A 41,442-nucleotide genomic window follows, 5' to 3' on the forward strand; every position below is an offset into this window, starting at 1 on the left:
AATTAAGTTAGCCCTAAATTTTAAGCTGAAAAACTATTCCATAACTAAGCTAAATTGGTCTTGTCTGTCTAGTGTAAATAATGGATAAGTTTTAATGTTAGATATAGCTTTTCCTATTGCAAAAATGTCCTCGTCCTCTGCCATAACTTTTAAATTACCTAGTGTTTTTGTTGCGAATTTGTCGTTGCCATCGATATCGACTCCTACTTTCATAGTGAGTTTTAGTGCGCTTGCTACCTTTGTAGATACAACTGCCATATTGATTGCCCCCCCTCATTTTGTTTTTCACTGAATATATATGTCCTTCAAAAGTTTTTGGCGGTTAATTTAAAAATAAAAACAAAGACAAAAAAGGTATAGCTAATATAGCTACACCTTTGATTACTCTAAACAATTTATTTCCATCCCAGTAATTTCTTCTCCAATTGATCAAAATCATATTCCCTTTGATCGTAGTCATTGAATTTATCAACTTTACCTTTAGCAATCTTATAATCTTTTTTTATTGCATCTATAAGCCATCCAACCACATTATCAATTTTAGCTGCACCTAACGAACATTTATATTTTTCTTTGATTATATGTATATCTCCATTGGCACTAGCCAATATACTTTGTGCTTCATCATCTGTTATTGATTCACGTATAATCTCTTTTACAAGTTTAATAGCGTCAATGTTTTCTTGTGGCTTTTGCTTAGGCTCTGCGAGTGTTGCTGCTATTTCATTGCTAGCTTTATTATTTTGCTTTTGTTTTATGTAAAATTTAAGTGAAGTTACTTTTCTTCCAGTTTTTATTTCTTCATATCTAAAATTAATATCTGTTTTTTCTGTAAGTTCATTCTGTGCCTTGATTAATATTCTATTCTTAAAATTATTATAAATATTATATGCTTTCTCTTTAGAACCTACCATGTTTTTAAGTTCTTCAATTTCAATTTCGATACATTTTCTATATGCATTACTTTTTAAAATTTCATACAGCCTTATTGAATACTTACTCTTTAAACTCAAAACATTACCAAGCTTATAACTTGTATAAAATTCTTTTAATCCTAGCATATAAGGCTTTAATTTAGGACTAAATTCAAGCTCAACCACTCCAGTTCCTTTCTCATATTCTGCACTTGATAACCATGCTAATTGAGTTACTTTATTCCCTTTTTTTATTTCAAATACCTTTTGCATTAATTCTTTTGTTATCTTAGGTATTTCAGTATATTTTGCTTTATTATCAATACCTAAAAGTTTCATAAAATCTTTTATCTTAAATACATAAGGCTTAAAATTATCATCTTGTGGTTGGACCATTGAAGCTAAGGTTAAAATGATTTTTTGTTCCTGCAAACTTAAATTATAATTGCAATTAATTAAATTATTACTTTTAGTTACTATATAATTCTTATCCACGCAATCACCCCCTGGTACATATTAGCATATAAATATTTCTACTACAATTCACAAGTGGTGTAGTATTTTGGTATGGTAATGTAGTATTAGATTTACTTTCAGGTATGAACATGTAGTAGTTAGGTATGGAAATGTAGCATTAGATTTATTTTTAAGTATGAAAATGTAGTAGTTAGGTATGATAATGTAGTATTAGAATTTTGTATCCCTTGATATGACGTGCGTAGATGGGTGTCCTAAACACTTAAAACAAAAAGATTGTTAAACATATAAAACAACAACAAGGAGCATACCCATAAATAAGTTATATTTGTTGTTGTTATTTAGAATATATAGAAAAATAAGAATACCAATCAGGTACCCTTATTTTTCGTATTTTCCTATAACGGTGGATATAACTATAGTTAAATCTGCGATAGATTTATTGAGATCCTCAATTTTCTTCTCAAATCTAACAAGTAGAAAGATACTCACACCTATAGGGAAGCCAACTGTATTAACCAGTTTAATAAATACATCATACATAATGCATTCCTCCCTCACCGCTATAGATAATATATATGCCTGTTCTAATTGTTTTCTATAGATTTCTTAAATATATTTTCTAAGCTTCTTTAACGCTTTATTTTTAACCCTCGCATAATGATAATAACTATGCGGACCATCGCAAGCTATTTCACGAAGACTATCATCAAAAATATAGAATCTCTCCACAATGTCTCTCTCAGATGGTTCTAATTTTTCTAATGCATCATATAGCCTTTTAACTTCCTCGTACACTATCACTTCATCATCTAAGGTGAAATTATACTCCGCAGCTACATTTGGGCTTACAGGCTCTGCATTTGGCACTTCTCTATAGTGTTTTATCTTTCCTTTTAAAAGAGCTTTAAAATTAGTTCTGATGCTATTTATACAGTAACCATTAAAAGTATTGCTACCTAGTTTATAAAGATTAACTGCCTTTATAACTGAAAGATATCCCTGCTGCACCAAATCCTCAAATTCATAGGAAGGTATGTGGTAACTTGCAGCTAACTTAATTATCAAAAACTTATATTGTTCAATAATGTCCATCAAAGATTTTCTATCCCCATTTTTTGCTTTTTCAACCAAAATTTCCAGTATAAACACCACCCTTTTCATTTCTTATATCTATTATACATATTTTTCTATAATTGTTAAATAATTTTTTTATTTTTTTTAATTATTTTAAAATTAATGTTTTAAAAATAACAATATATAAATAATAAGTTTTAAATAATATAGACAATTAATGTCTTTACATTAATTGTCTATATAGTTGTCTATAGTCAGCGTGTTTCTAATCTTACACAAAGGGCTTGTGTCAGATAACGAATGGCTTCGAATCTAGTGTTGTAATAAAATGTAATTTACCATTTCCACCTAATCTGACATATTGACTATTCTTTAATTATTGTGTAATGTTAAAATTGGTAATTCTATATTGTGACATGATACCCTACAAAATCACCTTGAAAACACGACATATACGACTATATTTAACAAAATTAGTGATAATTTACTTAATTATTAAATCTTTAACAGCAATTCAAAAGGAAAGTCCACCTCTTATATCAATAGGAGTTACACACTATAACTAATATAAAATTTTGGTGGGAGTATAAAATCTCCTTCTGAAGTTGTTAACGCAGCTCCGCAGGAGATGATTTAACGGATAGTAACGAAAGGATGATGTAAATGAAAACCGTAGAACCTATAAGAGAAATAAGGACCATAAGAATTATGAGATCATATTTAAGAGATCAGAGCCTTCGTAATGAGCTGTTATTTATTCTTGGAATAAATGTTGGGCTTCGAATAAGTGATATTTTAAAATTAACATTTGATGATGTTATGAACTTTAGAAGCATGAGTGCCAAAGAATATGTAATAATCACAGAAAAGAAAACCTCAAAGAGAAAAAAGTTTTATATAGGACCCATAGTAATTAAACTAATTGAAGGTTATGCGGCTACTTTGGGAGAAGTATTACCAAATACATATGTATTTTGCAGTAAAAAATCAAAAAACAAACCAATATCTCGTCAACATGCTTGGTATATATTAAATAATGCTGCTGAAATGATAGGTCTTGTTGAAAGGGACCATGATGGCAAGATAATATCCGGAGAAATCGGGACCCATTCGATGCGGAAAACCTTTGGTTACCACGCTTATACCAGTGGCACCACCATAGAGCTGTTGATGGAGATATTCAATCATTCATCCAAATTACAAACTCTAAAATACATAGGTATAACAGAGGATCAGAAAAAGGAAGTTTATTTGAGTAGTAATTTGGGGTAGGTAGGTCGGTTGCATTGATGCAAAACGCATTTTGATTAATTGATTGCCATGGCTTATAAAATTTAATATCTATAAGCCATCGCTATTAATAATAACTGAGATAATAGTTTAGGTTTAATATAAAAATATCGGGAGGGTACGCAAGTGGATGTATTATTTTCACTGATACAAAAACTAACTAAAACGTGCGTCATGACAATTATAAATGTGATGAATATCAGCTATGTACTTTTCAAATCAATTGTAACAATCATTTAACGACATATAATTGTTTTTGCCGTTAAAAATCTTCATTATTAAGATATTGATAAAACCGATATAGCTTATCCATGAGCGTATCATACAATTTTCTATATTCAGTAAAACAACTCAAATTAAATGCATTTACTATTTTTTGCTTATCTGAATCAACTTTTTCTTGTGGTAATAGATGTGCGAAGCAAACCCTTAAATCATTCAAATAGTACAGTGGCGAAACAATGTCTTTGGAAAATTCGATGTCATCAGTATGTGCCGTGATAATCCCCTCCAGCAATTTTCGAGTTTTCAAACCTATATAATTTGAAGGAAGGGGATTAACACACTTAACATATAATTTTCGCAATTCATTACAAGCAATACCTTCATTTAGTAAACCATCAAATGCGACAATATTTTCTTTCAATTCACTTTCAGAATAGTTTACTGGTTTTTTGATGCTTTGAGCTAATATTTCGACCTCAGCTTCTAAATGAAATAATGAAATTTTATATTTAGTTTTAATATTTGAAAAGAATGAATTTCGTAATGTTAATATTCTCTCTTCAATTATTGGCTTACTAAAAAAGCAATTAAGTTGAGCCTGATAAAGTTCTGTATTAACTATGATGTGGTCAGATTCAATATTATATGATTTTAACCATAATATAGCTCTATCATCAGCATCGATTTGGTCCAAATCTCCCAAGAACATAATGACTTTATTATTTAAATTGATGCCAAAAGCAATTTTCCATTCCCACTGCCAACCATAGGTCCCTATTTTAGCTATATCGCCATACGATTCTGAAAATATATTGAGTTCATAATCATTATCAAGAAGAAAATTATTTAATACTTTTCTATCAAAATATACAGGGCACGAAAATCCGTGATCAGGATGATCCATATCGCATTCACTATGCAATCCAGGAATATTCAAATCACGGCAGTCATAATTAAAATCGGCTTTCTCTGCATATTTGAAGCGTTTATTATTGAGTGAAGTGATCCTGCACCCCAAAGCACCATTTTCTTGCATTTTGAAATATGTCGTATAAATTTCTTGAGGAACAAGGTTTCCGAGTTTTTCGGTGCCACATTTTTGACACACTAAAACAGGGCAATCAACAATGAATATTTCATGTTCATCAATTATAACCGTTGCGTTTGAGAGTTTCATTTCTCTAAGTCCGTCACAAGAACACTTGTCATATGTGTATGTGATATTAAAATGATCTTCAAAATATTTAATAGTCTCAAATTCCAGTAGCATTAATTTCACCTCAATAATATATTTTTATAAATGTAGCATTTAATAATAATGAATAATTTTTCCATTTGTTATACTTTCTAGTATAGACATAACTTGTCCAATTATTATCCTATTGGGTATAAAATAATTAGATATCCTTAAATAATTCAAGAAGCATTATTGCTACAGTTTTTATATAATGTATTTCATTAGCTTTTGGCTTTAGTAACATCATTCCTATAGGTCTTTGTCTGTCAATATGGGATGACGCTTTATCACCCCACATTTTAATATAATCATACATTGAAATAGAATTATATCCATTCACATTTAATGTTTCAAACAAAATATTGCGTTTTTCTTTGCTTAAATCACTTTTTAATATCATCATTTGTTCATTTTCATCATTATTATCTAAGTCCATACTTTCGTAACATTCATCAAGTAAAGATCGCTTAAGTTTAGGTTTAATAGCTAATCTTACTTGTTCAAAAAATTCTTTGCTAAATGCTTTCGGTAACTTAGTACTATCACGTTTAAAATAGATAAGTTCTTTCTTAAGCCATGTATCTAATTCTATATATTCCTTATTAAAATCAAAAAGTGGGAACATTTCGTGAAAATATAACTTATCTTTACTATTTGTATCTGTATAATTATTCGTATAATCAGGTAATAATGGATTTTCCATAACCTTATATATTAATGAATTGTCATTATCGCAGAGAAGTAATCTTACTTGTGTAAATAGTACTCTTTGAAATTCGGGATACTCATCCATATGTTTTAAAGAAAACTCTATAATTTTAATAATTTCCTTTAACTCTTTCTTTATTCCTTCATCATTTAATAAAAAATAATTTATAAAATTTAACTGTAAGTCATTTAATATAGTGTCGTTACTCATACTAATATCCTCCATCTCATATCTAGTATATTTGCTTGTACACTCATCAATTAAGTGTTAATTTTCCTATTCCTAATTATAGACATTATGTTCACTACGTCTCATGAAAACTATACCATAAAACGCTAATTTTACAAATTTTTATAACTCCAAGTCAATTTTCTATTTAAATTCAAATAATAAAAGAGTATACTGTAAACAATACCTAGTAAACACAAGTAAACATGCTAGCATAACTATATTTACGCAAAAATAATTGTAAACATTATTTATACAAAGGAGGCCATATAATGGCAGATAATAATAACAATAATCCCTTTTCAGTAAGAATGGAAGCAGATGACAAAGCGAAGCTTATGGAACTCATTCAAGGAAGCGGTAAGAGTAGTAAAGAGTTTATAGGAATCCTCATGGGTGCTTACGAATTAAACAAGTTAAAAATGGAAATACCTGAGGTTGCAGAGGACATTAATCACCTCGAAGCATTAAGTAATCAGATTAATACTATATATGTGAACATGGCGAAACGAATACAAACTATAGATGAATCAAAGGCACTGCAGTTTAATAAAGATATGGAAATCTATAAGAGTAAAATAGAAAGTTTAAATGTTGAAAATAAAACATTAAAAACAGATAAAGAAAATATGGAAACCACACTTCAGGGATCTTTTAATATAAGTGATGAGCTTAAGAAGCAGGTAAAACAATTAAGTGAAATCACAGAAAGTAATAAGGCCTTGATTTTAGAATATAAAGAGAAAAATGATACACTTGCAGGCCTTGTTACGGAATATAAAGGATTTAAAACGGAAAATGAAACAGTTAAAACATTACTTGCAGATAGTCAGGCAAGAAAAATAGATCTTGAGAATAAAATAATAGCTAAAGACATCGACGTTGATACCCTAAAAACAAAACTGGAAGCTGCAGCTATGGAAGCTCAAAAAGAAGTAAAGAGATTGGCAGAGTTAAAAGCGTTTGAAAAGGAAAAAGCACTACTACAGCAAGAGAAGTTATTTAATAAGAAGATGCAGGAGCTTCAGGAGCAGTCTAATAAGAAGATATTAGAATACCAAAAACAGGCAGAAGAATATATAAGAGAGATGCAGAGACAAACCCAAAAGCAAAATAAAAAAACAGAACTTAAAAAATAAAATTTAGTGTTGGTAATTTAAATAAGACCAAATGAAGTATAGGGCTTGCTTTTCGGCCTATATGAAATGCGGTAGTATAAAATATGATTAACCTTTTATAAGGGCTTAAATGTTCTTATTACTAAGAATAAAAGGAGTATAAGATAATTACAATTATCTTATATGCCTTTTGATTTTAATGCTTATAAAGTTTAAACAATCCTATGCCCAAACAAAACCCAATTGTATTTAAAATAATATCAGCAACACCAAAATATGTTATATATTGGAGTCTTTCAACATTTGTAATGTATATTACAAATATTACAACAAGAAAAATATCAGAGGATCATGAACAAATAACAAATAACTTGTTTTGCTATTATTTTCACCGATACAAAAACTAGTTAAAACGTGCACCATGACAATTATAAGTGTGATGAATTATAGTTAAAAAATATCTATATCCACCGTGTCATTATTTGTCATTTTCAACCAATACAAAATAAAAAACACTTGCTGCCTAATTAATCTTGTATTGTTTCTAAACGTCCATTCACAAAATATAAGTATTTTGAATTATAATATACCCACTGCTCATCGGTTCCGTTAGCTGTTGTTGTCTTATTTTTATCTTTTGGTGATCCCCAATTAGAGTTCAGCACTTCATTTTCAGTCATTCCGATAGTCGGTGGTTGGTTATGTGCGTCAATAACTGCTTGTTTTTCTTTTGCAACTCTAGCAGCTTCATCTTGTTCTTTTTTTGCAACTCTAGCAGCTTCATTTTGTTCTGCTACTATTGCTTGTTGTTCTTTGTGTTCTATTGCTTGCTCAATATATGCTGTAGAGTGTAATAATTTAGAGTGCATTAATTTTGCTTCTTTCATATGAAAAGAATGCGGATATTTTTTAATATAATTAGAAAGATAAATTTCTTGAAACAAAGGATTCCATTCAGTAACAACCTTAGCTTTTACATCATTAAAAGCTAGTTTAGGCTCCGAAAAAAACGTAGCATACATAGTAATTACAACGAATAAAACAAATAATGAAATAGTTATTATCCATATTTTTTTATTTGATATTTTACTTTTAGTAGTTAATTGTGTGTCCTCTACTTTTATAATTTGTTTCTTTTGTCTTTTTTGTATTGTGTATTCACATATTTTAGTTCTTATAGATTTAATATTTCCGAATATATAAATTAATGGAATAATATAAAAAATAACGATAATAAGAAATGGTACTAGATATTTATAATTCCCTCTAAAATCATATCCTTTAGCATTAAAAAAAATGCTTATAACAAAAGCATATAAAATAAATAATACTGTCCCTATTATTGGTAAAGTAATAATTTTTCTCAAAATGAATCCCCCTAAATTTTCTGTAATATTAATTAATAAATATAAATATAAATAACAATTTTAACTACCTCTCATTAACATATTATACACAAATACCGCAAAAAATTCCATGCAGAACATAGAACATCAGTGTAAAACATTAATATATCTAGGATTTAATCACTTAATGATAAAAATCTTAACGGTTACTATCCCTACTTTGAATATATTCTAACCCAATTTTAATATAATGCAAAGATCCCGCAGTAAAAGGCTAGTCCTCATCATATTTTCTCCTTCATGCTTCATACGAAAATCTGATGAGTCACAAGCTCTTTAACTGCTCTTAATTTTCGTGCTTTCCTAAAGTATCGCAAAAGGAATCTTTGGACAATCTTACTAACTGTCCAAAAGTAACCTATTTTACTAAAGTCCTACCCATTTATCATTCTATTTAGAACTAGTGGCCGCAGTAAGTAAACTAGTCCAAAGCAAACAAAATTAACCCCCTTCCCCCAGGGGTAACAAGCCCCACTGCATAGCAGCGGGGCTTGCTTTTCTTTATCATTTTTTAAAAAAATTAATATGGTTACATATACTCTAGTGTTAGTTATGATTTAAAGAAAGATATGATTTAGTTTATACTAATAATTATATGATTACTTTAATTCTATAGATAGTACATTCATTGTACTTAGCATACTGATTTTTTATAGTCCAACCTTTTTTACTCCCTTGGGAAATAAAAAAGGTTTAACAACTATCTTAAATATAGAGGTTTCATACATCAGCTAACGGTTTTCTCATAAAAAGCTTTAATAAGTTATTAGCTAATGCTGAAATTTTAAAATCGCTATTTTAATGAAAACGCGAGCTTTATTATGTAGTATTCAAAGGGTTTTACCACAAGTGGTGGTTGCTAGGGTAGCGCTCTGGGGTCCTCAAGGAAATGACAAGCAACCAAAGTGAACTAGCCGTCCTTGGCTGTTCCACTTTAGTAAGCTAGTCCTTTTCTTTCGGGGCGGGTGGACAAGCTTCCAGCTCAATAAAATGGACAAGCCGTCCTTGGCTAGTCCATTTCCTTGGCCACAAGCTGGTCCACCCGCCTTGTACCAAACAAAATGCGCGAATTCTAGTTAAATTTAACTCAGCCTTAATTCGATCATTCTATATAAATAATCAAAAAAAACTAAAACTACGTACGCACACATAGTTTATTCATGTCTTTAAATCTAAATACGCGCACCGCCGATGGACAAGCCCAGGGCTGGTCCACCTTGAACAAGTTGTGATGAACCTACAACTTGCACAAGGTGGCTGAGTATTTCAAATATACATGCGTAGTATTGTTTACATCTGATACGCATGTAATTTAGCTATGGTAGCACTTCGAATAATAAATTTTGCTAATGGTAGCCCTAATATATATTTTTTATTACTGTTTTAGTTAGCATTACCAATACTACAACTGCAGCTCCGCAGGAGATGATTTAACTAACTTGTTTTGAGCAAAAAACTAAGAGCTTTATCATTTAGTGATTAAACCCTAGATATATCAATGCTTTACACGGATGTTATATTTTTTTTCTAAAAAGTTCATTTATATCATGCATATCTCCAGCTTGAACATAATAATTTTCTGCATCCATTCTAGTTTTGCCATTTAATATTGCGCCTCTAGGTATAATTAATTTGTTATTAATAATTTCTACTAATTCTATGTGCTTAATATATCCAGGTGAATCGTAAGTCCATTTTTCTTTTAAAATTATCTTTTCGAGTTCAACTCTATCTGATTCTTCAGAATACAAAAGTTTTTTTAATCTCATTAATCTATCACCATCTGGACTAATTCTGACCAAAATAAAGTAGTCATATACAGCATTATCAGAATTTTTATTTGGTAAGTATTCTCCTCTATCATTCCAGTCTTTGGTCTCTAAAAGAAGAAGCTGTCCAAAGTTTTTAGTTGATTTTACGGCCACCTTATATTCTTTTATAATGAAATCACAAGTATCCCATACTCCAAGGTCATACTTATCTAAATCAGGTTTAGGAATATCCACTCCATGAGATTTAAATATTTCATAAATAGAAAATTCAGCAAGCTTTCCCTGAAAAGTATTTATAAATATTTCTCCGTTTTTTCTTTTATGGCTCCCCCCAGTTCTGTGGTCTCTATGTTCTCCCACTCTTCCAAAACTCATGTCGTATGCAAAATCAAAAGACTCCTTTAAAGAAACTGGATTAAAACTACTAATTGCACTAAACACCTTTTTACTATTTATTATGTATGTATTTGATTCTTGAGTAAGTTTATTCATATCGCACTCTCCCTTTAATATTATAATACCATAAATTACTATAATAAAAATGCAGCATATCGCCGCATTTTTATTGCTTTATATGCTATAATTAATTTTTCAAAGAACATATGTTTTATATTAGAAAGGAGAATTCACAAATGATAATTACAAAAAAGTATGCGGTTGGAAGTCTATTTGCAGGAATAGGAGGTATTTGTTTAGGTTTTAAACAGGCTGAATACGACAATACAGGATTCAAGCTTACCTGGGCAAATGAAATAGATGAACATGCTGCTGAAACCTATAGAACAAATTTTAATCACGAGCTTATAGTTGGAGATATAGAAAAAATTATAGACCCAACTATATTGGATCGTGAAAAAGAAGAATTTATACAAGACTTAGAAAAACAAGAAGATGAGAAAAAAAAGTTAGATTTAAGAAAATTAATAGAAAAGTGTGAAAAACAAAAACCAGAGTATGAAAAGAAAAAAAACGAGATTTTAAAGCATAGAATAGATCTTTTAATGGGAGGATTTCCATGTCAAAGTTTCAGTTTAGCTGGTGCTAGGAGAGGCTTTGCCGATCATCGTGGAAATTTATTTTGGAGTGTTATTAATTTAGTTAATCTTTTAGAACGTATTCATGGTAAACCTAGAGTCCTATTTTTAGAAAATGTAAGCAATTTAAAAAGCCATGATTGTGGTGAAACTTACAGCGTAATCAAAGGTGAACTTGAAAATGCAGGATATATAATTAAAGAAACAATTTTAAATACTATGAATTTTTCAGATCTTCCTCAAAATAGAGCAAGGATATATATAGTCGGATTTTTGAATCAGGAAGATGCAGATGCATTTACAATGTTTGACAATATAGATAATTATTTTAAGTCGAAAACGCCAATTGAGCGAATGGAAGATATAAAAAAGGTGTTAGATCTTAGTTTAACAAAAGATAACGCTCCAGAATACTATTATACTAAATCTAAGTATCCTGGATATTTTATAACCGAAGAAGAATATTTAAATATGCCTAAAGAAGAACGAAAAGCAGAAAGGATTAATCTTGATGAACAGATAACTGAGGAATATCAATTTTATCAAGTTAGAAGAGGGATGTATGTAAGAAAGAATAAGAGTAATGTATGTCCAACCCTTACTGCAAACATGGGAACTGGTGGACACAATGTACCTCTAATTAAAGTAGCTGATGGTATTCGTAAATTAACACCTACTGAGACTTTTAAAATCCAAGGATTTCCTATAGGAAATGGATATACTCTTCCTGAAAAATATGGTACAAGAAAATATCCAAATGGATCATTGTATAAACAGGCTGGAAATGCAGTTTCTGTGCCGGTGATTAAATTGATTGCTGAAGAGATTTTGAAGGCTCTTAAGTAAAAAAAAAGCCACATCCTGGATATTAACTCCATAGTGTGGCCTTTTTTACATGTTATTAATAATGTCTAATTATAATATCTGTAAGTGAAGTCCATGTAACTTCACCTTGATCTTATCATGCCAAGATCTAAGTGCTTTTAAATTTACATTTTGTTGCAATTGTTTCGCATAAAGATCCCCTTAAAATTTAATTTATATAAAAAAGACGCTTTTACCATCTTCTACATATCTAAAAAACTGTGGTGGATAAAAGTCTTTAATATAATCTCTTGGATCTACTGGAACATCAAATTTTTTATAATCGATAATTTCCAAAGCATACACCGTATCTTTACCTTTAAAATATTCCATAAGACTTTCTTCGGTTGTACCTGAACCCCCACTGCACCTAGACCATACTTCCTCTGGAGTTCCAGAAATAACTTGTCCTATTTTAAAAACACCTACAATCTTTTTTACTGGAACTGTCGCATAAATGTATGCATTTTTTACATCTTCATTTTTATATATAGATCTTCTAAATTCATATTTCTTAATTCCAACCTCTATCTTTTCAATGTTTTTAGGGTATATTGTCAAAATAATATCCATAGTGCCTCCATATAAATGATTAAATTTTAAGTGTATATAGTATTTCTAGCGCTCATTAAAAAATGAACTCTTAGCCATTTTGTATTCATAGTCAGAAATTGTATTGTTTTCTACTAAGTCTCTTATATTAACTTGTTCTGAATTAAAATTTAAAGCAAAATTTAATGTCATATTGTGATCCACCCAGTATTTTGCTCGTAGCCTTAGTTCCATTCTTTTTTTAGCCTTATAAATTTTAACTCCACCATAATTGGAATCTATAAAATTATCAATGAATAAGCTGGATGAAGAAGCATGACTAGGTCTAATATTTTGTAGTTCATCTACATCTACTTCCATACCACATAATTTAAAGCTTGTCCCTGCTCTCAGTATAAAAATATAGTAGATTTTTTCCACAGACTGCTCAACTTTTACTTTTTCTAATTTATACTGGATTATTTTTTTCCATCCATCAACTATTTCATCATATCTCTCTACCTGGAACAGTTGATCCAAAGAAATACCAGTATCTTTAAAATTTTGTGCCAAAGATGTTTCTCCAGAATCACTATCGGTTACATTACCCAATGCATCTATTTTGCAAGAAAGCATTTTAACATCTGCACCAAATACACCAGGTTTAACTACATCAACTCCGTAATTGCCAGCACCAACAGGGTTAGCACCTATCGCTTGTACCACCCATTGTTCTATATGTTCTTTTGGTACCTGAATAGGAAGGTGTTCTTGGCCAAGAATGCGCTCTGGCTGAGAAAATACAGCCTTTTTAATAAAATATTCAAGAACTTTAATAGCCGTATCATCAAATATCTCTTTTAATTCCAATAAACTTAAGGGCCTTAAAACCATTTTTACCAACTCCTTCTATATATTTTAACTTATAATACCATAAAATGCTTTTTTGAACAAGCTACTTCTTGCAAAAGTTTAAATTATAAATAAGCGCCTTCTGTGTAAAACATAAATTTCATATAATCTATTAATGTGTAAGTTCGGGTACGGCCGACCATATTTAAGTACCAAAGCCGACCGTTTATGGTACTTAAACAAAAAAATAAAACAAGAGCATTTATTTACGCTCTTGTTGAATAATATAAGAAAATTGTATTTTTCTTGGAGTACAAAATATCATTTTTGTGTATGCTACCCCTAACGGAATAGAAATCAGATATATTGAACATTGAATATACCGTTAAAAAAAATACCCAATTATGGCTCATTAATTCTTTATAAGCCATAATGGGGTATGGAAACGATTCTTGTAAAAAACCATATCAGGAGTAAAAAACTGTAAATTATATCGTTTTTTCATTGAAAATACTTAGATACATTAGTTTTAATTAAGTATTTTAATCACCTTGAATACTTATGTAGATAGTTTTAAGTCGGATAAACCTATAAATCTTATTTATTAAGTCTCATTTTTTATACAAACTGTCTATATAAAGTATATTATATAGACAGTTTCAGATATATAGATAGTCCAAATGTAAATATTTTACTCGTACTATAGTTTTTTACAAGAATCGGTGCCATACCCCTTCTTTTTTTTAATTGATCATTTGTTAGTTTATATAAAATAAGCCTTGTTTTTAGCGTCTTTTCCTTACCTACATAGACATCCTTAATTTCATAACGGTCACCCTCGCCCATCTGTTTCATAATAGAACTATGATGGATATTAAAAGAATTAAATTACCTTCTGAGGCTAAAGAAGGAGATGTACTAATTATCAATAGTAATATAACTCTTCAATACATTTTTAAATCTTAGTTGATATTCTACATATATTTCTTTATTATCATCGTCAGCTTCATCAATCCATATAGGAAAACATTCATTTACTAGGTATATTACATAATTTTTTATTGTTTTGTGTACTTCTAAGATTTCATCTAAGTGTTCTAACATATCACCTTTCATATCAAATTCCCATTTATTACATAAATTTTGCAGTTTTTCATTAATCATCTTTATGCCATCCAAATTTTATTTCTACTTTGATCCTAATTCATAACCTTCAATATGCTAATATACATTTTTGACGATTAACGTAAACCAGCATAATTGAATAATTGTTTCATTTTTTATAATTTACCAATACAATCCCAATTCCTCACACTTAGCATCAGCCTCAATGAAACAATTATGCATATCCGCTTCCATATGCATTTCGCTTAATATATCATAGACTGTATTTTCTAAATCCTCAATTTCTCTATATTTAACCTGTAATATGTACTCACATGATTCGGGGTCTGGCTTCTTCATGCTGTAATACCTTAAATCATTTTCAATCCTTTCCCTAGTTTTTTTCTTGCCTCTCACAAATTTATTATTGTTCTCAATGCTGAGCCATAAATCAATTTTAGCTACTTTTTCAGTGTCCTCTTCCTTCTTAGCGGATAATTTCTCTTCATGCTCTTTTATTAGATTATAAAATGTATTTCTTTTTAAATTCAAAATCTCCATTGCAGCAGTTCCGGTTATTTCTCTATGCTTATACTGAATATAAATTTCTTCCCACCCTTTAGGAAAATCTATTTTCTTTCTTCCCTTATACTTGCCTTCTGCCTTTGCTCTCTCAATACCCTCTCTTTGCCTCTCTAATACACAATCACTTTCAAAGGACATTACTGCGCCTAAAATTGTGCAAAGTAATGTCTGGTCAATTATAGCCGTGTTTATATCCTCTTTAATACTAACTAAATGAACTTTTTTATTATAAAAACACTCTATAACCTCCTGCAACTCTTTTGTATTTTTTGCTATCCTGTTAAAACTTTCGATATAAACTATATCTCCTTCGCGTGTAGATTCAATTAAAGCTTTTAGCCCTTCATAATTCGGAGATTTTTCTTTTTGGTTATCTTCGTATATTTTTTTAACTTTTAAATTTTTTAATAACTTAGTTTGCGTAGTTGTATTTTTTTCTAATGCTAATGCTCTTATATATCCAACTTTCATATCATAAGATCCTTCCTAAAAATATATTAATAAACAAGTATTTGTTTAAACCACTCTAAATAAACATTACATAATATATTTATATCATAAGTATTGTTTAGGTCAATATCTAAATAAACTAAATTGCAAAATTAAAAGACACATAATAAAGAAATCTTATTATGTGTCTTAATACTTATAGCCGTTTTATGTTCCATTACTATCTATATCCCGTTTCTATTTAATCAAAATCAGAAACAAATTTTTCCTTACAATTACTGCACTCTACAATACATTTTCTTTTATGATTATTTATTAGATACTCTTTATTTATCTTTTCAATTTCTACTGTAACTAAAAGTATTTCGCCACAGTAAGGACATTTTGATAATGGTTCTATATATTTCATATTTTCTATATCATTTAAAAATTGTTTATTACCTTTATCTTTCATATTTACATCGTCGCCCCCTATGGTTAGATAAAAACACTACCGCACTCCACTTAGGCCCAAGATCATGGCCTAACTTCCATTTGGTGTGATTTTAATCACTGCTATATTACTTTCTAAAATCACTTAACTCCAAAATTTTACCCTCTCCACAATCCCCTTGCTCCATATTATCCACTCTATACACCAAATCCCCTATGATAAGTATCATCTCATGCTTACTATATTCCTTATCATCAAACTCCTTTACTTCACCATAAACCTTTATGTACAGTTTCCTCGCATACTTCATCTGCTTATCTGTAGCTGTTTCCACTTTCTGCTTTTTAATTTGCTCTATAATTTTAGCCTTTTCTTTCTCTATCTTTTTATAAAATCTCTCTTCAAACACCCTTTTAATATCATTTAAGAGCTCTTCATCTACATCAAATCTTTCATCAGTCATTCTTTTAAGATACCAAAGCTTACCTTCTTCTTCTTCAAATTTATCATTAAACCAGTACTTAAATAGAGAAGAAAAAGTATTATTCTCAGAAATATCATTTAAAAAGTTAGTTATACTACCACTGACACTAAGTTTCCATTTCCGTTCTAAGTTTACATATAACATAATAATACCCCCAATCTATACCCATCTGAGAGAAAGAATAAAAGAGAAGCAGGTTTTACCCATAATTTTATCTGAACGTTTCATGATACCCAACTATTTTGAAAATCTTCCTTTATTTTCCTATAACATCTCTTAACTGTTGCTATTCCTATGTTTAACTTTTTAGCAATCTCATTTTGACTTAACCCTTTATCTTTTAATTCTTTTACTGCTATTGTCTTATTTAAATTCTCTAACTCTCTTTTAGAGAGTCCATTTTCATCCCTTCTCTTCCCTTTTCTTTTAACTTTATTGTATTCATTATTTCTTCTCTTAACTTCTTTCGTATTAATAATAGTCTTAAGGAGCTTCATCTCTTCTTCAATAATATTTAAGAGGCGTATAAGCGTTGTATTTTTATAGTTGTACCCCTTATATTTATATCCCGTTCTATTTTTCTTTTTATCTGTGTTCTCCTGAGCCTCAATTTTTAATTGCTGCTCATCTTCTTTTGAGATATCCCTGAAATCATTCTCCTGCCATGCATCGTATGCCTTTTCTGCCTGTCTAGTTTGGCTTTTAACTTCACTTTCAGGCAATGGGCATATAAATCCCTTATTAAACTCTAAAGTGTCCTCTAATGCTTTATTAAGGTCACTTGTAAAGCAACAGGCCCAGTATCTATACAAAAAACACATGAACTCTCTTTGACTTTTTTCTACTAGTTCACCATTTTCATCTCTACAATATCCTTTTCTAAATTCCTGAATTTTCACTAAATCTGTAAGCCTTGCATGATGAAGACTATAAAGATTAAATAATTTCACAACCTTTGATTTTCTTCCACGTTTTTTTATACTTGGATTTTTAACATAGTCAGTTAGCTCCGGAAGATAATTCTCCTGGATATCTCGAAGCGTATATCTTTCCTCGTTAAAAACTAATATTTCACTTGCTTGCCCATTCTTTTGATTAATAGTGCCCGTTAGCCTCGATACTCTGGCTGCATCTATTGATTTCGCATCAGCACCTATTTCCTTTAGTTTTTCTAAGAAAAATTTTTGTACTGCATTCCAAAGAGGAAGCGCCATATATGGTACTGGCTCTATAATCCAATAAATAACTATTCCTTGACCTGAGATAACTATAAAACTAGGTGGTGGAACAGATTGTTTAAAATAATCTGTTTCAAGTAGCCATATGATCTGTTCTGCACTTAACCCTTTGTATTGTTCTAATGTATAATAATCCAAATCTATAAATAGTGAATTTAATTTTCTTATATTTTCTATACGCCTCATAGGTTTATAAAAACTATTAGGACTTAAATATATATTTGCATCCTTTACGTCTATAACTTTACCTATATTTTCTTTAAGCTCGTCCACTTTGTAGTGATGCTGTATCCAGGTGCTACCCTTTTTCAGAGCTATAGTTATGTATCCATCATCATTTTCATGTAAAAGATTTATTTGCATTTGAGCTTGTGATACCTCTGAACTATTAACCACAGCATCTATTGGTACTATAGTTAAGTTTCTTATAATCTCACTTAAGTCATCAATGTGTATTTTCTCGGCCAACATAAAAAAGCCCTCCTATTTTTTAGTAACTCAAATAAGAGTGCTGCATTATACCAATTAATTATCACCTTCGGTGCTAACTTTATTTAACCTATACATATCTTGACTATTTGTAAAAGATATATTAAACTAAGTATATAAATTAAATAAAATATTTAAAGATATAACTTTCCTATTTGGGAAGTTATCAGGTTTTATGAAACTCTTGAATTAAAGCGTCCAAACTTTTGATATTCAAGAGTTGTTTTATTTTTTGGATATATATAAACCCTGATTACTTTTTATTTGTAAATAATTGTATTATTATTTCGTTTTTTGTAATTTTATATGATTTAATTTTACTATGAATTACCTATAATTTCAAGTTTTTATAATATGTAACCATTCCTATCAAATTATCTTTTATATTTATTTATATATTCAATCATGGCCATAGCCATAAGATCCTGCATTGTGTACTGTCTGTTTACCATACTGAATTTCTTAAATTCAGCTATAACACTTGGATATACCTTGAATCCTCTTGTACTTGGCTCTTCATTCAACCTTTTTTTATCAATTTTTATTTCTGGAATCTCAACATCAATTATATTCTCTTTTTTCCTTTGCTTCTTATACCAACTACTCATTTCTTCAAATTCATATTTCATTTCTTCAATAGATTTAATTCTCTTATCAAAGTGGGCTAAGGCAGTTTCGCTTAGTGATACAAAAGTTTCACCTTCGTTGTTTAATTTATTCACTATATTTTCACGAGCTTTATTATTAATAACTAAGGCTTCATTTTTAATTTTCATTTTAGTATCTTTTTCGATTTTACTCCCGGTATCATTAAGTGATACTAAAGTTTCACTTTCAGTATTTGGCTTGTTTACTGTGTTTTCACAAGTTTCACTATTAGTAACTAAAACTTCATTTTTATTTTTCATAATAAATTCATCAGGTATATCATAACGAAAAGTTGATTTATTATATTTTATATCGGTATCTTGTATAGTAACTGAAAATCTTTTTCTATTTATGTCGAACCTTCTTATAAATTTATCGGTTGAAATTTTATCCTCTTTAGATCTATTTCTATTAGCAAGAGTATTTTCATTTAACGCTATTGCTATTTCTATAAGTTTTTCTATTGTTAATTCTAACTTTTTAGGTTCTCCCATATTTACCCACTCCTATTATAACAACTATAGTTTCACTATAGTTTCACTTTCTAATTTACTACAAATACTCTTTAAATTCAATAAAAACAAAATGTATTTGTTTTTTTAATTATAGCATTAAAAACTACTCTGAAAATTACCCCTTGTAGAATACTTATTAATACTATGCGCATATATTTGTAATTCCTAGCCACCTTGTACTAGTTGTAGGTTCATCACAACTTGTTTAAGGTGTACAAGCCCTGGGCTTGTACATTGGCGGTGTACGTATTTAGATTAAACGGTATGATTAAACTACATATGCGTACGAGGTTCTAACTTGTTAGATTTTTAGATTCTAGTGGGTCGTTAAATTTCGTATTAGAAATTTATCGAGCCACGGGTCTTCCGATCAATTGAACTCACCTGGATAACTGTTCCGTTGATGAGCGCCTTGCAAGCGAAGAAATGGAATGTTTGTTTATGTTCTTTGGAACCTTGTTATTGGCAAGTACTTTTGGAGAAATTTCGGCAAACTATTTTACTGAATTTATCCCAGTATATTTTTCCCATTTAACTGCTAAAATATAGATTTTCTGTGCTCCAACCTATAGCTCTTTCCAATCATGTTAAAAAGTTCGCACCTATAAGATATTCTATCTAATACAGCTGTTGTTAATGCTGGGTCTCCTAAAAGCTCTACCCATTCTTCGAATCCTTTGTTAGAAGTTATAATTAGTGATGCCTGTTCATGAAGGGATGATATTAATTGAAAGAACAAATTAGCCTCATCTCTAGTTATAGGAAGATATCCGACCTCATCAATTATAACGAGGCTTGAAGAAAGGATTCTATTTAGTTTACCTTTGCTTTTTCTTGATATCTGCTGAGTTTTCAAAACATGCATCAGATTATCCATAGTTACAAAACTTACCTTATAACCTGCCTCAACGGCTTTATAACCCAAGGCAATAGCTGTGTGAGACTTCCCAACGCCCGGTGGGCCTAAAAATATAAGATTATACATCCTATCTATCCATTCCATTTCCATGAGTCTGTTTATTTGTTTCTTTGTTATTGATTTTTGAAATAGAAAATCAAATTCCTCCATTGTCTTTTTAACTGGAAAGTCAGCATATTTAAGTCTTTTTTCTTGTGTTTTCTGATCTTTCAAAACAACCTCATTTTTAAGTATTGATAATAGAAAGTCTTGATAGGAAACATTACCTAACTCACCTTTTTCAATAATTTTATCTGCATCTACATTTAAATAGTTTAGCTTAAGATTTTTGGCATACTCTTTGATTAATTCTAATTTCTCCATGATTGCTTGTCCTCCTTCAAAGCATCAATATAGTCACTTATACTTCTTACTTCCGGTTTTAACCCTCTATACTTTGATGGTATAGATAACTTGTCAATTACAGATTTTTTATCAACTTTTGCAATATCCTGTATCGCAAGATATTCAAGGGTTTCTTTAAACATTCCAGCACTCCACAAGTTTCGTATAACACAATAATTCAATGCTTGTTCTATTAGCGAAGCTTCATATGAATGTACTATATTTAGTATTGAACCAAATTGATCTTTGCAGTATCTTGGTTTTTCACGTTTTATGCCATCTAGTAGCATTTTTGCATTTTCAGTTTTACCGAGGGCAAAAAACAATCTTTCATAAACTTGGTCAATAGAACTGTGAATATCCCTTTCGGGATGAATTATTTTTATAAGTTCACCCTGCCTTGTACTTACTTGATGACTTGCTATTAATACACCTGTATCAAAATCAACTATATTCATTTTGGAGCCTTTTATCATTAATTTAAGTTCTTTACCTGGGCTATAAGTTCCTTTGGGCACTTGATACCTGTTCTGTTTATACAAAATTACATTGTTTTTTCGTACAGCATAAGTTAAACTAGTATTAAATGAATTTTTTTCAAAGAGTTCAGGTACTGGTAGCAAGTGTTTCTTTTCGAGAGCAAACACTTCTGCCGGTATTTTTTTCGTTATTTCATGTTTTTTACCATTGCCTGTTCTATCTAGCCATTTGAATGAGTCTTCATTAAAGGAATCAACATCTATAAATACTCTGTTTATAGCAAAGTTATATTTTGAGTATTTTACCACAGATTCTATTTTCCCCTTACTTTGAGGATCAAAACCTCTACAAAGCCTAACTTTATATTTCATAGTATTAATATAATTTTGAAAACCTTCGGTATAAATAATGTCTCCAGAATTCTCGGCTACTGCAAGCACACGATCTTGGTCATACACTATTTCAATAGGCATACCACCAAGATATTCAAAAGCTCGATTATGAGCATCAATAAAAGAGGCGGTAGTAAATGGTTTGTCTGTCCAAAGTATGTATTTATACCTTGAATGTGATAAAACCATTGCAAAGCAATACACTTTTACTTTGTTTCCATTTAATCTTTTGAGCCATATTTGACCCATATCAACCTGAGCTTGGTAGCCCATGGGAAGTTCATGTACTTCCTCAAATTGTCTTATTGGCGAAGCCTTAGGCAGATTGTATTCTTTCCTTAAATTACTAATATAAAGCCTTAAAGACCTTTCTTTAAATTTTACATCACCATATCTTTCCTTTATCCAATCAAGTACTTGTGCTGCTGACATATCTCTGAAATCAGTAATCCATTCTAAAATATCATCTTTGTAGATATCAATTTTTTTATGTCTATTCTTCGATTGAATAGTGACTTTAGCATATTCACCAGGATCCATGTCCCAATACTTTTGAACTGTTTTGTAATTTATATTTAGAGCTCTTTCAACCTGTGATTTATTAAATCCAAGTGCTTTATATTGTTTTATTTCACTAAACATATTCCATCCTTTCAATTTTAAATTCCCCCTCTGTAAAATATATCTCTAATTGTATCAGAGAAGGAATTATTATTGTACTTAACTGGAAATTATTCTCCTTTTTTGTTTGCCGAAATATCACCCTTTTAGTTTACCGCTAACAAACCTTCTATGAATAATAGTGCCCTTTCGTTAAAGGTCGCGGTGGTGGTGGTTGGAGCGAGCTTTATCTAAAGGGCTGCGTAAATCTAAGGTTTTTTTGATTAATTATATAGAATTATTAAATTAAGGATAATCTAAATTTAATTAGAATCGATGCACGCCGTCGGGTACCCAAAAAAGGACCTGCTTTATCATTAGAAGCTCTTAGTTTCCAAGTGGTTGAGGGACGAAAACAATGGGAAGCTTAGAGATTCTTATGTTGAAGCTTGTTCTTTTTGGGGTGACGGTATACGTGCCCAGACCTTGTCCTTCCAAACTTCCTATACTAGAAGTGTCAATACTAATAGTAATCCATTATTATAATAAGATTTCATAAAATACATATAATATCATATCATCAATATTAGTCTCCAAAAGGAAACAGTAAAAACTAATTACTTTTTTAAAATCTGTAGGTTGCTGGCAAATGGACTAGCCCAGCTACTGAGGGACGAAGTGGCTGATAGGCCTGTCTATTTGCCGTGAAAAATGGACGAGTTTCTGACCTCTACTATAAACTTATTTTTTTGAAATTCTAAATTCTCAGGATATGGTCACTGCTCTGACAGGCTGAGGTGAAAAACCTGTCCATTTTCCACCCGAGCAAAGCGAGGATCTATATTTAAAACATGTAGATTTTTTTAAATATTAATATCACAAAGATAAAAACAAATCCTGATGCACTGCATCAGGATTTGTTACCCCTGGGGGAAGGGGGAGTATTTTATTTGCTTTGGGCTAGTTTACTGACTGCAGTTAATACTAAATAGAATGATAAATGCTTAGGTTCTATAATAGATTGTTTTCCCTATAGGCAGTGAGTAAGATTGTCCAAAGCTTCCTTTTGGACCAAGAGCAGTGAAAGAGCTTGTGCCACATTGGGTTTTCGTATGAAGCATGAAGGAGAAAATTTGATGTGGACCAGCCTTTGACTGCGGAGTCTTATTATTATATTAAGACTGATTTATAATACATTCAAAGTAAAAAATCAACTCATCATATTACATTCAAAATGAAATTTTTAAGGAATGATCAATAGCCCCAATGTGAAAGTAACACAATTACTATTGTGTTACTTTCAGAATATTAATATGAACCTAAAACAAGTAACCCCACCTAAATATTATTTGATTTTATACTAACTGATTATCTTCAAGTTGTTCAGTTGGTTTTTTTGTACTTCCTTCTATAAAAAGACCTTCTGGTATTTGTTTAATATCTAATTCTTTAATATCTAACTCTTTAATACCGATGTTATCTCCATTTAGTTTTATATATGTATTATTTTTATACAATTCCTTATTAGCTTCTTCTAACTCTCCTAATTTTATGTTTAATTTATCTGCCCCCATTTTCATTATGTCTACGTCATCAATTCCTAGCTCTTCTTTTATTAATTTTCGATAGTCTCCTCTAATCTTTATATTTCCTAATGCTCTTTCCTGTTTAGCTTTCCAACCAATCTGTTCTTTATAAACGGTATAGGTAAACGCAATTATCCTCCCTAGAATGTTTATTACAGGTATGCTACCAACTAAGCATACCAACAAGCAACCTGTTTCAATACGATTGTACCTCAAAGGTTCTTCCGTAATTTGAACATCAATTATAGAACAAACTGTATTATACATACTCTCAATTGCTTTTAATGATAATAGAGCATTTTCAAGTGTATTGTTCCCAGTTTGAAATTCTATTGTAAAATTACTTTCTTCTATTCCTAAGTTTAACTTTAAGTTTATATCCTTTATAATGTTTATTATTTTATATAAATATTTATATTCACTTATTATACTAGTAATAGCTGATACAGTAACACCATACATCTTAGGTATATTCTTAATATCAGTTTCACTTGTAAAAGCATGGATTGTTTCGTAAGCATCATCAAAAATTGATGTGGAATCTTCTATTATAGAAACTTGATTGCTTATTTTAGATAGATTATTTAATACTATCCAATAATTCTTAAAATCTATAGTATTTAATTTATTTTTTAAATCTGTATAATGTTGTTTTGTACTATCTTTAATTTGTTTTGAATTATTATTTGCTATTGTTGTATTTCCTTCAATTTGATTAATCAATACTAATCCAAATAATCCATTATGATAATTATTACACATTAATTGACACTCTTTTAAGCTTTTTATAATGTTGTCTATCTTTTGCAATTCCTTTTCATTACTAACTAATTCTTCTGTTATATCAATAAAATTCATCAAATACCCCCACATTTTTTGTGTATCTCACTGAATTATGTTATAGCATATGACCTCGATGAAATACACATTTACTATAAAACTATTAATGATTATCCAGTAAAATAATTTCCTTTATATTATACTTGTTTTTACAAAATGAGACAACCTTTTCCATTTTGAAAGGTACGGGACTGCTTTTGGTGGTGGGATAGCTGATTCTGCTATAAATGGTAATTAAAAAATAAGAAATTGTCTTAGAATAATTTTAAATTAATTCTAAGACAATTTCTTATTTTTTCTTATTTTTTAATTTTAAATGTACACAAACATTTATAATAGAAAATATACATCCGATACATAAATAAAATAAAAGTTTTGATCTTTTTTCCGCTGACACCCCTATACTCACGATGAATACAAAAACAAACAAGGTAAAAAAACTTAAGATAGCTGTTCTTTTACTTTCTTCCATCATTAACACCACCTCATAAACTATATTTTAGTATTCTCGAAAACTCTCAAGACGTTAATAACGTCTTGAGAGTTTTTAAGTTCTACATTTTGCAAATAACTTACATGATTATTTTTAGTACACTCTTCAAAAGTTATTATAAGAATTATAAGTTTGCAAATATTTAATTAATTTATACTATAACATTAATAAATTAATTGGTACAGGGCACCTCCTTTTTATATTAAGGTTAGGGTATTCTATTTTTTTTATACTATTGTAAAATTAAATCTAATACTTGCGTATGGTTATTTGTTTTAAGAAAAAAATATATTATATATCAGAGTTGTAGAAGTATTGATATTACTTGATTTAAAGTTGTTTTTTTCTGTTGGTGAGACCCATTGATAGAAAAATACTCTACTATTTCACACTAACATACCTTTTCGTGGATATAGTCAAAAACATCTTTATTTGATTTTCAAATAGACAAATATAATTTAATTGCTCTGAAAATACCTTAATAATTCTTTTTATTATTTCATCATTCAAAACATAAGGTTTAGGTCGTGCTTGCAAAAAAAAAACATATTAATTTTTAGCTTTTCCTAGTTGATACAGATATCATTGTAGCTAGAATAGGTAGCCTATTCTAGGGTGCCTATTTTGTTGCTTCGTCTGCATAAATTTACTTCTAAAATATGTCTACTAGAGACACAAGATCAATGTAATATATAATATAAAACAATACATTCAAAATCTTAATCGCTTAATTACATTTTCCGCGACAAACTTTTATAAACAATTAAACCACCAATATATTGGAATATTGTCAATCCCCAAAGGACAAACATAATCCACATATCCCCATTAGGATGGGAACATATCAATTTACTTGGCGAATATAATTTTGATGTTAAAAATGTTCTTGAATCGGATGAATTGAGACCATTGAATATTAATAATCCATAAAATTGCTTAGAGTGGGTTTTGTCGGAAATGTTGGATATACCCTTATATTTTGCTCACTTTTAAACTGGTCTACATTTCAAGATATCAATATAAATAAAACTAAACTTTTATTTATACTGCTAATGCGCTTCGGTATGATTAAACTACATATGCGTACGAGGTTCTAACTTGTTAGATTTTTAGATTCTAGTGGGTCGTTAAATTTCGTATTAGAAATTTATCGAGCCACGGGTCTTCCGATCAATTGAACTCACCTGGATAACTGTTCCGTTGATGAGCGCCTTGCAAGCGAAGAAATGGAATGTTTGTTTATGTTCTTTGGAACCTTCTATGAATAATAGTGCCCTTTCGTTAAAGGTCGCGGTGGTGGTGGTTGGAGCGAGCTTTATCTAAAGGGCTGCGTAAATCTAAGGTTTTTTTGATTAATTATATAGAATTATTAAATTAAGGATAATCTAAATTTAATTAGAATCGATGCACGCCGTCGGGTACCCAAAAAAGGACCTGCTTTATCATTAGAAGCTCTTAGTTTCCAAGTGGTTGAGGGACGAAAACAATGGGAAGCTTAGAGATTCTTATGTTGAAGCTTGTTCTTTTTGGGGTGACGGTATACGTGCCCAGAACTTGTCCTTCCAAATACTCTATACTAGCAGTAACTTTAATAGTAATATATTTAACATGGAATAATTCTTATAATGTTTCATAAATTATATTTAATATAATAACATCAATATTAGATCCCAAAAATAAACCCCAAAGACTAACTATTTATTTAAACCTTGTAAACTGCGGGCAAATGGACGAGCCCAGCTACTGAGGGACGAAGTGGCTGATAGGCCTGTCTATTTGCCGTGAAAAATGGACGAGTTTCTGACCTCTACTATAAATTTTTTTTAAAAAACTCTAAATTCTCGGGATATGGTCACTGCTCTGACAGGCTGAGGTGAAAAACCTGTCCATTTTCCACCCGAGCAAAGCGAGGATCTATCTTTAAAACATGTAGATTTTTTTTAATATTAGTATTACGAAGACAAAAACAGGTCCTACTGCATTGCAGTAGGACTTGTTTCCCCTGGGGGAAGGGGGAGTATTTCATTTGCTTTGGACTAGTTTACTGACTGCTACTAATACTAAATAGAATGATAAATGGTTAGGACCTTAATAGAGTAGTTTACTTCTAGGTAGTGAGTAAGATTGTCCAAAGCTTCAGTTGGGACCTAGAGCAGTGAAAGAGCTTGTGCCACTTCAGGTTTTCGCATGAAGAATGAAGGAGAAAATTTGATGTGGACCAGCCTTTGACTGCGACGTCTTAAAAGAACATTACGACTTAATTTCAACCACAAGTATTGCTTTTTTTACTCTAATAAATATGACATGGGGGTATATCTAATACCATTCATAGTAAGCTCTTTGTCTGTATCAAAAAAACCAAGATGATGATAAATTGATATTGCATATGGAGATGAATTTAATGTAATCTGGCTAATATTATTCTGGCTTTTACATTTCTCTTCAACTATCTGAAATAAACTTCTTGCTATACCTCGTCTTTGATACTCTTTAGTTACAAAGAGCATGCATATATGATTAATTCCTCTTGTTGAAAGTACACCTACTAAATCATCATTATCTATACATCCCCAAAAGTATAATTCTCCTTTATCAAACTTTTCAATGTTAGAATTATAAGATATAAATTTTCTGAATTCTTCAATGCCTTGTTTTGAGTAATCGGGTGCTTCGAATTCTTGAAAAACTGTCCACACTAAATTAAGAGCATTTTTGATATCATTTTTCTGCAACTTTATAATTTCCACACAAATCCACCTACCTAATAAAATATAGTATTACGTATTTAATTACTGTTGCGACACAAAACATTTATTTAATTATACTATTATTGCCGTTACTTAACGAGTAACATATTTACATTTATGTGGTTTTAATTTCCTTAACGTACGAAATATCATTTTTGCGTAAGCTACCCCTTAACAACTATATTTATTCTAGTTACATTAATAATCCAGGTGCTTTTTCAGTATCAGGATTATATTTTATAGGTAAGTTGTATAATGAAATGACCGAAGAGTAACAAAAAAATAAAGACTCAAGAGAAATACTCTTGTATAATGTTAAGTGACTAAACCAACATATACGGGAGGATTTCAAATGAGTCAATTAGATTTTATCACACAGAGCAGAAAAGGTAAACACATAACATACGAGGAACGCATAAAGTTAGAAGCTTTACACAAAATGGGACTTAATTCAACTCGTATTGCGGAGCAAATAGGTGGGCGCTCAGAACGTACAATAAGGCGTGAAATTGCTAAAGGAATTGTAGAACTATTGAATAGTGACTTAACCACTCGAATGGAATATAGCGCAGAAATTGGGCAGTCAGAGCATGACAAACAAGGTACCGCTAAAGGTCCTGCATTAAAAATAGGAAAAGATCATAAATTGGTGAAGTACTTAGAAAAAGCTATTGGTATAGATGGCGAATCTCCGTATGCAGCTATTCAAAATATCACAAATAAAGATCTACAATTTGAAACAACTATTTGCTTCAAAACTGTGTATAACTATTTGGATAATAATTTGTTTTTAAATATAAGTAACAAAGATCTGCCTGTTAAAAAGAATGCTAAAAAGAGAAACTATAAAAAAATAAGATCAGCGTATAACAATACCAAAGGAACTAGCATATCGGAGAGACCTGCAGCGGTAGCTGCACGTGATGAGATAGGCCACTGGGAAATGGACACTGTAGTTGGCAAACAGGGTACAAAAACTGTCTTGATGGTGTTAAGTGAAAGAGTAACTCGTAAGGAGTTAGTCTTTAAAATACCATCTAAATCACAGGCGGCTGTCGTGAAAGAATTGGACAAATTGGAGCGTAAAATGGGAATGTTATTCTCGAAAACATTTAAAACAATCACCTGTGATAACGGCTGTGAGAACCTTGATTTCGAGGGTATTGAGAACTCAGTAAGAAATAAACGAAAGAGAACTAAAGTATATTATGCTCACCCATATAGTTCATGGGAGCGAGGCACAAACGAAAATATCAATAAAATGATACGACGATTTATCCCAAAAGGTGTGGATATTTCAGCATTCTCTAAAAAACAAATTATGCAAATACAGCACTGGATCAACAATTATCCAAGAAGGATTTTCAACGGTTTATCTGCCAATATGATGGAACAGAAAACCATTACAACTTAACATTATATTTTTCGTGAAAATTTCGGACATTTTATATTGCAATCTACAGGATTATATTTTATATTAGAAAAGTATTTACTATTATAAAATATAATAGTATTGTTAATATAAAAATTAATATCAGTTCTAACATATTAACTAATATATTAGAACTGATTATTAACTAATATATTAATATTAGGGGGGATTACATTGAAAATAATAGCTTTTAGCACCCTAAAGGGCGGTGTTGGGAAAAGTTCTAGTTTATTTAATATAGCTGGCTTACTTGCAGAAGAAGGTAAAAAAATACTTGTTATTGATGTTGATCCTCAAGGCAATAGTACCAATAATTTTGGTATAGATAGAACCATAGAAAATTTTAAAAGTATTAAAAATATTTTAGAAGATGATATTGAATTCGAAAATGTAGTCATAAAATCACCGGTTAAAGAACTTCAATCTCTTGATGTTATTCCAAGTTCTATATTTTTAACTGCTACGGAATTAAAGCTTGTTAGTTTAGCTGGTAGGGAAAATATACTTATTAACTATATTGACGATAATTTAAAATATTTTAATACCTACGATTACATACTTATAGATACAAATCCTTCAATGAGTATAATCAATCAAAATGCTTTTGTAGCTGCAACCGATATTATACTTGTATCTGATATTAGTATGAATTCAGTAGAAGGCTCTGAACTCTTTTTAGCGCTTTGGAAAGATATAAGAAAACGCTTGAAAATAGAAAATAATATAAAAGGTTTCTTGATTAACATGTATGATAAGAGAATGAATCTTTCATCACAATTTAGAGATTATTGTAAAAGAAATGATGAAGTCAAAAACATACTTTTTGATACTGTAATACCTATGAATGTTAAATTAAAAGAAGCTGAGTTAGAAGCAAAACCTATAAATATTTATTGCAAATCAGCTGCAGGATATAAATCCTATGTAGCTCTTGTTAATGAAATGAAGAAAAGAGGTATTTTATAATGGCAAATAAATTTGATAAGGCTGTACAAAACCGTAGCTATGAAATATTAGATTCTGGAAAAAAACAAAAACCTGATGATGTTACAGTTTTAGAAGCAGATAAAACACTAAAACAAACTGGATTTAATCTTGATGATATCATAGAAAAAAGTTCTAAAAGTTCTAAAAATAAAACATATTATCTAGAAACAAGTGCAACTAACGAAATAAAAAAAATAGCTAAAAGTCAGAAGATAAGCGAAAGTAAGCTTGTAAATGATATATTAAAACATGTATTAGGTATTAAATAAATTAATATAGTTTCTAATATAATAGTTAATATATTAGAAACTATATTAGTTATTACATTAATGATGAATTCAACTAAACAATTACGCTCTTTAACGGCATTTCAGAAGGAAAGTCTCCCATTTCTATAAGTGACAATTCCATACTATAACAAATAGAAAACTTCAGTAGGAGTATAAATATCCTTCTGAAGTCGTTAATGTTGCAGCTCCGCAGGAGATGATTTAATTGAACCACTCGTGGTAAAAACTTTAGAGTAATTGTTACCCCTGTGGTATGGGATTTTATTTGCTTTGGACAAGTTTACTGACTGCAGCTAATACTAAATAGAAATATAAATGTTTAGATTCTATAATAGATTATTTTATTTATAGGCAGTGAAATCGCTTGTGCCACATCAATTTTTTGCATAAAGAATGAGAAAATATGATGTGGGCTAGCCTTTGATTTTGACTTCAATTTGCGATAATTATTGTATGATTAAATAAATGTTTTGTGTCGTCTCCGTAAAACAACTTAATAAAGAATAATTTACCAAAGAATCACTAAGAGACTTCAATTGAGGTCTCTTTTTTTTAAATAAAGAAGAAGTTGATTTCTATTTTTTTTTGTAGTATTCAAGTGATAATAATTCAAATTCAACTATACAAAATAATCATGAAAACAGTAAAATGTGATTAAAATGCAAAAAAGTTATTGACAAAGATGTAGTTGTTGGTCATAGTATATATAAGCATGAAAAATAAAAAACATGATTGTTTTGAGCAGGAGTGATTACGGTGTTGAATAACGAAACGTATTATGAAAAAATATTACGACTACTTGTGGGGAACATAATTCTATATGTTTCCGATATCGCTAAAATCTTAGGGCGAAGTTTAGTTGAGTTTACCGAGCCTATAGGTTTTTCTATTTCGGCTGTATCTAGAATCCGAAAAAAAGTTAAAGAATCACCAGAAAGTGCTTTGGAAAATTTGCCATATGCATTATGTATGTTAACTGCTTTGGACACTATATATATTTTTGAAGATATTGATACAGATGTCCGAAAAAATATAGAAGAAATGCTATTAGAAAATTTATGTGAAGCAGTACCTTTTTTTTATGACAAAGAAGACAAACCAGTTACTACCCGTGGCTTTGAGGTTCAGAGTTGGTTTAAAATCGATTACAAGACCGGAAAAGGATTTGTATATCAAATACAATCTTTCCTCCATGAAATTAGTAAGATGAAAGAAGGAAAAGAATTGCACCTTATAGAAGAGGAGTTATTACATAAATTGCAAGAGGCGAAAGTTGCTTTTACAGTTATGGGATTAAAAAATTGTGAAAGCAAATTCCACGAGATAAAAAATTCATTAGAAACAATTTACAAAAAGGACTTCAATAAAGACCTTATATATGTTTCAAACGTAATCAAAGATGAGATCTATTATGATAATATTTCTCAAGATTTACTTTCTCATGTAAAAGTATGTCCATCTAATTCGGAATCTTTTGAAAAGGATGAATATGTTCCACATTATATTAGGGATTTTGTTGAAATTGTAAATTATTGTATCGAGAAAGATTCATACTTACTTCTGTTTGTTCAAGATGAAGACGATATGCGAAGGGATTTATCTATGCTAAATAAGATTTATAAAGATAAAATTATTTTTGCCTACAATAGGTATTTTGAAAGTGTAGGTCACTTTAAAATAGTTTTTGATTATAAAAGCAATCTTTTAGTTATGAATTTTAATGATCCATGGTCAAAATATGAAAATATATTAGGTTGTTAGGAGGAATTATTATGAAATATAAGGGTAGAATAGTTGAAATTGATAAACATCAGAATCGTACTACTTATTTAACTACAGCTGTTGGTAAATCGTCGCAACACCTGTACGCTAATTATCCGGGGGACAATGGAACATATGTTACAGGTGGAGATTATCTTGGAACTTCTTTAAACATCAAGATATTTATTTTTGACTTAGATGAAAGTCTTTCTTTTGATGTTTATAATCAAGTTTTATTACTTAAGGGAAACCGTCGTATTTCTAGCCAATTATTAAAAGAAATAGAATCTCACTGTGGTGAAAAAGTTGATGTTTCCACGTCAGACACGCTAAATTTTAGTTTTGATATTAGTCAAATAATTTAAATATCAACTTTGTTAAGAAGTATTAGCACAACACAAAGTTGTCAAATTCCAATTTGTAGAGTTGAGTTAATATACATTTAGATTCAATTTTGTCGTATTTTTCATGTTTGTGTCGTCTCAGTAATCAATTGTGAACTTAAAATCATTTATATAATAAGCAGATAAATAGTAGTTTATCGAGTTGCTTAATATTAAAAATCATGAAAAAAATTTATAAATAATGAAATGTACAAATCAGAAGTTGTAGAGGTGAATATTATGCAAGCGGAAGCAAATCAATCTGATTCAAGTTATGTGTGTATTGATGAAATCAAGATCAAAGATTTTAAAGATTGCATTTTGAAGGGATATCTTTTGAATAAAGAAGAGGATAGCAAATACCCACATATAAAGAAATGGCTTCAATATGACTTGTTTGCTAAAGAAGATGCTGATGAAGTCTTAAAAAAATCTGATATTTTAGTTCAAAAGTTAAAATGGTATGATGAGACTGACAATTGTAAAAAAAGATATTTAGATTGTATTTTTTCGATGAGAACTCATTTCAATATGTTTCTAAGATTATACGAACCACGAGCAGCTTTTAGCCACAGTTGGCTACTTTATTATTTTGATGAAGTGTTTAGTGATAAAAGTATTACGGAATTTTGTGAAGAAAAGAAAATAGATAAAGATCTATTTAAAAATTGTCTTGATGAATTAGATAGATTAGCAGAAAATACTCATACTATTGGAAATTATATGCCATGCCCTGATGAAACGTACAATAAAGTTAAAGGCTTTTCAAAAGGGTTTGTATTTTTCAACGATCGAATAGAATTACTGTTACATGAATTGAAAAAAGGTGAACATAACTATATCGATCTTGAATGTGCCAATAATTGGAAAGAATGGTTTGAAAAAAACGTTAAAAAATTATGTTTGGAGGAATTATTTAAAGGAGATTATAAAAATATTAATATTACAATGCTGAATGAATCGTTGTTGGTTTTTCCAATACATAAAAAAATAGGACGAGTTTATAAGTTTGAGTGCAATGATATTGCATCATTTAAAGATTATTTAAAGTTTGTCAATGATTGGATTATAACAAGAGGAATAAATTTATTAAACAATATAAAGTAAGGCTATAGATAAACAACACAATTTTTAGGGGATATTACATTGTGAAAAAACCAACATATAATGAGTTAATTGATACACTTCCTCAACAAATTCCAATTTGTAGAGGAAGTGTATTATAATTTCAGATTCATTTATATCGTCTCTTTCTTATACTACATTATAACTGAATGTACGATTTCCATAAACCATTACATTTATATATTAAGATTTTGAATGTATTATTTTATGTGATACTATATTATAAAAATATAGCACTTGAAAGGACTAAAATCATGGTGAAACAGCAACAAAATTGGCACCCTATAAGTATGCTACCTATGATATCTACAATGACATCTGGTCAACTAGAAGAAGCTAACAGTCAATATGAAAATCTCTTGCAAGCACGATCTAAACCATATGTTTTGAATGATGAAATAATAGAAAGAGTTATTAAGGTATTTTCAGAGCAATTAGATTTTATATGTCTATATGAAAATCAAATATCTAAATGGCATGATGAAGCAACTTTAACAACTAAAATTGAAATAGACCTTAGTAACTCTCAATTGCAGCTCCAAGAGCTTAGTAAAGTTATAACTAATATTTTAGCTCTAGCAGATGAATTAAAAAGTGGAACTATAGAAAATGTAATGGGGAAAAGTGATTTAGAGCTTGGATTGGAATTTTTCAAGAAATAACTTCCGTGATGTGTAAATTCAAAATAATTTTATTACGCTAAAAAAGATACCAAAGTGTCTTTTTTAGCGTATTTTTATATTATCCCTACCACAGCAAATACCACTTGTGGTAAAAACCTTAGATTATCTCCCATAATAAAGCTCGAGTTTTCATTAAAATAGCAAATTTAAAATTAAATTATTGGCCAAAAATTTACGAGCAGCTATTTTATGAGAAAACCGTTAGCTGGTGTAAAGAAACCTCCACAATTAAGATAACTACTAAACCTTCTTTATTTCCGAGGAAAGAAAAAGAGGTTGTACTATCAAATTTCAGCATACTGGCTATACAAGTAAATTAATGATTTATTAATTATTTCAAACTAAATATAAAATTATTATGAAATATGGTTAATACAAAGATATTTAAAAATATTGAGTTTGTTTAATAAAAGAAGCAATACTAGCGCCAAAATGATCAGTAAAAATGTTAAGGTTTTTAATACTGGTAGGACTTATTTCCCCTGGAGAAGATGAATTTTTTTTGCTTTGGACAAGTTTACTGACTGCTACTAATACTAACTAGAAAGATGAATGCTTAGATTCTATAATAGATTGGTTTACCTATAGGCAATGAGTAAGATTGTCCAAAGCTTCCTTTTAGTATAGGAGCATTAAAGAGCTTGTAACACATTTAAAATTCGTATGAAGCATGAAGGAGAATTTAAATGTGGACACGCCTTTGATTGCGACTGCTTTTTTAGCTATCTGTTTAGCACTAATATTGTATCAACTTTAATGTATATTCTCATTTAAAGACTTCCTAAGTATCGTTAAATTGAAATAATATAATTGTATCAATAGATATGTTGTAATCGGAGTTCGTCAACATAGTTGTCGTAATTTTTATTTTTAACCTTTTTATGAAGATGCCTTCTCTATACAAACAAGCTCTTCTTCCTTTATCGGATTTAATGCCACATATTTTGGCAAATCCCAATTTCTGATTTCCCTACTCCACCTTTCAGGATGATTCCTCTTTGCCATTTCATACACTTTTTTTCTATTCTCTATGATATTTTTATCTAAACTATAGTGGCGCTGGTATGGGGTCAAATATTTGATGCCACTATGCATATGAACATGGTTGTACCAGTAAACAAACCTAGCCACCCATTCTCTTGCGTCAGCAATGCTTACAAAACCAGCATTAGGGAATGAAGGTACATATTTCATTGTTTTGAATAATGATTCCGAGTAAGGGTTGTCATTGCTCACTCTAGGCCTTGAAAAGGAACTCTGAACCCCTAGTTTTTCTAATGTAGCAAGGAAAGTTGCAGCTTTCATAGGACTTCCATTATCAGAGTGAAGTATAAGAGGCTTACCTGATATTTTCTGAGAAAGAATGGCGCGTTTAACAAGGAGTTGGGCATACTCTGCATTCTCTGTTTCCCAAACTTCATAACCAACAATCATACGGCTGAACATATCTAGTATCAGGTATAGCTTAAAGTATAGACCTTTCACAGAGCCGTCGAGCCAGGTTATGTCCCACGTCCAAACTTGGTTTTGTGCGGTTGCTATGTGGGTAGGCGGAACCCTTTTTACAGGAGCCTTCGTCTTAAATCTATGAGTGTTTTGTTTTTCTTCTCTAAGTATTCTGTGAATCGTAGATTCTGAAGCAATGTAAATTCCCTGATCAGCAAGCTTTGGAACTATTTGTGCAGGTACTAAATCAGCATACTCGTGGCTATTTATAACCTGTAGAATCACAGCTCTTTCTTCATCACTAAGCTTGTTTTTAGGGGGATTCCTATGTACTATGGGACGTTTATCTTCCGTGGATTCTGGCGTTAGCGACCATCGTTCATAGGTCCTAGTTGATATTCCAACTTCGTTGCAGCATGGGCTCACCCGAGCACCAGCTTGCACCGCTTCATTAATCAGTTTTAAAGCTTTAATGCGATCTGAGGCACTGATTAGTCTTCCTCTTGGTCCCCCCAAATCGCATGGACGTTTTTTCTTAGTACTAAAAGTGCCGCTGTTTCGGCTAAAGCTTTTTCTTTGAATCTAAGTTCTTTTTCAATTTTTCTGACTTTATCTTTTTCTTCTTTTAGTTCAGTTTTTAATTTTTTAGGATCTTCTATGCTACCACTGTTTGCATTAATACATTGTGATTTCCAGGCTTTTATATCATCTTTGTGGGTACCTTTTCTTCTGCAATATTCACCAAGTTCTTGCTCAGTTAAAGTGGCTGCCTCAAGAACCATATGAAATTTTTCCTCTGATGTCCAATCTCCATTTTGTCTTAAAATCTTTATTCCCTCTTTTTTTCAGCATCTTTAATCCATTTATAAATTGTACCTTTATTTATCTTTTTATCTAGCGAAACTTTAGTTATACTTTCTTTTTCGGATCCTGTTACTCTTGCAAGTACTTCTTTTCTTATTTCTTCAGGGTACCCAATTTTACTAACCATGATATATTTCTCCTCTCGTAAAGCCTCTACTGTATAGTATACTATATTTATCTCTACGACAACTATCTTAACACATAGGGTAATTGCTTTATGGTTCTTTTACTGCTTAACTAGTCTTAATTAAATTTAGTTAAATCTTAATTAAATTCTTAACTAGACTTAATCAAATGATTAGCTAGCCTTGATTAACCTTAGCTTAGTTGTATCCATGAACTTATTTTATGTAACACAAATAATTATGTCTAGATGAAGAAAAAATTTAAAAATTCTATCCTTCTCTCTCTGGAAAAACCTCGTTTATGGCTTTTTTCACTGAACAATTATACTGATTAGAAAACAACTCAGTTAAGCCATACTGTAAAAAATGTTCTTTTTTTAGTCTGCTAGAAATTTGCGTATGTTTTAGTTTTAATTTTTCTTGAACTAACCATTTTACTGCATTTTTTCTATTGTTTATCTCCTGCCAAAAGTAGTCTGATACCTCAGCATGTCTTAGTTCCCAAGGATTTATTATACCAGGATATAACGCATTACATATACGGTGTATGCTTGGGTAATAAGAATGTAACGTGTATACTCCTTGCTTCTTCATAATCTCCCAGTCTAGCTTTTCTTTAATATCATCAAGACTCCATTGAAGTTCTACTTCAAATACATATTTTAGAGCACTAATTCTATTTCTTTCTTGTGTCCAGTAGCTTTGAGGTACTTTATCATGTTTAAATTGCCAAGGCTTATATCGTTCATCTGGATAAGTACTTATTATATAATTAATAGCTGAACGTCCAAATAACTTTGAGGCAGTATGAAGCTTATACTTGGTTAAGAACATCTTGGATAGCTCTAGCCTTACATCTTCTTTGTTGAATTTGAGTTTTTCATCAATTAAATATTTTAATAATTTAATAGCAACCTTTTTTGCTTCTTTTTCACTTCTATTAGCCCAAAATCCTGATGGAAAGCTCAAAATTGTGCCTTGTAATAAAAGTTCGTATATTTCTATATCATCTAAGTTAGTAATCTCCACTTTTAAATTATTAGACATGTCAATAACCCCCCTTTAACGACATTTCATAAGGAAAGTCTCCCACTTCTATAAGAAGGAGTATAAATCTCCTTCTGAAGTCGTCAATGCATCTTCTGTGAAGATGTTGCAGCTCCGCAGGAGATGATTTAACTCTCTAAATTATTGACAAATCTTTTAAATATCAATCTATATTTAAAAACAAAAAAATAAAGAGCCTAGTATCAATAGACTCTTAGGGGGAAGCGATATATTAAATTGGTTAAACACATTAAGTAGTTTGTCCACTTTTCATAAAAATATTCATTATATTAAAAAATAGTTTTTTCTCTCTCATTTAAAGAAGACTTTTAGTTTAAAAAAATCATCCTATGTTTCTTTACTCCCATAAATCTTCAGTTGATTTTTCAATCTCTCTGCGCCTTTTTTCAGTTTGTTTTATATCAATAGTAATTACATTATCATCAACACTTAGTACATCTCCTTCTTTAGATTGAGAAGGTAAGTTAACCTTTTTAATATTCATCATAGTTCTATCTTCTTTTTCACACACTGCATAAGGACCCTCAAATCTATCAATAATAATTTTCATTTAATTACCTCCTGCACATATATTACAAGGATCAGCATGACTTAAACTTACTGCCTTTTGTTGAGATCCTTCTAATATCGTTTTGCTCCTTTTTAAAGAGCTACAATTTTTATCATAGTGATATGACTTCCCACTCGGTGTAAAATATACTGTTTTATTATTTTCATTGCTTGAAGTATTGGTCTTTGTTTCTGTAGTTGGTTTACTAACTATATTGTTTGAAGGTGTATTTGACTTACTAGTAGCTGTTCCAGTTCCATTATAAGAATAACTTGCTGCCTTAACATTAAAAGTTATATCCTTACCATTGCTAGTTGCAACTATAGTTCCATTTTCATCTGTCCTATATACTTTAATACCTTTGGCCTGCAATTTTTCCATTGTGGACTTATGAGGATGGCCATAACTATTGTCTTTACCTACTGATATAACAGCATATTTAGGATTTACTTTATTTAAAAAACCTTCTGTAGTTGAAGAGTTAGAGCCATGATGTCCTACCTTAAGTAAATCAGCACTTACATTAAAACCTTTTGATAGCATTTCATTCTCCGATATATTCTCTGCATCACCAGTAAATAAGAATGAATTACTCCCAAATGTTACTTTTATAACTATAGATTCATTATTAACATCTTTATATTCACTGCCATTAGGAGCTAATATAGTACATGTAGCTTCTCCTAGCTTAAAACTTTCTCCTGGAGTCGGTGCTGTAATTTTCAGTCCTTTACTCTTAATAGCATTAACTACATCTTTAAAAGTTTTAGTTGTTGCAGTTCTTTTAGGCATATAGATTTTCCCTACTTGAAAACTGTTTATTACATAGTCTAATCCTCCAACGTGATCCTCATGAGGATGGGTTCCTACTACAAAGTCTAACTTTTTAATTCCTTTATTTGACATATAGTTTTTCACTGTTTCTGAGTCTTCATTGTTTCCCGCATCTACTAACATCGAGCTTGAGCCTTGTTGTATTAAAATACTATCTGCTTGCCCTACATCTATATAATGAACTTTAAGTTCGCCGTCTACCACAACGTTAGCGATAGCAGGTGTACTATTATCTACTGCCGGTGCATTTTCTTTCTGTTTAGTTTCTGCCTTCGTTGTATCATTATTTCCTTCTACTTGTTGAGTCGGAACTGTTGGCGACGTATTTTCAGGTATACTTGTACAGCCAATTAAGCTGAAAATAAGGATTACCCCCAAAATAAAAATTAGATATTTTTTCATATTTCTCATTTTAATCCCCTTAGATTATATTTTCTTGCTTTATCTTAATAAGATTATCATATTTATATTTTTAATTCCATAATAATCATAATACTGCTGCACCTGGGGGTATCTCCAATATTTTTATTGTAGCACCGTAATTGATGATTAAATCATCTCCTGCGGAGCTATTAGACTAATTTAATATACCCCGCACTAACAAATCCGCCATGATTACCATAAAATATAGAATACCAATTACCTACCTTATTATCAATTTTAACTTTTTCATTTTTGTTTAGTGTCCCCAATATACTTGAATTTACAGTTGCCCTCGTCCTAACATTAAGTACGGATGCAGTAACTATCCCATACTTTCCTGAAGCTATAATTGAATCATTTAAAGCTGTAGTTTCTCCACTGAAATTTAATCCGAGGTATGCAAATATACCTTTTACTATTGCTAAAGCCACTTTTTCTTGATAATCATTCGATAATAGTAAATTTTCTTCAGTTGGATTGCTAATAAATGCAGTTTCTACTAATATAGCAACCATTCTACTCATTCTAAGCACACCAAAATTAGCGGTCTTACACCCTCTACTTGTTAGTCCTGTAGCTTTTATTAATTCCGATTGTACTAGTTTAGATAATCTTGCACCACTCGAACTTTTCGGGTATGAAAATGTTTCTATTCCATGAGCTGATTTATCTGAGAAACTATTTGCGTGAATTGATGTAAATGTATCGCAACCATTATTGTTCGCGGTGTTAGCTCTTTTTGCTAATGTTAAATATACATCTGTAGTTCTTGTATATATCACCTTCTGTCCTCTTTCTACAAGTATCCTGCCAACTTTTTTACCAATGGCCATAACAATGTCCGCTTCATGAGAATGATCTCCTACTGCTCCAGAATCTGTTCCTCCGTGACCAAAATCAACGCAATGTGTATATATTTTATTACTCATATTAACAATTCCTCCTCTTCTTTTTAATTTTTTGTAATCTTACCTCTATCTATTTTTAACTAAAAAAATTCCACCAAGTTAATTCTTAGTGGAATCTTTCAAGGTGCTCAACACCAAAGGTGATGACTAGAAGCTCCTTTAGGAGATTACTATGCTACTTCAATTTCATTAGTATCAGTAGTAATTACTTTAGCATCTTTCTTGCCAGTTAAGCTACCATTCGCTGATGCAAAAATGTTCTTTGCAATAACTAAATCCATAAGAGCATTTACTTCAGCGTCTTTTATAGTTGGAACTCCCTCTTCATCAGTTTTAATGTCATCTACGCTTAAAGTAAAATACTTACCTTCTATAGATGTTAAAAATCTCATAACTAATTTATGCATATGTCTTTTCCTCCTTTTAATTATTACTTAATTTA

At 30.4% G+C, this 41,442-nt stretch carries 38 protein-coding genes; 10 read left to right on the top strand and 28 right to left on the bottom strand.

Annotated elements, in window-relative coordinates; genetic code table 11:
- Window positions 1-33: 33 nt before the first annotated feature.
- The 4 genes from KTC94_RS17510 to KTC94_RS17525 form a co-directional block, all read right to left on the bottom strand.
- On the bottom strand, window positions 34-258 hold the full coding sequence (locus tag KTC94_RS17510; protein ID WP_216304432.1) for a DUF1659 domain-containing protein: 225 nt from the start codon (window positions 256-258) through the stop codon (window positions 34-36).
- Window positions 259-395: 137 nt separating this feature from the next.
- A complete protein-coding gene (locus KTC94_RS17515) occupies window positions 396-1,409 on the bottom strand; it encodes a replication initiation protein (protein ID WP_220320463.1) in 1,014 nt (337 codons plus the stop codon).
- 363 nt (window positions 1,410-1,772) lie between these two features.
- Window positions 1,773-1,934, bottom strand: a complete 162-nt coding sequence (locus KTC94_RS17520; protein WP_220320464.1) for a YvrJ family protein — start codon at window positions 1,932-1,934, stop codon at window positions 1,773-1,775.
- A 66-nt stretch (window positions 1,935-2,000) separates the two neighbouring features.
- Window positions 2,001-2,486 (bottom strand): sigma-70 family RNA polymerase sigma factor, encoded by a 486-nt coding sequence (locus tag KTC94_RS17525; protein ID WP_258876458.1) that lies wholly within the window; start codon window positions 2,484-2,486, stop codon window positions 2,001-2,003.
- A 645-nt stretch (window positions 2,487-3,131) separates the two neighbouring features.
- Between KTC94_RS17525 and KTC94_RS17530 the strand changes: the two genes are divergently transcribed.
- Window positions 3,132-3,740 carry a site-specific integrase gene (locus KTC94_RS17530; protein WP_220320465.1) on the top strand — a complete coding sequence of 203 codons (609 nt, stop codon included), beginning with the start codon at window positions 3,132-3,134 and terminating at the stop codon, window positions 3,738-3,740.
- 280 nt (window positions 3,741-4,020) lie between these two features.
- Here KTC94_RS17530 and KTC94_RS17535 read toward each other — a convergent pair whose 3' ends face one another.
- Together KTC94_RS17535 and KTC94_RS17540 are read right to left on the bottom strand one after the other, a co-directional pair.
- A complete protein-coding gene (locus tag KTC94_RS17535; protein ID WP_220320466.1) occupies window positions 4,021-5,253 on the bottom strand; it encodes a hypothetical protein in 1,233 nt (410 codons plus the stop codon).
- A 127-nt stretch (window positions 5,254-5,380) separates the two neighbouring features.
- A complete protein-coding gene (locus tag KTC94_RS17540; RefSeq protein ID WP_220320467.1) occupies window positions 5,381-6,139 on the bottom strand; it encodes a hypothetical protein in 759 nt (252 codons plus the stop codon).
- Between the two features lie 290 nt (window positions 6,140-6,429).
- Between KTC94_RS17540 and KTC94_RS17545 the strand changes: the two genes are divergently transcribed.
- On the top strand, window positions 6,430-7,296 hold the full coding sequence (locus KTC94_RS17545; protein ID WP_220320468.1) for a hypothetical protein: 867 nt from the start codon (window positions 6,430-6,432) through the stop codon (window positions 7,294-7,296).
- A gap of 506 nt (window positions 7,297-7,802) precedes the next feature.
- Here KTC94_RS17545 and KTC94_RS17550 read toward each other — a convergent pair.
- Both KTC94_RS17550 and KTC94_RS17555 read right to left on the bottom strand, forming a co-directional pair.
- On the bottom strand, window positions 7,803-8,642 hold the full coding sequence (locus KTC94_RS17550) for a hypothetical protein (RefSeq protein WP_220320469.1): 840 nt from the start codon (window positions 8,640-8,642) through the stop codon (window positions 7,803-7,805).
- Between the two features lie 1,553 nt (window positions 8,643-10,195).
- Window positions 10,196-10,945 (bottom strand): hypothetical protein, encoded by a 750-nt coding sequence (locus tag KTC94_RS17555; protein WP_220320470.1) that lies wholly within the window; start codon window positions 10,943-10,945, stop codon window positions 10,196-10,198.
- A 140-nt stretch (window positions 10,946-11,085) separates the two neighbouring features.
- Here KTC94_RS17555 and dcm point away from each other — a divergent pair, with 140 nt between their 5' ends.
- A complete protein-coding gene (gene dcm / locus KTC94_RS17560; RefSeq protein ID WP_220320471.1) occupies window positions 11,086-12,333 on the top strand; it encodes a DNA (cytosine-5-)-methyltransferase in 1,248 nt (415 codons plus the stop codon).
- Between the two features lie 192 nt (window positions 12,334-12,525).
- On the opposite strand, the gene KTC94_RS17565 is transcribed toward dcm, so the two are convergent.
- The 12 genes from KTC94_RS17565 to KTC94_RS17620 all read right to left on the bottom strand — a co-directional run bounded on the left by KTC94_RS17565 (window position 12,526) and on the right by KTC94_RS17620 (window position 28,121).
- A complete protein-coding gene (locus tag KTC94_RS17565) occupies window positions 12,526-12,924 on the bottom strand; it encodes a hypothetical protein (protein WP_220320472.1) in 399 nt (132 codons plus the stop codon).
- Window positions 12,925-12,969: 45 nt separating this feature from the next.
- Window positions 12,970-13,776: a hypothetical protein gene (locus KTC94_RS17570; protein WP_220320473.1), complete on the bottom strand. Its 807-nt coding sequence runs from the start codon at window positions 13,774-13,776 to the stop codon at window positions 12,970-12,972.
- An 876-nt stretch (window positions 13,777-14,652) separates the two neighbouring features.
- The gene (locus KTC94_RS17575) at window positions 14,653-14,898 is read right to left on the bottom strand and encodes a hypothetical protein (RefSeq protein WP_304518736.1); all 246 of its coding nucleotides are present in this window, start codon (window positions 14,896-14,898) and stop codon (window positions 14,653-14,655) included.
- Between the two features lie 123 nt (window positions 14,899-15,021).
- A complete protein-coding gene (locus KTC94_RS17580) occupies window positions 15,022-15,894 on the bottom strand; it encodes a recombinase family protein (protein ID WP_220320475.1) in 873 nt (290 codons plus the stop codon).
- Window positions 15,895-16,114: 220 nt separating this feature from the next.
- Window positions 16,115-16,327, bottom strand: a complete 213-nt coding sequence (locus tag KTC94_RS17585; RefSeq protein WP_220320476.1) for a hypothetical protein — start codon at window positions 16,325-16,327, stop codon at window positions 16,115-16,117.
- 106 nt (window positions 16,328-16,433) lie between these two features.
- The gene (locus KTC94_RS17590; RefSeq protein ID WP_220320477.1) at window positions 16,434-16,934 is read right to left on the bottom strand and encodes a hypothetical protein; all 501 of its coding nucleotides are present in this window, start codon (window positions 16,932-16,934) and stop codon (window positions 16,434-16,436) included.
- Window positions 16,935-17,014: 80 nt separating this feature from the next.
- A complete protein-coding gene (locus KTC94_RS17595) occupies window positions 17,015-18,499 on the bottom strand; it encodes a Trp family transcriptional regulator (protein WP_220320478.1) in 1,485 nt (494 codons plus the stop codon).
- A 392-nt stretch (window positions 18,500-18,891) separates the two neighbouring features.
- Window positions 18,892-19,659 (bottom strand): hypothetical protein, encoded by a 768-nt coding sequence (locus tag KTC94_RS17600; protein WP_220320479.1) that lies wholly within the window; start codon window positions 19,657-19,659, stop codon window positions 18,892-18,894.
- Window positions 19,660-20,218: 559 nt separating this feature from the next.
- A complete protein-coding gene (gene istB / locus KTC94_RS17605; protein WP_220320588.1) occupies window positions 20,219-20,962 on the bottom strand; it encodes an IS21-like element helper ATPase IstB in 744 nt (247 codons plus the stop codon).
- Window positions 20,950-22,512: an IS21 family transposase gene (gene istA / locus KTC94_RS17610; RefSeq protein WP_304518694.1), complete on the bottom strand. Its 1,563-nt coding sequence runs from the start codon at window positions 22,510-22,512 to the stop codon at window positions 20,950-20,952. Before istA ends, istB begins: the two co-directional genes overlap by 13 nt.
- Before the next feature lie 1,298 nt (window positions 22,513-23,810).
- Window positions 23,811-24,899, bottom strand: coding sequence for a hypothetical protein (locus KTC94_RS17615; protein WP_220320569.1), 1,089 nt, complete (start codon window positions 24,897-24,899; stop codon window positions 23,811-23,813).
- 2,760 nt (window positions 24,900-27,659) lie between these two features.
- A complete protein-coding gene (locus tag KTC94_RS17620) occupies window positions 27,660-28,121 on the bottom strand; it encodes a GNAT family N-acetyltransferase (protein ID WP_220320570.1) in 462 nt (153 codons plus the stop codon).
- 352 nt (window positions 28,122-28,473) lie between these two features.
- Between KTC94_RS17620 and KTC94_RS17625 the strand changes: the two genes are divergently transcribed.
- From KTC94_RS17625 to KTC94_RS17655, 7 genes are all read left to right on the top strand, one after another.
- The gene (locus KTC94_RS17625; protein WP_220320590.1) at window positions 28,474-29,535 is read left to right on the top strand and encodes an IS30 family transposase; all 1,062 of its coding nucleotides are present in this window, start codon (window positions 28,474-28,476) and stop codon (window positions 29,533-29,535) included.
- 192 nt (window positions 29,536-29,727) lie between these two features.
- On the top strand, window positions 29,728-30,519 hold the full coding sequence (locus tag KTC94_RS17630) for a ParA family protein (RefSeq protein ID WP_220320452.1): 792 nt from the start codon (window positions 29,728-29,730) through the stop codon (window positions 30,517-30,519).
- Window positions 30,519-30,809 (top strand): hypothetical protein, encoded by a 291-nt coding sequence (locus tag KTC94_RS17635; RefSeq protein ID WP_220320453.1) that lies wholly within the window; start codon window positions 30,519-30,521, stop codon window positions 30,807-30,809. Before KTC94_RS17630 ends, KTC94_RS17635 begins: the two co-directional genes overlap by 1 nt.
- Window positions 30,810-31,589: 780 nt before the next feature.
- A complete protein-coding gene (locus KTC94_RS17640; protein ID WP_220320454.1) occupies window positions 31,590-32,591 on the top strand; it encodes a hypothetical protein in 1,002 nt (333 codons plus the stop codon).
- 11 nt (window positions 32,592-32,602) lie between these two features.
- Window positions 32,603-32,956: a hypothetical protein gene (locus KTC94_RS17645; protein ID WP_220320455.1), complete on the top strand. Its 354-nt coding sequence runs from the start codon at window positions 32,603-32,605 to the stop codon at window positions 32,954-32,956.
- 258 nt (window positions 32,957-33,214) lie between these two features.
- Window positions 33,215-34,081, top strand: a complete 867-nt coding sequence (locus tag KTC94_RS17650) for a hypothetical protein (RefSeq protein ID WP_220320456.1) — start codon at window positions 33,215-33,217, stop codon at window positions 34,079-34,081.
- Between the two features lie 272 nt (window positions 34,082-34,353).
- Window positions 34,354-34,761 carry a hypothetical protein gene (locus KTC94_RS17655; protein ID WP_220320457.1) on the top strand — a complete coding sequence of 136 codons (408 nt, stop codon included), beginning with the start codon at window positions 34,354-34,356 and terminating at the stop codon, window positions 34,759-34,761.
- Between the two features lie 900 nt (window positions 34,762-35,661).
- Here KTC94_RS17655 and KTC94_RS17660 read toward each other — a convergent pair.
- The 8 genes from KTC94_RS17660 to KTC94_RS17695 form a co-directional block, all read right to left on the bottom strand.
- Entirely contained in the window at window positions 35,662-36,744 is a 1,083-nt protein-coding gene (locus tag KTC94_RS17660; protein ID WP_220320458.1) for an IS3 family transposase, read from the bottom strand.
- On the bottom strand, window positions 36,720-37,010 hold the full coding sequence (locus KTC94_RS17665) for a hypothetical protein (protein WP_220320482.1): 291 nt from the start codon (window positions 37,008-37,010) through the stop codon (window positions 36,720-36,722). The genes KTC94_RS17660 and KTC94_RS17665 overlap by 25 nt, the downstream gene beginning before the upstream one ends.
- Before the next feature lie 47 nt (window positions 37,011-37,057).
- Window positions 37,058-37,219 (bottom strand): hypothetical protein, encoded by a 162-nt coding sequence (locus tag KTC94_RS17670; RefSeq protein ID WP_220320459.1) that lies wholly within the window; start codon window positions 37,217-37,219, stop codon window positions 37,058-37,060.
- Between the two features lie 268 nt (window positions 37,220-37,487).
- Window positions 37,488-38,264: a DUF4046 domain-containing protein gene (locus KTC94_RS17675; RefSeq protein ID WP_220320460.1), complete on the bottom strand. Its 777-nt coding sequence runs from the start codon at window positions 38,262-38,264 to the stop codon at window positions 37,488-37,490.
- Window positions 38,265-38,622: 358 nt separating this feature from the next.
- Window positions 38,623-38,835 (bottom strand): DUF3006 domain-containing protein, encoded by a 213-nt coding sequence (locus KTC94_RS17680; RefSeq protein WP_220320461.1) that lies wholly within the window; start codon window positions 38,833-38,835, stop codon window positions 38,623-38,625.
- On the bottom strand, window positions 38,836-40,080 hold the full coding sequence (locus KTC94_RS17685; protein ID WP_258876457.1) for a ComEC/Rec2 family competence protein: 1,245 nt from the start codon (window positions 40,078-40,080) through the stop codon (window positions 38,836-38,838).
- Window positions 40,081-40,241: 161 nt separating this feature from the next.
- The gene (locus KTC94_RS17690) at window positions 40,242-41,021 is read right to left on the bottom strand and encodes an N-acetylmuramoyl-L-alanine amidase (protein WP_220320462.1); all 780 of its coding nucleotides are present in this window, start codon (window positions 41,019-41,021) and stop codon (window positions 40,242-40,244) included.
- Window positions 41,022-41,170: 149 nt separating this feature from the next.
- Window positions 41,171-41,407: a DUF2922 domain-containing protein gene (locus tag KTC94_RS17695; protein ID WP_220320397.1), complete on the bottom strand. Its 237-nt coding sequence runs from the start codon at window positions 41,405-41,407 to the stop codon at window positions 41,171-41,173.
- Window positions 41,408-41,442: the final 35 nt, after the last annotated feature.

This window comes from Clostridium sp. CM028, from assembly GCF_030585565.1.
In the GTDB taxonomy this organism is placed as follows: Bacteria; Bacillota; Clostridia; order Clostridiales; family Clostridiaceae; genus Clostridium_AD; species Clostridium_AD estertheticum_B.

Bases quoted from the DNA above. Each gene is read 5' to 3' on its own strand.
- KTC94_RS17595 (WP_220320478.1), bottom strand. From the start codon at position 18,499: ATGTTGGCCGAGAAAATACACATTGATGACTTAAGTGAGATTATAAGA.
- KTC94_RS17685 (WP_258876457.1), bottom strand. From the start codon at position 40,080: ATGAGAAATATGAAAAAATATCTAATTTTTATTTTGGGGGTAATCCTT.
- KTC94_RS17695 (WP_220320397.1), bottom strand. From the start codon at position 41,407: ATGCATAAATTAGTTATGAGATTTTTAACATCTATAGAAGGTAAGTAT.
- KTC94_RS17575 (WP_304518736.1), bottom strand. From the start codon at position 14,898: ATGATTAATGAAAAACTGCAAAATTTATGTAATAAATGGGAATTTGAT.
- KTC94_RS17670 (WP_220320459.1), bottom strand. From the start codon at position 37,219: ATGGTTAGTAAAATTGGGTACCCTGAAGAAATAAGAAAAGAAGTACTT.
- KTC94_RS17520 (WP_220320464.1), bottom strand. From the start codon at position 1,934: ATGTATGATGTATTTATTAAACTGGTTAATACAGTTGGCTTCCCTATA.
- KTC94_RS17645 (WP_220320455.1), top strand. From the start codon at position 32,603: ATGAAATATAAGGGTAGAATAGTTGAAATTGATAAACATCAGAATCGT.
- KTC94_RS17625 (WP_220320590.1), top strand. From the start codon at position 28,474: ATGAGTCAATTAGATTTTATCACACAGAGCAGAAAAGGTAAACACATA.
- KTC94_RS17545 (WP_220320468.1), top strand. From the start codon at position 6,430: ATGGCAGATAATAATAACAATAATCCCTTTTCAGTAAGAATGGAAGCA.
- KTC94_RS17530 (WP_220320465.1), top strand. From the start codon at position 3,132: ATGAAAACCGTAGAACCTATAAGAGAAATAAGGACCATAAGAATTATG.
- KTC94_RS17570 (WP_220320473.1), bottom strand. From the start codon at position 13,776: ATGGTTTTAAGGCCCTTAAGTTTATTGGAATTAAAAGAGATATTTGAT.
- KTC94_RS17655 (WP_220320457.1), top strand. From the start codon at position 34,354: ATGGTGAAACAGCAACAAAATTGGCACCCTATAAGTATGCTACCTATG.
- KTC94_RS17580 (WP_220320475.1), bottom strand. From the start codon at position 15,894: ATGAAAGTTGGATATATAAGAGCATTAGCATTAGAAAAAAATACAACT.
- KTC94_RS17665 (WP_220320482.1), bottom strand. From the start codon at position 37,010: ATGGTTCTTGAGGCAGCCACTTTAACTGAGCAAGAACTTGGTGAATAT.
- KTC94_RS17535 (WP_220320466.1), bottom strand. From the start codon at position 5,253: ATGCTACTGGAATTTGAGACTATTAAATATTTTGAAGATCATTTTAAT.
- KTC94_RS17690 (WP_220320462.1), bottom strand. From the start codon at position 41,021: ATGAGTAATAAAATATATACACATTGCGTTGATTTTGGTCACGGAGGA.
- KTC94_RS17615 (WP_220320569.1), bottom strand. From the start codon at position 24,899: ATGAATTTTATTGATATAACAGAAGAATTAGTTAGTAATGAAAAGGAA.
- KTC94_RS17650 (WP_220320456.1), top strand. From the start codon at position 33,215: ATGCAAGCGGAAGCAAATCAATCTGATTCAAGTTATGTGTGTATTGAT.
- istB (WP_220320588.1), bottom strand. From the start codon at position 20,962: ATGGAGAAATTAGAATTAATCAAAGAGTATGCCAAAAATCTTAAGCTA.
- KTC94_RS17585 (WP_220320476.1), bottom strand. From the start codon at position 16,327: ATGAAAGATAAAGGTAATAAACAATTTTTAAATGATATAGAAAATATG.
- KTC94_RS17565 (WP_220320472.1), bottom strand. From the start codon at position 12,924: ATGGATATTATTTTGACAATATACCCTAAAAACATTGAAAAGATAGAG.
- KTC94_RS17525 (WP_258876458.1), bottom strand. From the start codon at position 2,486: ATGGACATTATTGAACAATATAAGTTTTTGATAATTAAGTTAGCTGCA.
- KTC94_RS17600 (WP_220320479.1), bottom strand. From the start codon at position 19,659: ATGGGAGAACCTAAAAAGTTAGAATTAACAATAGAAAAACTTATAGAA.
- KTC94_RS17555 (WP_220320470.1), bottom strand. From the start codon at position 10,945: ATGAATAAACTTACTCAAGAATCAAATACATACATAATAAATAGTAAA.
- KTC94_RS17590 (WP_220320477.1), bottom strand. From the start codon at position 16,934: ATGTTATATGTAAACTTAGAACGGAAATGGAAACTTAGTGTCAGTGGT.
- KTC94_RS17510 (WP_216304432.1), bottom strand. From the start codon at position 258: ATGGCAGTTGTATCTACAAAGGTAGCAAGCGCACTAAAACTCACTATG.
- KTC94_RS17540 (WP_220320467.1), bottom strand. From the start codon at position 6,139: ATGAGTAACGACACTATATTAAATGACTTACAGTTAAATTTTATAAAT.
- KTC94_RS17635 (WP_220320453.1), top strand. From the start codon at position 30,519: ATGGCAAATAAATTTGATAAGGCTGTACAAAACCGTAGCTATGAAATA.
- KTC94_RS17680 (WP_220320461.1), bottom strand. From the start codon at position 38,835: ATGAAAATTATTATTGATAGATTTGAGGGTCCTTATGCAGTGTGTGAA.
- KTC94_RS17675 (WP_220320460.1), bottom strand. From the start codon at position 38,264: ATGTCTAATAATTTAAAAGTGGAGATTACTAACTTAGATGATATAGAA.
- dcm (WP_220320471.1), top strand. From the start codon at position 11,086: ATGATAATTACAAAAAAGTATGCGGTTGGAAGTCTATTTGCAGGAATA.